We start from the raw sequence: 41,773 nt of genomic DNA on the forward strand, positions 1-41,773 counted from the left end.
CCGAGGCGCCCTTACCTCCGCGCTGAACACCCCCGCGGGCCGTGCCCGCCTGGCCCTCTCCGCCGCCCTAGCCGACGTCCCCGGCCGCTACACCTCCCGGGCCCCCGCCCCGGAGACGACCACAGGCCAGATCGAGCAGCAGTACTACTACTCCGCCTATGACCGGGGCGCGTTCTGGGGCCTCAACCGCACGGACATCGAGGCGCGGGCGGGCGGCAACCCGTCCTGGAACACCGGCGTGGACTACCGCGCGCTCCTCGCCCGCTCGTCCCAGAAGGCCCTGGTAAAGAAGGCGTACCGCGAGGCGGGCCTGAGCCTCGGCAAGGACCTCGCCCGCCTGAACGCGGGCCCGCGCGTCAAAGCCGACCCCGCCGCCGTCCGCTACCTGGACCGCTATGGCACCCCCACCGGCCGGACGCCCTGGCCGGTGGTCACCCTGCACTCAACACAGGACGGCAGCGTCCCACCGGAGAACCAGCGCCGGTACGCCACCCAGGTGCACCGAGCCGGCAACCCGGCCAACCTGAAGCAGCTCTACGTGGACCGCGGCTACCACTGCACCTTCACCGCGTCCGAAGAGATAACGGCCCTCCAAACCCTCCTGACCCGCATGAACACGGGCCACTGGCCCACAACCCGCCCCACGGCGCTCAACGACGCAGCAGCCAAACTGCCGTCCGCCACCCAAACGGTCTTCGACGCGGACCCGGAACCGGGCATGCACCCGTCGGCCCCGTCCTTCACCCGCCACCACCCGTCCCCCTACCTCCGATAGCCACTGCGGGGGCATGACCCCCTGTTCCCCACGGAACAGGGGGTCTTCACCTGGGTCCGAGCAGATCCCACCGATTCCCGGCAACATCAAGAAACACCACGACCCGCCCGTACTCCTCGCTCCGCGGCGAACCGACGAACTCGACCCCGGCAGCCGCCATACGCTCATACGCGGCGTCGAAATCGTCCACCCGCAGGAAGAACCCCACCCGCCCGGCAACCTGGTCACCGACGACACGCGCCTGCCGCTCCCCGTCCGCCTGAGCCAGCAAGACCCCGCTCCCACCTCCGGGCGGCCGCACCACGACCCACCGCTTGGCCCGCCCGTCATTGGTCACCGCCGGCGAGTCCTCAACGAGCTCGAACCCCAGCGCACGGGTGAAGAACTCGATGGCCTGGTCATAGTCGTCCACAACGATCGTGATCAGCTCGATCCGCACCCGCCGACAGTACCGATCGACGGCCCGGCGATGAGTTCGCCGAACGAGCGTGGTCCACACCTACAGACCACGAACCGCGAACCTCGGAGGAGCCCATGACCGCCGCACTACCGCCCGTCGTCGACGCCGCCACCTGGCAACGCCACCTCGACGAGCTGCGCGCCCGTGAGAAGGCCGCGACCCGCGAACTCGACGCGATCGCCGCCCAGCGCCGCCGGATGCCGATGGTCGAGATGCCCGACTACACCCTGGAAGGCGAGAAGGGCCCGGTGAGCCTGGCCGACATCTTCGAAGGCAAGTCCCAGCTGATCGTCTACAACCACATGTGGTTCCCCGGCGAGACCTGGCAGTGCCCGGGCTGCACCGGCTTCACCTCGCAGTTCACCCGCCTGGAGTTCCTGGACGCCTACGACGCCAGGTTCGTCATCGTCACCCAGGGCCCCATCAACGATGCCCTCGCCTACAAGGAGCGCACCGGGAACAAGATGACCTGGTACTCCACCGCGGACAGCCCCTTCGGCACCGACGTAGGCGCACCACCCGCCGGCGGCTTCGCCGTCAACGTCTTCCTACGCGACGGCGACACCGTCTACCGCACCTGGCACACCAACGGCCGAGGCACGGAGCAACTGAGCCACACCTTCGCCCTGATCGACCTCCTCCCGTACGGCCGCCAGGAGGAATGGCAGGACTCCCCCGAAGGCTGGCCGCAGTCCCCGACCTACAGCCGCTGGCCGAGCTCCGAAACAATCGCCGCCACCTACGGCCCGACCACCTGACCCGTCCCAGGCCGCACCGGAGGCGATGCGTGCCAGCGGAACAAGAAGGTGATGAACTGCTGGCAAACACCAACCCCGCACAGCCGAACCGGAGGCCAACCGGATGGTCGAGAAGGAACCGTCAACAACAGGCACATGCGTGGCATGCAAACGGTCCTTCGAGTACGACCCCCGGAGCGTCCCGACGATCCTCATAGACCCGGAAACCGGCATGCCACCGGGCATGACGGTGGTGGGCACCCTACGCCCGGCGACCCCCGAAGCCGTAGCCAGGTCAACCGACGAGCCAGTCTGCCCCCAATGCGTCACCAAGGCCCAGGAACACCAAGCAACAACAGAATCCCCCACCCAGGACCCCTGGCCCTAACACCCAAAAACCCCAACCACCCACAAACCCAAACACCCTGACCCGCGTTGCACGCATATGGCCCGCACCCCCCGATCACCCAGTTTGATCACGCTCCCAACCTGCCACGCCCCACGGATCACACGCTCGCCAGTGGCACACGCAACTGTGGGCCGCGCATCCCTCCAACTCAACCGCCGACGCACATGGGCCCAGTTGGCGGTGGCGTGTAAGGCCGATAGGGATGTCTCATGGGCTTGTACCGCAGGCATGAGGACCACATAGCCGTTCGTACATGGGAGACGCGCATGGCTGCGCTGTTGCATCTGGTGGCGGATCGGCTGACTGATGACCAAGTCCGTTGGGGCACGGAGTTCCTTGCGCATGCCGAGTACGGACTGGTGATCGAATCAGTTGCGGACTGGCTGGCGGAGGAAGACCAGCCGCTCGCTGCAGCTGAGCGGGCAGAGGTGACAGCCCTCGCCAGTGAGCTGGGTACCGACGTACTTGCCCGCGTCGAGCGAAGCCTTGGCCACCACTCGTAGCGGCGCAGCACCCATAACGACCGGCGAGCGGAGCCGGCGGACGCCTCAGAATGGGCGCCCACGCAGCGGCCCAAGCGACAACACCTCTGACGTGGGCTGTCCCCGGACAAGCTCGTTCGAGCCCCGAGGACGGCATGCGCGCGCCATCCACAGACCTAATGGCACGCTAATGGCACGGACTCGCGGCGTGATCACACAGGCTGATCAAGGTCCTGCCCTGCCGCGCCTCACAGCTCCGGCGCTCCGATGTGGCACACAAGTGGCACGGAGCCGCCCTAAACGTGGCACGCACACCGCTTCCCCGCCTGAGCTTCCCCCCCGCACACCAACGGCCGTCACGAACACGCCGGGGCTTCCCGGAGTCAGAGGCCCCCGCCGGAGGCGTGCTGTTCCGCTATCTGCCGTAGCCGCCGGATCTCGTCGAAGATCTCACGGTCGCTCAACACCGCCTTGCTGGTCAAGCCTTGGGGACCGGGCCCCACGGTTCGGTACTTCCCGAGCGAGTGACACAGTCCGGCGCGCAGTTCAGTCAGCTCTCGCCGGAGCGCGTCTCGTTCGGCTCGGAGATCCCCAGCTTCGTCCACGGGTGCAGTCTTTCGGACGTGGCCGGATGATGGAACGTCGCTGAGCGGCGGCGCGACCCGGTGACCGCCGGCACCTGGCGAACGGAGCGGCGGCTTCGCGATGCGCGGGTCGGAGCGGCCGGCCGGTGACCGGCGCCCACGCCGCACGCTCTGGGCAGCATGGCGCGGGGGCGCGCAGCGGCCCGAGCAACGCCGCCACCTCAACGCCGGGAGGGTCACCGTTCGGCAAGGGCAAGTCGAGTTGGACACCGGCGAACTGATCATCGAGCCGTCCAAGACCGGGGTTGGCCTCCGCGCGGCGGCGGTCTCCCAAGCGATCATCCCGGACCCGCGGCGGTAGCTCGGCAACTTCACCGGCGCTGAGCCTGATGCGCTGATCTTCACTGGCAAGCGCGGTGGCGCCCTGCTGCGGGCGAACTCCCGGTCCGCTGCCAAGTGGGGCGAGACCGCGACCGGACCCGGATGACGATGGGGTGGCCGGGGCGCTCGCGCTCGTCGGCTGATGGCACGCTAATGGCACGGAGACCCTGTTCCCATGGTCGGGAACAGGGTCTTTTCGCTGGTGGGCGCGGACGGTTTCGAACCGCCGACTCCTCGCTTGTAAGGCGAGTGCTCTACCCCTGAGCTACGCGCCCGTGTTGCCGGGAAAGCGTACCCGGTTCGTGGGGGGAATCGCGAAACGGTATCGGGGGTCAGGAGGGTGGGGTGAGGCGGGTCAGGGCTGTGGCCAGGTGGTCGGTGGCGGTTCGGGGGGAGGCGGGAGGCAGGCTGCCTGCGAGGGTCAGGGCCAGGCGCATGAGGGTGGGGCGGGTGAGGCCGTGGCGGGTGGCCAGGCGCATGAGGTGCGGGTTGTCGAGGGCGCGGGTGAAGGCTCGGGCCACGGTGAAGGGGCGGCCGTTGGCGTGGCGGATGGCGGACGGGTAGGTCTGGAGGATCGCGTCGGGGGACGTTGTGCGGTGCGCCTTGATGATGGTTTCGGCGGCTATGCGGCCTGCTTCCAGGGAGTAGGCGATGCCTTCGCCGCTGAACGGGTTGACCATGCCGCCGGAGTCGCCGGCCATGAGGAGGCCGGGGACGTAGTGGGGGCGGCGGCTGTAGCCCATGGGGAGGGCTGCGCCGCGTAGGGGGCCTGTGGCGTTGGTGTCGGTGAAGCCCCAGGCGGCGGGCAGGCGGTCGAGCCAGCGGGCCAGTAGGCGGTGGTAGTCGGGGTGTTGGGTGCGGAGGAGGGCGACGCCTACGTTGCAGGTGCCGTCGCCCATGCCGAAGACCCAGCCGTAGCCGGCGGGGGCGAGGTCCAGCCAGATCTCCAGGTGGGCGTCCTTGTGGCGGGGGCTGCGGTAGTAGCGGCGGCCTGCGATGCCGATGGGGCGGTCGGGGCGGGGGTGCAGGCCCAGGGCCACGGAGAGGCGGGACGAGGCGCCGTCCGCGGCTATGACCAGGCGGGCTTCGTGGGTGGCGGTGGGGGTGCGGACGCCGGTTATGCGGCCCCGGTTTTCGAGGGGGGCGGTGACCTTGGTGTTCTCCTGGAGGGTCGCGCCGGCGGCTGCGGCGTTGCGGGCGAGGAGTTCGTCCAGGTCGGTGCGGGTGCGGGTGAGGCCGTGGCCGGACGGCCAGGGGATCTCCAGGGTGCGGCCCGCGGCGATCAGGCGGACGCCCTCGGTGCGGTACCAGGTGGAGAGGTCGAGGTTCAGGGCGCGGAGTTCGTCGACGGCGCGGGGGGTGAGGCCGTCGCCGCAGACCTTCTCGCGGGGGAAGGACGTCTTCTCCAGGAGCAGGACGTCCAGGCCGGCCTTGGCGAGGTGGTAGGCGGCGGAGGTCCCGGCGGGGCCGGCTCCGACCACGATGACATCGCGCATCACAGGTGTCGATTGAACCAGTCAGCGGCCTGGGTGGTGACCTCTTCCAGGGCTCCGGGCTCCTCGAAGAGGTGGGTCGCGCCGGAGACGATGTGGATTTCGGAGTTCTCAAGGCTTTTGTGCGCCTGCTCGTTCAGCTTGATGACCTCGGGGTCCCGGCCGCCGACGATCAGCAGGACGGGCGGCCGGACGCGGGGCAGGGACGGGCCGGCGAGGTCGGGGCGGCCGCCGCGGGAGACGACCGCGCCGATCCGGGGGCGGGCCGCGGCGGCGGCGAGGGCGGCGGCGGCGCCGGTGCTGGCGCCGAACAGGCCGATGGGGAGGCCGGCGGTGTGGGGGGCCGACTCCAGGCCCTCGGCCAGCTTGTCGATCGCGCCGATGAGGCGGAGGGTCAGCAGTTCGATGTCGAAGCGGAGCGCGGCGGTGACGCGGTCGACCTCCTCCTCGTGCCGGGTGAGCAGGTCGATGAGGAGGGTGCCGAGGCCCGCGGCGTTGAGGCCCTCGGCGACGGCGCGGTTGCGGGGGCTGAGCCGGGAGCTGCCGCTGCCGTGCGCGAACAGGACGACGCCGGTGGCGCCGTCCGGGATCGACAGGTCGCCGTCGAGTTCGGCGTCCCGCAGCTTCAGCGTGATCACGTGTTCGGCGGTTCGGCGCTGATGTCGGCGAGCGCCGAGTGCTCGTCCCGCTGGACGGCGAGGTCCCCGATGGACACCATGCCGATCGGCCGGTCGCCGTCCACGACGGGGATCCGCCGGACGGCGTGCTCGCGCATCAGCCGCACGGCCGCGTCGGCGTCCTCGCCGGGGGCGACCGTGATCAGGTTGGTGCTGCAGATGTCGGCGACGCTCGTGCCGGACATGTCGCGCTGCGCGGCGACGGCGCGGATCACGATGTCGCGGTCGGTGACCAGGCCGCGGAGCCGTCCCTCGTGGACGACGAGGACGTCGCCGATCCCGTGCTGGCGCATCAGGTCCCCGACCTCGGTCAGGGACGTGTCCGGGGGCACCGCCACCGGCACCGGCGTCATCACCTCGTTCACCTTCTGGGCCATGAGCGAACCTCCCCTCTCGGGCGCTCGCCTACCCAGCGGCGGACGGGATATGTCTAGCCGGCGGAGTCGGGGCCGTCCTGCTCGGCGAGGAACCGCTCGAACTGGGCGCCGAGCTCGTCGGCGGTGGGCATGTCCTGCGACTCGGCGAGGAGGCTGTCGCGTTCGGCGGCGCCGGCGAACGCGTCGTACTGCTGCTCCAGGGCGCGGACGACCTTCTCGACCTCGTCGTTGCCGTCGACCTGCTCGGCGATGTCGGCGTCGGTGGCGGCGGCCGCGTCGCGGAGCCGGTCGGCGGGGAGCACCAGCCCGGTGACGGAGACGATCGCCTCCAGGGCGGCGACGGCGGCGGCCGGGTAGGCGGACTGGGCGAGGTAGTGCGGGACGTGGACGGCGAATCCGACGGCGTCGTGGCCGGCCTCGCCGAGCCGCAGTTCCAGCAGGCCGGCGGCGCTGCCGGGCACCTGGACCTTGTCGAACCAGGAGTTGCGGGTGACCAGTTCGGGACGGGTGGCGTGCGCGGTGGTGCCGACCGGGCGGGTGTGCGGGACGCCCATCGGGATGCCGTGGAAGCCGACGACGAGGCCGACGCCGAGCTTCTTCACCAGGTGCACGACGGAGGAGGTGAAGCCCTCCCAGAGCCGGTCGGGCTCGGGCCCGGACAGCATCAGGAAGGGGCTTCCCGCCTCGTCGTTCAGCAGCCGGACGACGAGTTCCGGCGCGTCGTAGGAGGCCCAGTGGTCCCGGTCGAAGGTCATCGGCGGCCGGCGGGCCCGGTAGTCGATCAGCGAGTCGACGTCGAAGCGGGCGATCACGCGGTGCTCGAGGGATTCCAGGAGGTGCTCGCGCACGAGCTGCCCGGTGGATCCGGCGTCCACGAAGCCGTCGAGGCTGTGCAGCAGCACCGGACCCGTCATCTCCGGCAGGTCGGCGTCAAGCTCGTACAGATCCTCTGGGTTAAGCAACTTCTCCCCCACCTCTACATGTCTTAGGGCCAACATTAGGACATGCGGAGGCTCATCCCCGGTTCGGGCGTGACACGGGTCACCGAAAGACGCGGCTGGCTCGGAAGTCTTCCGGGTGGAGAGTGGTGAGGTCGTCGCGGCCGATGTCGCCGCCCTGCCCGAGCAGGCGGTTGGCGTGCCGGAGGCGGGCCCGTTCGATGGCGTTCCGGACAGATCGGGCGTTTGCGAAGCGCGGCTGCTCGCGCCGCCGGGACAGGTAGTCGCGGAAGACCGGCTCGGTCTCGGGGGCGAGCGCGTAGCCCTCGCGCTCGGTCATCAGACGGCCGATGGCCTCCAGTTCCGCCAGGTCGTAGTCGGGGAAGTCGATGTGGTGGGCGATGCGGGAGCTCATGCCGGGGTTGGACGCGAAGAAGGAGTCCATGCGGTCCTTGTAGCCGGCGAGGACGACGACGAGGTCGTCCCGCTGGTTCTCCATGACCTGGAGGAGGATCTCGATGGCCTCCTGCCCGTAGTCGCGCTCGTTCTCGGCCCGGTACAGGTAGTACGCCTCGTCGATGAACAGCACGCCGCCCATCGCCCGCTTCAGGACCTCCTTGGTCTTGGGCGCGGTGTGTCCGACGTACTGGCCGACCAGGTCGTCGCGGGTGACGGAGACGAGGTGGCCGCGGCGGACGTAGCCGAGGCGGTGCAGCAGTTCGGCGAGCCGGACGGCGACGGACGTCTTGCCCGTCCCGGGGCTGCCGGTGAAGCACATGTGCAGGTTGGGGCGCCCGGAGTCGATGCCGAACCGGGCCCGGACGCGGTCGACGAGCAGCAGCGCGGCGATCTCCCGGATGCGGGTCTTGACCGGGGCGAGGCCGACGAGTTCGGTGTCGAGGGCGTCCAGGACGGCGTCGACCTGCGAGTCGGCGCGCTCCTTGGCGAGGTCGACGCGGGCGTCCGGCGGGAGCGGCTCGGGAGGGGGCGGCTCCCCGGTGGCGGGAGCGTGGGAAGGGTCCACCGGGGAGCCGCCGTGGCGCATCCCGAAGCCGGGGCGTCCGCTCAACGCCCGGTCCCGGAGCGGTCGCCCTCGGCCCCGTAGCGGTCGCCTTCGGGCCGGTCGAGGGCGTAGGGGTGCAGCGTGTACCGGACGCGCCGGTCGGACGTCTCCGTCCGGTCCAGCCGGAAGCCGGGCTCCTCGGCGGGCCGCTGCACGATGAACTGGAGGGCGGTGGTCTGCCGCCCGTAGCGGGCGTCGTAGGCGTTCAGCCTGATGTAGTGGTTCGGGTACGCCTTGCGGCACTCGTTGACCTCGTACAGGACGCCGGCGGGGTCGGTGAGGTCGAACATCGGCAGGCCCCACATCTCCCAGTAGGAGTTGCGCGGGTGCGGGTCGTCGGTGAACTCGACCGAGCAGGGCCAGCCCTGGCCGAGGGCGTAGGCGACCTGCGCCGCGATGTCGGCGTCGGTGAGGTCGGGCAGGTACGAGAAGGTGCCTTGGGTGATCCGCATCAGACGCTCACAGGGGTCTCGACGACGTCGGGCGTGTCGGTGGACTCGTAGGTGAAGGTGATGTCGCCCCAGGTGGACAGGGCGATGTCGAGTTCGCGGCTCTGCTTGGCGGCGGCGCGCAGGATGTCGGGGCCCTCGGCGAGGTAGTCGCGGCCCTCGTTGCGCGCCTTGATCATCGCTTCGAGCGCGACGCGGTTGGCGGTGGCGCCGGCGGCGATGCCCATCGGGTGGCCGATCGTCCCGCCGCCGAACTGGAGGATGGAGTCCTCGCCCAGGTAGTGCAGGAGCTGGTGCATCTGCCCGGCGTGGATGCCGCCGGACGCGACGGGCATCGTGCCGGGCATCGACGCCCACTCCTGGTCGAAGTACAGGCCCTTCCTGGGGTCGGCCTCCACCTTGTCCAGGCGGAGCGTGTCGTAGTAGCCGCGGACGCTGTTCGGGTCGCCTTCCAGCTTGCCGACGACCGTCCCGGCGTGGATGTGGTCGACACCCGCCAGCCGCATCCATTTGGCGATGACGCGGAAGTTCACGCCGTGCGACTTCTGGCGCGTGTAGGTGGAGTGCCCTGCGCGGTGCAGGTGCAGGATGACGCCGTTCCTACGCGCCCACTTGGCCATCGACTGGATCGCCGTGTAGCCGATGGTCAGGTCGATCATCACGATGACGCTGCCGAGTTCCTTGGCGAACTCGGCGCGCTCGTACATGTCCTCCATCGTGGCGGCGGTGACGTTGAGGTAGTGGCCCTTCACCTCGCCCGTGGCGGCCTGCGCCCGGTTGACGCCCTCCATGCAGTAGAGGAACCGGTCGCGCCAGCGCATGAACGGCTGGGAGTTGATGTTCTCGTCGTCCTTGGTGAAGTCGAGGCCGCCGCGCAGGGCCTCGTAGACGACGCGTCCGTAGTTGCGCGCCGACAGGCCGAGCTTGGGCTTGACGGTCGCGCCCAGCAGCGGGCGGCCGAACTTGCCGAGGTACTCGCGCTCCATGACGATGCCGTGCGCCGGCCCCTGGAACGTCTTGACGTAGTGGGTCGGGATCCGCATGTCCTCCAGGCGGAGGGCCTTCAGCGCCTTGAACCCGAAGACGTTCCCGATGATGGACGACGTCAGGTTCGCGATCGACCCCTCCTCGAACAGGTCGAGGTCGTAGGCGATGTAGGCGATGAACTGGTTCTCCTGCCCGGGGACGGGCTCCACCTTGTAGCACTTGCCCTGGTAGTTCTCGTAGGACGTGAGCCGGTCCGTCCACACGACCGTCCAGGTCGCGGTGGACGACTCGCCGGCGACGGCCGCGCCGGCCTCCTCCGGCGGCACGCCCGGCTGCGGCGTGATCCGGAAGGCGGCGAGGATGTCGCTGTCCTTCGGCTCGTAGTCCGGACGCCAGTAGCCCATCTCGGCGTAGGGGATCACGCCCGCCGACCATCTGCCCGCGCTCATTCGCCGCTCTCCTCCGCTGGAAGATCAGCCGGGACGCGGCGCGCCGCCCCGGTGAAGGACGGCATGTCCAGGGGACGTGGGGCGGTGCGCCGCGTCCCGGTCCACGTGGAACCGTGACGCTCCGCAGCTTGACCGGCCGACACTTGCAATGTCCATCAAGTGTTCTACGGTGACCATCAAGCATTCACTTGAACGAGCACGTCCGAGGGGGCACGACCCCCATACCCCCGGCCCACTTCGCCGGAGTCAGGAGGTCGGAGGTGACGGAGGCGCGGCTGCGGAGCCTCGTCGCGGTCGCCGACACCGGGTCGGTGCGGGCGGCGGCGCGGCGGCTGTACGTGACCGAGTCGGCGGTGTCGGCGGCGGTCGCCGCGCTGACCCGCGATCTCGGCGTGCCGCTCGTCCGCAAGGAGGGCCGGGGGGTGCGGCTGACGCCCGCCGGGGCCGTCTACGCCGGGTACGCGCGGCAGGTGCTCGGGCTGCTGGAGGAGGGCCGGGCGGCGGCGCGCGGCGCGGCCGACCCGGGCCGGGGACCGCTGCGGCTGGCGGCGGTGACGACGGCCGCCGACGAGCTGCTTCCGGCGCTGCTCGCCTCGTTCCGGGCGCGCTGGCCGGACGTGGAGCTGGCGCTGGAGGTGGGGTCGCGCCGCCAGGTGTGGAGCAGCCTCGCCGCGCACGAGGCCGATCTGGTGCTGGCGGGCCGCCCGCCCGCCGAGGCGGCGGCGACGGTGCTGGCCCGGCGCCCGAACGAGCTGGTCGTGGTCGGCGCGCCGGACGTCGCCGCCGGTTTCGCGCTGGCCCGCACGCCCTGGGTGATGCGCGAGCCCGGCTCGGGGACGCGGGCGACGGCGGAGGCGTACCTGGCCGAGCGCGAGGTGGCCCCGCCGCGGCTGGTGCTGGGCTCGAACGGCGCGGTCATCGCGGGCGCGGCGGCCGGGCTGGGGGTCGCGCTCGTGTCGCGGGACGCGGTCGGCGCGGAACTGGACGCCGGCCGCCTGGCGGTGGTCGGCGCGCCGGGGATGCCGCTCGACCGGCCCTGGCACGCCGTCGCGGGCGCGGCGCCGACCCCGACGACGATGCTGTTCGTCCGGCATCTGCTGGACGCGCCCGGCTGGAGGCCCGCCGGCCCCGCTAGGGCAGCGCCCACAGCGGCACCGACAGCAGGCACAGGCTGATCGCGATCAGCACCATCGCGACCGGGCGCCCGCCCTCGTTGCCCCGGGCCGCCCCGGCCTGCGTCAGCAGGTAGACGAAGCACGCCAGGAAGCCTGCGGCGACGACGTCCATCGCCACGGCCAGCGCGGTCACGACACCACCATCCGGCTCACCGGAGCAACCCTAGAGGAGTGCGGTCGCTCACAATGGCCGTCCGCGCCACATGGGCGCCCGCCAACGGGACAGAATCGGATTCGGAACTGAGAGGGGCCATCATGACCGCCGACCGCCCGAACGACTCCGCTCGCCCGTCCGACCCGGCCCGCCCGAACGCCCCAGCCCGCCCGTACGACATCGTCCTGTTCGGCGCCACCGGCTTCACCGGCGGGCTCACCGCCGAGTACCTGGCCGCCACCGCGCGGCCGGGGACGCGCTGGGCCCTCGCCGGACGCAACCGGGCCAAGCTGGAGGCGGTCCGCGACCGGCTGACGAAGATCGACCTGGCGTGCGCCGAGCTGGACCTGCTCCACGCCGACACCGCCGACGCCGCCTCGATCGAGGCCATCGCGGACGCGGCGCGGGTCGTCATCACCACGGTCGGCCCCTACGTCAAGTACGGCGAGCCCCTGGTCGCGGCGTGCGCGCGCGCCGGGACCGACTATGTCGACCTCACCGGCGAGCCCACCTTCGTCGACCGCATGTACGTGAAGTACCACCAGCAGGCGGTGGACAGCGGGGCGCGCATCGTCCACGCCTGCGGGTTCGACTCGATCCCGCACGACCTCGGCGCCTACTTCACGGTCAAGCAGCTCCCCGAGGGCGTCCCGCTGCACGTCGAGGGCTTCCTGCGGGTGCAGGGGTCGGCGTCCGGCGGCACCCTGCACTCGGCGATCGGCATCTTCGGCGACCCGGCCGGGATGCTGCGCGCCGAGCGCGAGCGGCGCCGGGTGGAGGAGCCGCCCGCCGGGCGCCGGGTGCGGATCTCGCGCTCCCCCGCGCCGAAGGCCCGGGTCGGGGACGGCTGGACGCTGCCGCTGCCCACCATCGACCCGCAGATCGTCACCCGGTCGGCGGCGGCGCTCGACCGCTACGGCCCCGACTTCTCCTACGGCCACTACCTCGCGGTCCGGCACCTGGCGACGGCCGCCGGGATCGCGGCGGGCTTCGGCGGCCTGGCCGCGGCCGCCTCGGTGCCCCCGGCCCGGCGGGCGCTGCTCCGCTTCGCGACGCCCGGCGAGGGGCCGTCGGCGGAGCGCCGCGCCCGCAACTGGTTCAGCGTGAAGTTCGCCGGCGAGGGCGGCGGGCGGCGCGTGGTCACCGAGGTCGCGGGCGGCGACCCCGGCTACGGCGAGACGGCCAAGATGCTCGCCGAGTCCGCGCTGTGCCTGGCGCACGACGACCTGCCCGCGACGTCCGGGCAGGTCACCACGGCCGCGGCGATGGGGGACGCGCTGATCGAGCGGCTCGTCAAGGCCGGCATCACCTTCCGGGTGCTGGACGAGCGGTGACCCCGCGGCCGGTGGCCCCGCGCCGGCCGGGGATCGGGATGACGGCCTCGACGATCGTCCCGGCGCCCGGCCTGCTCGTCACCGCGACCCGCCCGCCGAGCAGCTCGGCCCGCTCGCGCATGCCGCGCAGCCCGTAGCAGTCCGGGCGCACCCCTTTGACGAGGCCCTGCGCGAACACGTCCCGGACGGAGAACCCCGTCCCGTCGTCGGCGACCCGCAGCCGGACGCGGTCGGCGGAGTGCTCCAGCAGCAGGTCGACGCAGCTCGCGGACGCGTGCCGCAGCGCGTTCCCGACGGCCTCCTGCGCGATCCGGTACAGCGCGGTCTGGACATGGTCGGGCAGCTCGTCCTCGAGCTCGCCCTCGACGGTCACCGTGACGTCGAGCGCGCCGGACGGACCGGGGCCGTCGCCGGCCTCCCGGGCGAGGGTGGCGAGCGCCGCCGACAGGCCGAGGTCGTCCAGCACGGGCGGCCGCAGCCCGCCGATCGCCGCGCGGGTCTCGGCCGCGGCCAGCTCGCACAGCCGCCGCGCCATCATGATCTGCGCCAGCCCCTCCGGGTGGTGCTCGGGCAGTGCCCGCTCGGCGGCCGACAGGTGGAAGCCGAGGCTGGCGAGGCGCTGTGCGAGGCCGTCGTGGATCTCCCGGCTGAGCCGGGACCGCTCCGCCTCCTGCGCCTCGACGGCCCGCTCGGCGAACCGCTCCGCCGCGTGCTCGCGCTCGCGGGCGCTGCGCAGCCGGCGGCAGGACGACAGCACCGGCGCGAACAGCCCGGCGAGCGCGGTGGCGAGCGCGAGGTCCTCGGGCGGCACGGGCCCGGCGGACCGGACGTCCACGACCGCGATCACGCGGCCGTCGCCCGGCACGGGGATCGCGGCGCCGCGCCCGTCGGCGTGCGGGCGCACCCGCCCGTGGGCGGCGACCCAGCCCGCGTCGCCCTCCCCCAGCGGGACGGGCGGGCCCGACCATTCGAGGGCGCGCTCCTCCTCGTCCAGGACGTACACGTCGCAGAACGTCAGCGCGCGCGCCGACCGCACCACCAAGCAGGCCAGCTCGTCGGCCATCCGGGGCAGCTCGCGGTCGGAGCAGGCCGCGGCGACGACGCGGACGAGCATGTCGGTGCCGCGCGCGGCGAGCAGCTCCAGCGGCGACGTCACCGGAACAGGCCCTCGCGCAGCGCGACCGCGATCGCCGCCGACCGGTCGGTCACCTCCAGCTTGCGGTAGAGGGCGCGCAGGTGGCTCTTCACGGTCTCCTCGCTGAGCACCAGCCGCGCCGCGATCGCCTTGTTCGACAGGCCGCCGACCAGCAGCGACAGCACCTCGCTCTCGCGCTGGGTGAGGCCGCGGTTGGCGCCCGGCCAGAACTCGCCGCGGGTCAGCCGGGCGGCGGTGACCGCCATCCGCCCGGCGAGCGTCGGGTCGATCACCGTCTCGCCCCGCGCGACCTCCTCCAGCCGCCGCACCAGCTCGGGGCCGTCCACCCGCTTGAGGAGGTAGCCGCCGGCCCCGGCGCGCAGCGCCTCGAAGACGTACTGCTCGTCGTCGTAGACCGACAGGAACACCACCCGCGCCTCCGGGACGCGGCCGGTGATCAGCCGGCACAGGTCGAGGCCGCTCTCCGGGCCGAGCCGCACGTCCAGCAGGACGACGTCGGGGCGCAGCGCGGTCACCAGCCGGGCCGCCTCGTCCCCCGTCCCCGCCTGCCCGACGACGCGCACCCGGCCGGCGAAACCGGCCAGCATGGCCTGCAGCCCGGCGAGGATCATCTCGTGGTCGTCGACCAGGACGACGCGTACGGGGACACTCATCCCGGCACGATAACAACCGGAAGCTACTCATCAGTAGCCCCCTGCGGCGGCCCGTGCGGAGGCACCCTCCGGCGTTTCACCCCCGGCCTCACCTGATTGGGGGACGCGCACGCCCGCCCCGCCCCGTACTCTCCTGTACGAAAACTGAATTCCGCAGGACGGAGGAGCCAGGTGCCCCATCGGATCGTGCATATGCTCCGGGCGCGCGGAGCGGGCCGCCGCCCCGTCATGCTCGCGATCGCGGGCGACAGCGCGGCGGGCAAGACGACGCTGACCAGGGGGCTTGTGCAGTGTCTCGGGGCCGACCGGATGACCGCGGTCTGCGTGGACGACTACCACCGCTACGACCGCGCCGAACGGGCCGGCAAGCCGTTCACGGCGCTGCACCCCGACTGCAACCACATCGACGTCATGGAGCAGCACCTCCAGCTGCTGTCGATGGGCGAGCCGATCCTCAAGCCGGTCTACGACCACTCCACGGGCGAGCTCGTCCGGCCGGAACTGGTCGAGCCCCGCGACTTCGTGATCGTCGAGGGCCTGCTGCCGCTGCACACCCGGATGGCGCGGGCCTGCTTCGACATCACCGTCTACCTGGACCCGCCCGAGCCGCTGCGCCACTCCTGGAAGGTCCGCCGCGACTGCGAGAAGCGCGGCTACAGCCCCGAGCAGGTGATGGCCGAACTGGCCCGCCGCGAACCGGAGAGCGCCGCCTACATCCGGCCGCAGCGCAAGCACGCCGACATCGTCGTCCGGTTCGCGCCCGTCGCCGGGCGCCTCGACCCGCCCGGCACCCCGCTGTCCGCCGAGCTGCTGCTGCGCCCGACGATCGACCACCCGGAGCTGGCGGACGTCCTGGACGGCGGCGCCGGCGACACCGAGACCGCCCTGCACCTGCGGCTGCACCGCGACACCGACGGCCGCCCCGTCGACGCCCTGCACGTCCACGGCTACGTCTCGCCGGAGGAGTCGCAGGTCGTCAAGAAGGCCATCTGGGAGCGGCTCGGGCCGCGCGCGGGCACCGCGCTCCCCGACCCGGACGCCCTCGGCCGCCTCGGCGACACCGGGACCAGCGACCCGCTCGCGATCACCCAGCTCCTGCTGCTCTACCACCTGCTCGACGCCGACCACCGCCAGGCCGCGTAGCGTGGCGCGGCGGCGGACGGCGGGGTGAAGACTCCGCGTGCGCGCGGGGAGGCCCCGGGGCTTCGGACCTGTGCCCCGGGCCGCGCGCAGGCGGCACGCCGGGAGGGCGCCCGAGCGGGCGCGCAGGGCGCCCTCCCGGCACTCGTCAGATCTCCGCCCAGGGAATGACCGGGCGGTCGGGGGCCACCACCGCGAGCGACTGGCCGCCGCGGATCCGCTCGTCCGGCTCGGCCGTGAGCCGGAACCGGGCGTTGGGGCGGTGCGACTCGCCGACCGCGAGCAGCGTGCTGCCCCGCCGCAGCAGGAAGATCGCCACGTCCACGCGGGACCACTCACCGGCGTCCTCGGGGACGTCCACCCGGTAGAGCGTGCCGTCGGAGTCGAGCGTGCTGGCGAGGTTGTGGTGGATCGCGGCGACGCCGGGGTTGCGGATCGCGTCCGCCACCACCGCCGGGTCGTCGATGTCGACCGGCTCGATGTCGGCGCTGACCAGGTTCAGCGCCTCGGTGATCTCGGCGCGGCGACCGCCGTCGCGCAGCCCGGCCAGCAGGTGGACGGGCGGCTCCCCGTGCCGCCGCAGGTAGGCCGACACGCCGAGCATGACGCGGACCGTCTCGTCGTCGGACCGGCCGACCACGAGCACGGTGCGGGCCTCCTCCAGGCACGCCCGCTCGTACGCGGTGCCGTCGTTGGCGACCACGTCGTACAGGTCGGGGTCGGGGTTCTCGCCCGCCAGCTCCTCCGGCCAGAACAGCACGATGACCGGCGTCTTCGCGTACGCGGGGTCGGCGCGCAGCTGGCCGGTGATCGCGCGCATCGCCTCGCGCTCGTAGCCGATGACCGCCACATGGTCGCGCTTGTGCAGCCGCGCCTGGCCGTTGGCCCGCATCGTCCTGCCCTTCCCCATCCAAAGCGTCAGCTCGGCGAACATCACGAGCCCCGCGGTGAGCCCGGCGACGATGATGACCACGCCGCCGATCCGGCCGCCCGCGGTGGCCGGGGCCAGGTCCCCGTAGCCGGTGGTGGTGCCGCTGACCAGGAAGTACCAGAGGTACTCGTGCGGCTTCTTGATGTCGGCGCCGGGCTCCTCGAACACCGCGATGAGCAGCCAGCCCAGCAGGAAGGCCGCGAGCAGCACCAGCGCGGGCGCCCGCCAGCTCCGCCCGGTGATCCGCGTGACCAGGCGCATGAGCACGATCGGCATCCGCGCAGCGTGGCAGCGGACAAATCCCCACGTCAAGCGCAAACCGGTCACAGTCCGGGCGTGCCGACGACCGGACGCGGCCATCCGCCCCGGCGCCGCGCGGTCAGACCGCCGGGCCCCGTTTCAGGACGCGCGACAGGGCCGCCGCCACCTCCTCCGACAGGCCGCCGTCGGACGGCCTCTCGGCACCGGCACCGCCAGGCCCGCCGGCACCGCCCGCGAGATCGGCGCCGGAGCGCACCAGGCCGGCGTCCCCGGGCTCGTCCCGGACGGCGGGACGGGTGTGCCCGCAGTCGCGGCACTCGACCTCGCCGAGCCGGCACACCAGGGCCGCCGACCCGCACGCCGAGCAGCGGTCCAGGTCGTCCGCCCAGTCGCGGCCCGCCTGGCAGCTCGGGCAGACCAGCACCTGGCGCTCCGCCTTGACACCGCGCTTCCACGGGCTCGCGCCGCGCACGGGGTCGGTCTGCCGCGCCCCGCAGCGGTAGCAGGGCATCACACCTCCAGGGGTGCCGGGACCGGTTCCGGCCAGGCCCGCTCGGCCGGGCCGGGACCGGTCCGTCTGCTCAGAGCCCGGCGAGCGCCTCGCGGTACTCGTCGATGTCGCGCGCGTCCGGGATCGCGTTCACGACCCGCCACCGGACCACGCCCTCGGTGTCGATGATGAAGGTGCCGCGCAGCGCCAGGCCCTTGGCCTCGTCGAAGACGCCGTAGCGCCGCGCCGCGCCGCCGTGCGGCCAGAAGTCCGACAGCAGCGGGAACCAGAAGCCCTCCTGGTCCGACCAGGCGCGCAGGGCGAACATCGAGTCGACCGAGACGGCCAGCAGCTGCGCGCTGCTACCGCCGGCGCCGTCGCCCACGTCCCTGAACTCGTCCCTGAGCCGGGTCAGCTCCCCCGTGCACACCCCGCTGAACGCCAGCGGATAGAACACGAGGACGACGTTCTTCTCGCCGCGGAAGCCCGACAGCCGCACCGGCGTGCCGTGCTGGTCCGCCAGCTCGAAGTCGGGCGCCTCGGCGCCCACGTCCACACCACCCACGTCGACGGCGCCCGGGCTCGTGCCCGTGCCGCCCGCGTTGACCGACAAGTCCTACCGCCCCGGCTACTTGCGGACCTTGGGCGCGACCAGCCGCGTGCCTGACCACTCCTTGGCGGCGCTGACGCTGCTGGTCTGCGAGAGCCCGGCCGTCTGGGCGGCCTCGCCGATGTCGCTCGGCTCCACGTGGCCGTCCCGGCCCGCCTTGGGCGTCAGGAGCCAGATGTTGCCGCCGCTCGTGAGCGGGACCATCGCGTCGGTCAGGCCCTCGAACAGGTCGCCGTCCTCCTCGCGCCACCACAGCAGCACGATGTCGACCACGTCCTCGTAGTCCTCGTCGACCAGTTCGTTCCCCGTGAGTTCTTCGACGGAGCGACGAAGCTCCTCGTCGACGTCGTCGTCGAAGCCGATCTCCTGCACCACCTGGCCCGCCTTCAGGCCGAGCCGTTCGGCCAGGCTGCGCTCAGACTGCGCCTGACCCGCGGTCGCGCTCACGAAAGTCCTCCCATTGTCGTCAGTCCGCACGGTGCCGTGCACTCTCGATTCCGGCCCCCCGGGACGGGTGGCCCGCCCGCACCTGTGCGGTGTTTGCGGGACAGTCCACACAAGTGAGGGCCTCCAGCGCAAGTGTCTTCCGGGCTTTTGGTCGCCTCATTGGCCCGATTCCCCGTTTCCCGGCGACCTTCTCATCCCTTCAGGAAGGACAAGCGGACCTGGCGGTCGGGGTTGTCCACGTTGAGGTCGACGACGGCGACCGACTGCCAGGTGCCGAGCGCGAGCCGTCCGCCCACGACCGGCAGGGTCGCGTACGGCGGGACGAGGGCGGGCAAGACGTGCGACCGCCCGTGCCCCGGCGAGCCGTGCGCGTGCCGCCAGCGGTCGTCCGCCGGCAGCAGGTCGCCCAGGGCGGCCAGCAGGTCGTCGTCGCTGCCCGCGCCCAGCTCCAGGATCGCCACGCCGGCGGTCGCGTGCGGGACGAAGACGTGCAGCAGCCCGTCGCCGCCCTGCTCCGCGGCGAACCGCTCGCATTCGGCCGTGATGTCGTGCACGGTCTCGCTCGTACCGGTGGCCACCCGGACCACGGTGCTCTCCATGACCCCGTGTCTACCCGATCCGCGGCGTCGGACGCATCCGCGCCGCACGGTGTCGCACCGGCCGGCCGAGACGCTAGTGGAACACCTCCGCTCGCCGCTCGACGACGGCGTCCGGCCCCGGGTACACCAGGCGCGTGTGGCCGTCGTCGAAGCGGATCAGATAGGGCGGGCCGCCGTCCCGGCCGCGCACCTCGACGATCTCACCGATCCGGTCGGGCTGCCCGACGACGTTGCCGTGGACGTGCAGCCGGTCTCCGATCTGTGCGTACATCGCTCTCCCCCAAGCTCGTTCGCCCGCCGCCCGAGCGGGCCGTGCCGGGTCCGCGACGGGCACCTGTTGGCGTTGTTCCCCGCCTCACCCGTTTCCCGCACCCTGACGCGATAAATCACGCAAAATCGGGCCGCCGTCCCCGGGACGGCACCCCGCTGACCGGCGCAAATGGTTACCGGTGGGTAGAGATGCGTTAGCCGTCCTGAACGGCGACGATGGGATCACCAGACGAGCGACCGACAGTCTGCCGGGGACCGGTGGCCTCCCGAGCGGCGGCCACGGGTCTCACCAGCAAAGACGGTAAGGACAGAGGGGACCCCGTGGCTTCCGGACGTCAACGCTTCTCGATCATCAGCGACGGCCTGCCGAGCCAGCTGCCCGACATCAACCCGGACGAAACCCGGGAGTGGCTGGAGTCGCTGGACACGGTCATCAAGACCGAGGGCCGCGGCAGGGCGCGGTACGTCATGCTCCGCCTCCTGGAGCGGGCCCGCGAGCTGCAGGTCGGCGTGCCCGGCCTGCGCAGCACCGACTTCATCAACACCATCCCGCCGGAGCACGAACCCTGGTTCCCCGGCGACGAGCACGTGGAACGGCGCATCCGCGCCTACATCCGGTGGAACGCCGCGATCATGGTGTCGCGCGCCAACCGCCCCGAACTCGGCGTCGGCGGGCACATCGCCACCTATGCCTCCGCCGCCTCCCTCTACGAGGTCGGCTTCAACCACTTCTTCCGCGGCAAGGACCACGGCGAGTCCGGCGACCAGGTGTTCATCCAGGGGCACGCCGCCCCCGGCATCTACGCCCGCGCCTTCCTCGAAGGGCGCCTCCCCGAGGACAAGCTCGACGGCTTCCGCCAGGAGCACTCGCACCCGGGCGGCGGCCTGTCGTCCTACCCGCACCCGCGGCTCATGCCGGACTTCTGGGAGTTCCCCACGGTGTCCATGGGCCTGACCGCGATCGACTCGGTGTACCAGGCGCGGTTCAACCGCTACCTCTACAACCGGAAGATCAAGGACACGTCCCGCTCGCACGTGTGGGCGTTCCTCGGCGACGGCGAGATGGGCGAGCCGGAGTCGCTCGGCGCCATCGGCCTCGCCGCCCGCGAGGAGCTCGACAACCTCACCTTCGTCGTCAACTGCAACCTGCAGCAGCTCGACGGCCCGGTGCGCGGCAACGGCAAGATCATCCAGGAGCTGGAGTCGTTCTTCCGCGGCGCCGGCTGGAACGTCATCAAGGTCATCTGGGGCCGCGACTGGGACCCGCTCCTCGCGCAGGACGTCGACGGCGTGCTGGTCAACCAGATGAACACCACGCCCGACGGCCAGTTCCAGACGTTCAGCGTCGAGTCCGGCGAGTACATCCGGGAGAAGTTCTTCGGCGCCGACCCGCGGCTGCGCCGGATCGTCCAGCACCTGTCGGACGACGAGCTGCGCAAGCTGTCGCGCGGCGGGCACGACTACCGCAAGGTGTACGCGGCGTTCAAGGCGGCCCGCGAGCACGTCGGCCAGCCGACCGTGATCCTCGCGCACACGATCAAGGGCTGGACGCTCGGCTCCGACTTCGAGGCCCGCAACGCCACCCACCAGATGAAGAAGCTCACCAAGGCCGAGCTGAAGGAGTTCCGGGACCGGCTCTACCTGGACATCCCCGACTCGGCGCTGGAGGAGCCGCTGCCGCCCTACTACCACCCGGGCGAGGACTCCGACGAGATCCAGTACATGCGCGAGCGCCGCGCCGCGCTCGGCGGCTTCCTGCCGAAGCGCGTCGTCCGCGCCAAGCCGCTCAAGCTGCCGGGCGACCCCGTCTACAGCGAGATGAAGAAGGGCTCCGGCAAGCAGAACGTCGCCACCACCATGGCGTTCGTCCGGCTGCTCAAGGACCTGATCAAGGACGAGAACATCGGCGCCCGGTTCGTCCCGATCGCCCCCGACGAGTACCGCACGTTCGGCATGGACTCGCTGTTCCCCACGTCCAAGATCTACTCGCCGCACGGGCAGACCTACGAGGCCGTGGACCGCAAGCTCCTCCTCTCCTACAAGGAGGCCGAAAGCGGCCAGATGCTCCACGAGGGCATCAGCGAGGCCGGGTCGATGGCATCCACCATCGCCGCGGGCACCGCGTACGCCACGCACGGCGAGCACATGATCCCCGTCTACATCTTCTACTCGATGTTCGGGTTCCAGCGGACCGGCGACCAGATGTGGGCGTTCGGCGACCAGATGGGCCGCGGGTTCCTCCTCGGCGCCACCGCCGGCCGCACCACGCTCACCGGAGAGGGCCTCCAGCACGCCGACGGCCACTCCCCGCTGCTCGCCGCGTCGAACCCCGCCTGCGTCCACTACGACCCGACGTGGGGCTTCGAACTCGGCCACATCGTCCGGGACGCCCTGCGCCGCATGTACGGCTCGTCCGACGAACACCCCAACGGCGAGGACGTCTTCTACTACCTCACCGTCTACAACGAGCCGTACCAGCAGCCCGCCGAACCGGAGGACCTCGACGTCGACGGCCTCCTCAAGGGTCTCTACCGCTACCGGGCGGCGGAGCCGGCCAACGCCGAGGCGCCGCGCTCGAACATCCTCGCGTCGGGCGTCGGCGGCCGGTGGGCCCTGGAGGCCCAGCGCCTCCTCGCCGAGGACTGGGGCGTCGCCGCCGACGTGTGGTCGGCCACCTCGTGGAACGAACTGGCCCGCGAGGCCCGCGCCTGCGACGAGTGGAACCTGCTCAACCCCGAGGCCGAGCAGCGCATCCCGTACGTCACCCGCACCCTCGACAGCGTCGCCGGGCCGATCGTCGCGGTATCGGACTTCACCCGCGCCGTACCCGACCAGATCGCCCCCTGGGTGCACGGCGACTTCACGTCCCTCGGCACCGACGGGTTCGGCTTCTCCGACACCCGCGCCGCCGCCCGCCGCTTCTTCCACGTGGACGCCGCGTCGATCGTCCTCGCGGTCCTGACGAGGCTGGCAAGGCACGGCGACATCAAACCGGAGGCCCTCCCCCAGGCGATCGAGCGCTACCGCCTCAACGCCGAGGTGAGCGACGTCTTCGCAGGCGGCGTGGGCAGCCGCGAAAGCAACACCGGCGGAGACGCCTGATCACCGTATGAACACGGTGATTGCGGAGGTGTAGGCCGCAATCGCCGGAAGGGCCCCGAGGGTTCGCCTCGGGGCCCTTCGCGTTCCCAGGTCAGCCGGCCGGGGGCGTGAAGACGCCGAACGTGTTGCCGGACGGGTCCTGCAGGTAGGCGAACGTCAGGCCGCTGACCGTGGTCAGCGCGGGCATGGCGACCTTGCCGCCGCACTTCACCGTCTGCTCGCAGGCGGCCTCGACGTCCTCCACCAGGACCAGGAACATCGCATGGTTGCGGGAGGCGTCCGGCTCATGCGAGATGCCGCCGCTCGGCGCGTCGGCCCCCGGGTACCTGACCAGGTCGTAGCCGTCGGCGTCCGGGTCGAGCGCGAACTGCCAGCCGAACATGTCGCCGTAGAAGCGGCGGGCCTCCTCCGGCGCGTCGGTGCCGACCTGGAACCACGTGACGGTGTTGAACGCGGGAACGCTCATCGATCTCCTCCTTCGAACGCTGGCACGAGCGTCCCGGAGCCTTGCGACAACCCCCTGTCGGTGTTTGCGGGAAGGATTCCGCAGGTCTCGTCGCTGCACAGCCCTATGCGAGGAACTCCCGTAGCGAACGCGGTTCGCGGCCCAGGATGTCGGCCACGGTCGTGGTGGTGCTCGCCCAGCGTCCGTCGCCGATCTGCGACATGAGTTCGGCCAGGTCACGGGCCGCCTGGGCGGGCATGCCGCGCTTCTCCAGGTGGACGGCGGCCTCCTCGACCGTCAGGTCCACGTAACGCACGGGCCGGCCGAATGCCCGGGTGAGTTCGGCGGCGACCTCGTCATGGGTGGGCGCCACCGGCCCGGTGAGCTCGTACGTGGCGTCGGCCCCGACGGGGCGCGTGAGCAACGCGGCCGCGACCGCCGCGATGTCGCGCGCGTCGATGTAGCCGACCTCGCCTCTGCCGTACGAGCCGAAGATCCGCCCCTCTTCGTCGACGTCGCTCGCGAGGTTCTGCATGAAGCCGACCGGCGCCAGGATCGACCACGGCACCCCCGACGCCTTGAGATGCGCGTCGACCTGCCCGTGCATGCCGAACCCGAGCAGGCTCGCCGACGACACGCCGCGCACGGAGACGGTCACCACCTGCGCCGCGTCCGCGGCCCTCGCGTGGTCGATGACCGCCTTGTGCGCGCGCACGAAACCCGGCCACAGTCCACTGTTGAGAAAGAGCCTGTCACCCGGTTCGAGCGGGATGCTCTCCGGCCGCTCCAGGTCGCCGACCACGTAGTCGCATCCCAGTTCCTCGCCCTGTTCCGCGCGCCGCACCACGGCTCGCGCCGCGCCGCCGAGCTCCTCGATCAGCGCACGCCCGATCGTGCCCGTCGCACCCGTCACCACGATCATCGCAACCCCCTAAGCGGAATGTCAGATTCCGGTTATAGACTAAGCGGAAGCCTGTCGTCCAGTTCGAGGGAGTCCGATGCGCGCCGATGCCCGCCGCAACCGGGACAAGATCCTGGAGGCCGCACGCGACGCGGTGGCCGAGCGCGGCGCGGATGCGCCGATGGAGCTGATCGCCCGCCGCGCCGGCGTCGGCGTCGGCACGCTCTACCGCCGCTTCCCCGACCGCGGGGTGCTGCTCGCCGCCCTCGCGGAGCAGTACGTCCACGAGCTCATGGACGACCTCGACCGCACCGTGGCGGCCGAGCCCGACGCGTGGTCGGCCATTCGCGCCTTCGTCCTCTACAGCGTGGAGAAGGGGCGCGGCGCCATCGCGGCCGCGCTGGCCGGTACTTCCACGCCGGAGGCGAGGCAGGCGCTCGTGCAGCGCCTCGACGAGTTGGTGCGGCAGGCGCAGGCGGACGGTGCGATGCGTTCAGATGTCGGCACCGGCGACCTCATGGAGCTGCTCAGCGTGTTCGCCTGCCACCCGGGCATCATCCCGGAGCGCTTCCTGCCCCTCATGCTCGACGGCCTAGACCGGCGACAACCCGCCCACCCCAGTAGGTGACCGGGGTGGACCACCCGGCGGATCCGCGGGCGTCACCAAGACACGCCGGCTGAGCGCGGTCATCGGCGCCGCCATCCTCGGCACGGACGGCGGCTACGACGCAGGCCACCCCCGCCGCAGCCGCCCCTGCTCATCCCCCGGCTCGCCCCGGGACAACTGGACGAGCGTCCATGAGCGGTGCCGGGTCGTCGGCGAAGAAGCGGACCGCCCGGACGTCGGCCCGTCGCCCCAGAGGCCGGACGACCTGGATCGGCTCGCGCAACTCGACCACCACGTTCGTCTGTGACGCCACCGCCACCGCGAGCCGGTCGTCCAGCACCCTGACCATGCCGCTCTCGTTGTAGTTCCGAACGATCCGGAGCGAGGAGATCTGCGCGCGCGGGATGCGCAGGTCGAAGAACGCCCCGTACCGGACGCGCAGTTCCTCGTCCGACAGCACATGCGGCCGCGTCACGCACGCCGCGATGACCGCCAGCACGATCAGGATCGAATACAGATCGATCGCCAGGAAGGCCACCCGCAACCCCTCGGGCGCGTCGATGGCCCGCAGCAGCAACTCGACGCCCACGACCTCGACGACCATCGCGAAGAGGAACCCCGCCTGAAGGCCGAGCTGTGCGCCCGAATACGGGACGCCGACCGTGCCCTGCGGCACCCCATGCCTGCGGCGCGCGACGAGCAGCACCAGGCTGGCCATGCCTTTCGCGTCGAACGCCACGATCCTGCGGAGCCTCTCGGGCACCAGGCGTCCGACTCCCCGAAACGCGGCCGGCCAGTCGGCGCCGCCCCGCCGCGCCTCGGCGACCAGCCGGCCTGCGGCGACGAGCTGCAAGAGAAGCATCAGCGCCACGATCACCTTCACGACCGTGACCACGGGGCCGGGCACCGGGACACCCGACGCGGCCAACACCAGGACGACCAGCTCGGCAGGCGCTGCCACGAACAGTGCAGCGCGGGCGACCCTCAGCATGTCCGCTCCTTCAGGATCGTCACCAGTTGCTTGAACACCTCGCGCTGAGCGGGCGCCATCTCCTCCAGCCATGCGCCGTCCAGCCGTTGCCGCGCCATCAGCGCCGCCATCTCTTCCGGAATCTGGTCGGCCAGGTCCTCTGCAATCTCGGCGACGCGCGGATCGTCCGGCGGGGCGTCCGCGATCCCGTCCAGCCGCGCGTAGGTCCCGGCGATGCGCTCGCGCGCCTCTGGGCCGGTGAAGGACCTCACCATCCCGGCGAACCAGGCCCGCTCCCCCTCCCCGACCGCCGTGTCGACGAGCGCGAGCAGCTCCCGGTCGAACTCGGCGAACCGCGACCCTCGCGGCAGGTCCCGCAGGACGTCCGCCATCTCGGGCGAGACGGCCGAATCGGGCTGCAGCTCGGCCTCCTCCAGCAGCCCGGCGAGCCGGGCCCGCCGCGCCCCGATCGCCTCCTGCTGCCGCGCCAGGTCGGCGTCGAGTTCGAGCAGTACCTCACGCAGGTCACGCCCACGCTCATCAGCGAGGACGTCACAAATCTCGTCCAGCGACAGCCCAAGCTCCACGAGCCTCCGCACCCGCGCGAGCGCCACCGCGTCCCGCAGCCGGTACTCCCGATAGCCGTTGGCCAGTCGCTCCGGCTCCGGCAGCAGGCCGAGATGGTGGTAGTGCCGCACGGTCCTGGTCGAAACTCCGACCAGCGCGGCGAGTTCACCGATTCGCATGGCCCCATTACAAACGTTGACGCAACGTCAAGGTCAACCACGCCCGCCCCGGTGCCCCGACGCAGGTCAGCGCACCAGGGCCCAGAACCAAGGTCTCCGACATGGTCGGCAGGCCCGGTGCGTCCTCGGGTTACTGGGAGAGTTGGTGAGACAGCCTCAGCGGCTAGCTGTGGCGCCTGCCGATCACGCGGCCTACATCCAGGACGGCGAACCCCCAGGGGCGAGGCGCCATTGGCCCCGCGTAGGCGCAGCGACCAGTGCCGACGCGGGCCCGCGGCCACGCAACCTTGAGCCCGCACAGTAAGCAGCCAGGCCGGGCCCACAAACCCCAAACCCGCGTCAATCGGGCAAGCCTGAGTCTGGGACGCGGGTACGTGATCACGCGAACTGGAGCCAGGGCGGCGGACGCCGGGGCGGGGGGCCATCGCGAGGGAGGAGCGGCCGGCGCGAGGCCCGGACCTGCAGTCAGACAACCTCAGCGCGCGCGAAAATCGGCCAGGCTGAGCCCACCGCCCCCAACACCCGCGCCGATGGGACGGCCTTGGGTTCGGGGCGCGGGGGCAACGGTCATCCGGCCTGGAGCCAGGGTGGCGGGCGCCCCAGGCAAGGGGGCCACTGGACCTGCGCGGGAGGAGCAGTCGACGGACTGCTGTCACGCAACGTTCAGCCTTCACGGATGGTGGGCGATCGGGGCAAGGGTAGCGTCGGATCCGCGCGGGCGGAGCGGTCGGTGCAGACGCGAGCCTGTCGTCACGCAACCTTAAGCCCACACTGGTAGGCGACCAGGTTGGCCCCAGACCCACGCCGAAAGGGCGCCGCGGCCCTGGGGCGTAGATGCGTGAGCATGCGGCCTGTGACCAGGAAGGCGGGCGAGCAGGGCGAGGGCGCCTCGGACCCGCATGAGTGGAACGGTCAGCGCGGGCGGGAACCTACTTCACGCAACCTTGAGCCTGAGTAGTAGGCAGTCGGCTGGGCCCCGGCCTCAGGCCCGCGCCGATGGGACAGCCGTGTCTTGGGCGTGGGTTCCCACCGGCGAGCGCGTCACCGCGATCGACCGCGCCGCCCGCACCGTGACGACCTCGGCCATGGGACGCCGTCCCCTACGACGCGTTTGTCCTGGCCACCGCGTCGATGCCGTGCACGCCGCTAATCCAGGGCACGGACCTGTCCGGCGCGCACGGCGGCGAGATCGCCAGGCGTGGTCATGCGGCTTGGAGCCAGGGTGGTGGGCGGCTGGGTTCGGGGAGGGTTCTGGTTCTGGGTGGGTGGAGGCGGTAGGTGTAGCGGCCGTCGGGTGTTTTGGTGGTGTGAAGTTGTTGGGGGTGGGTGTGTTTGTAGCGGTTGTGCCATCCGCATGTGAGGGCGAGTTGGTCGATGTCGGTGGGGCTGTGGCCGAGGGCCCAGCCGTGGACGTGGTCGACTTCGCACAGCGTCCCGGGCACTTCGCATCCCTCGACGGCGCAGGTCGGATACAGGGTCTCGAGGACTCGGCGTTGCGCGCCGGTGGCGAAGCGGACCTTGTGGCCTAGGTAGAGGGGCAGGTTTCCGCGTCCTAGTAGGAGCGGTGAGACTCCGGCTGCGAGTGCGATGCGGCGGGCTTGGGCGGCGGGGATGGGGGTGCCGTCGGTGAGGCGGGCGGGGGCCTGGCCGCCGGTGAGGGTGTCCAGGTCGCAGATGACGGTGACCTTGGTGGCCTTGTGCCCGCCCGACAGCACCGTGGTGAGTGCGGCGGCGGTGCGTTCGGACAGGTCGCGGTGCTCGTCGGTTCCGGCGGGTTTGGCCAGCGGCCCGAGAGTGCCGTCCCAGATGGCGGCGTCTTCGGCGTTCAGCCAGCCCTTGATGTAGCGGCCGCCGTCCAGTGAGCGGGTCGAGTCGATCCAGGATTGTTCGTAGCCGCGCGCCACGTCTTCGGGGGCTTGTTCGGTGCCGTCGCGTTCGGCGATGACGTCGCGGATCCGCTTGCCGAAGCTGGCGACCTTCCCGGCGGAGAAGCCCTGGTCGACCATGCCCAGCAGGATGTCTTCGGCTTTGCCGCAGTCATCGTCGTCGAGTCGGGTGACGGCTTCGGCGATGGTGGCGGCATATCCGGCCGACAGGTCACCGGTGGTCCACCGCTCGGTCATCTCGGGGACGCGGTGGCGCTGGCGGGCCAGGGTGAGGCGTTCCTTGGCGCGGGATTCGCGCATCCCGAGGCGGGACCGCAGCCAGGACCGGGTGGAGGGGTATCCCCACCGCTGCACTTCGCGGGATCGGTCGACTACGCCGATGAATCCTGCGAGGGCGGCTTCCTGCAGATCGCCTGCGGTGGCGAGGGTCTCGGTGAGTTCCATGCACGCCGCAGCTGATTCGGGTGCGGTGCGGGTGGCGAGTTCGGCGGCGATCGCCGATGCCGCGTTCACCAATTCCATGGTGGACGCGGCGTCGAGGTCGACCGCGATTGAACTCATAGCCTTATGATATCCGTCCGGACGCCACTTCGTCCTTTCGAGCCGAAATTCGACCATGATTCTTTTGGACTTCCTTGATCGACTCTCGCCTGTTTTCTCGAAAGGCTCATTTCGGGCATTTCGATTTGAGGCTCTGCACTTGTGTGTTGTGTGTTTCTGGTTGGGGTGGGGGCGGCGCGTCGGGCAGAGGGCAGGCGGAGCCTGCCCGACGAAAGCTGCACTCAGGGGCCGTAGAGGCTCCGAAGTCAAGGGTGGGACGGAGTCCCATCGCGAAGCGACGCCGAAGGCGCCCTTGACTTTGGAGGGGCGGCCCCGTACGCAGCGCCGCCCCCACCACAATTCCACGAACACCGAACAGGCCATTCGCAACACGCCAGCCGCCTAAAGGGCTGAGGATCCGATTCTCGGCATTTCCAGCCGTATGCCGGAACACTACATGCGAGTGGTTGCCACGGCGGCACCATCGCCACAATCACCAAGGACAGTGAAACGCATCTCGAAGCCGGACCTTAGGGGGCAAGTGCTGCAATCTTCACCCCAGTCCGCTTGGCGGGAATGCTCGTCCGTGCCGACGGTACCTCGTCGCCCAGGAGTGAGTGGTCGGGCAGGGATACGCTGCGTTTCAGACGCGTTCGCACCAGGCGTGCGACGGCACTTAGGCCGCTGGCCTCCACGCCCCTTTCGGCATCCGCGACGGCGAGAGCCCACAGCCGAGACCTCACTCGCCAGCACTTCACCGCCCTCTCCGCCCGCCTGGCATCGGTGAGGTGGGTGGCACTGGGCGTTTTCCACGTCGGCGACGGGCGGGCTGCTCGCGATGATCACCTGGAGGGACGGGGACATTGCGCTGCGGTCGGCCACGGTTAGGTCGTCGCCGCTCTGCGCGGACGCCGCCGTGGCCACTCACGTCGTCGACCGTCCCGGCTTACTTACTGCTGCGGTCAGGTGGCTTTGCCGCGGGCGATATAGAGGTTCATTCGGGTGAAGTCGAGCGTGACGTTGAAGGGCTTGAAGAAGCAGTGGGCGAAGTGGCCGATCGCGTCGAACCCCGGCCCGTAGGGCCACGGGACGTTGACCGGCATGTTCGGGTCCATTTCGCAGAAGACCTCCTTGGCGACGGCGTCGCCGAGGCGGATCTCCTTTGGGTAGCAGGGGTAGGTCGTGGTCGCATGGCTGTGGGCGAAAGTCTCAAACGGGCGGTCGTAGTCGGTGCGGATGCCCAACTGCTCGGCCACTTCGCCGGGCATGCCTGCGACAGTTGCGCCGCTGTCTCCGCCGAAGTTCACGCCCATTACCCGGGGGCCGGAGTCGACGATGCTGCCGATGCTGCTGACGTCATGGTCACGGGACAGCCATATCGGCAGCGGCTTGACGCCCGCCCGTGCGGCGTCCGCGCGTACCTTTCTGGCCGCTTCCGGGGTCGGACGACGCAGGATCAGCGACCGGCCTGCATAGTCGAAGGTGGTCAGCAGGTGGTAGAAGACCCACGTGCCGATCATTCCGTCGCTGCCGGTGCCGACGTCTTCGCCCGATTCCGTTGACGACCATCCAACGGGTACGTTTCGGAGTTCGATGCCGCCCAACTTGAGGGAGTCCAGCACCCCGTAGTACACCCAAATGGTGACGCCTTCGAACTCGCTTTTCTCCTTGTAGACGTGGCTCAGCCCGGCTTCCTTGGCCGCCGTCGCGGTCAGGCTCAGGTTCGGAGCGCCGGTGTAGAACGTGAAGCGCTTCGGCGGGCCGCCGTTGAGCGAGGCATGCACCAGGGGCACCGGGTCCATCTGCAGCCATGGCACGCGGCCGATGTCGCCGTGAATCTGATACGGCTTGCCGCGGACCGCCGCGAACCATTCGGCGTAGCCCTTCTCGCCGGCTGCTCGCCAGCGTGGCACGGAGAGGGAGAGCTTGTCCTGCCGGATGTAGCAGTCGCCCAGCAGCCAGTTGGTCTCCTTGTCGTCGGGCGCTAGTTCGAAGGCCATCGTGAGGTACTTCTCCGCGTCGGGGAACTTGTTGGCCAGTAGCCCGACATAGCCGCGCTGGCGCGCCGCGTGCAGGTTCGCGGGGTCTGTTCTCAGGATCTGCTCGTACGCGCGGCCGGCCTGCTCGAATTTCCCGGCCTTGAACAACGCGTCCGCACCGCCGCCATCGGCGTGTGCCGTGCCCGCCGTGCCGAGCAGCGGCGCGGTCGCGGCGGCGCCCGCCGCCACGACCGCGCCTCGCAGCAGTTCGCGCCGGTCCCATTTTCCGTCAGCGGCCACGGCCTTCTCCTTTTTGCGCTCACCTCTGGGGACCGGGGCACGTGTCCCCCGGCGCGGACTGCTGCTGCGGTCCGCGCCTCCAGGGAAGACGGGAGACTGTTGCGGTGGCGTATGCGCTTTTCAATACGTCCGCGATACGTCCCGTGGCTGCGGTGAGGGACGCCGCCGCGACCGGCTCACGGTCGGGCGGTCGGCTCCTTGAAGATGCCGAAGCGGTTGCCCGACGGGTCCTCCAGGTGGGCGAAGCGTAGGCCGCTCTGGGCGGTCACCGGGGGCACAGTGACCTTGCCACCGCGCTGCTCGGCCTCGGCGCAGGTGGCGTCCACGTCCTCGACCAGGACGAAGAACACGGCATGCGGGCCGCCTTGGGCGGTCAGGCCGCCGCTCGGGGCCTGACCGCCCGGGTAGGTGATCAGCTCGTAGCCCGTGTCGGCCGAGTCGTCCCCGAAGCGCCAGCCGAACATGTCGCCGTAGAAGCGGCGGGCCTCGTCGGGCGTGTCGGTGCCGATCTGGAACCAGGCGACGGTGTTGTACGCGGGGATGCCCATGATGTGTCCTCCATGTCAGTGTTGTGGAACCGAGGGTGGACGGAGGGCGCGACAACCCTGTGTCGGGGTTGTCAGGTGGATTCCAGGAGGGCTCAGATCCAGATGGGAAGGGACTTTTCGGCGTAGCGGGCTCCGAAGCCGCCGGTCGGCAGGATCTGGGCGATGGCGTCCAAGTCGTCCTGGGTGAGGGTGAGGTCGGCGGCGGCATTGTTCTCTTCGACCCGCGCGGGGCTGCGGGTGCCGGGGATGGGGACGATGTCGTCGCCCTGGGCCAGGACCCAGGCCAGCGCCAGCTGCGAGACCGTCGCGTCCTTGGCGGCGGCAAGCTCGGTGAGCTGCTGGACGGCCGCCAGGTTCTTCTCGAAGTTGCCCGGCTGCCAGCGGGCGTCGTGGTTGCGCATGTCGGTCGGGTCGTAGGATCCGGCGGGCTTGGCGGTACCGGTGATGAAGCCGCGTCCCAGCGGGGAGTACGACACGAACCCGATGCCGAGTTCGCGCAGCACCGGGAACAGCTGCTCCACGTCGCGCTCGAACAGCGAGTACTCGGTCTGGAGGACGGAGACGGGCTGGACGGCGTGGGCGCGGCGGATGGTCTGCGGGCCCGCCTCGCTCAGCCCGAAGTACTTCACCTTGCCCGCCTCGATCAGCTCCTTGACAGTGCCGGCGACGTCCTCGATCGGGACGTTCGGGTCGACGCGGTGCTGGTAGAGCACGTCAATGTGGTCGACGCCCAGGTAGCGCAGGCTGTTGTCGGCGACCTTGCGGATGTTGTCCGGGCGGCTGTTGAGGCCGGAGACCCTCCCGGACGACAGGTCGAAGCCGAACTTGGTCGCCAAGACGACCTCGTCGCGGAAGTCCTTGACCGCCCTGCCGACCAGTATTTCGTTGGAGCCGGTGCCCAGGCCGTAGAGCTCGGCGGTGTCGAAGAAGGTGACGCCCAGCTCGTGGGCGCGCCGGATGGCGGCGATCCCCTCCTGCTCGTCGCCGGGGCCGTAGGCCATCGTCAGGCCCATCGTGCCGTAGCCGATCGCCGAGGTGACCAGCCCTTGGCGGCCCAGAGTGCGCTTCTGCATGACCAACCCTCCCTGTCGTGACCGCATAGAACGAACCGAACCGTTCGGTATGACTCCCAATCACAGTACTCACTCGTCCCGGCGAATCAAACCGAACGGTTCGGTTGGCTAGGCTGAGGGCATGGCCAGCACCGCCGACTCGACCCACGCCCGGATCGTCGCCGCCGCTCGCGACGAGTTCGCCCGGTACGGGATCGCCGGCGCGCGCGTCGACCGGATCGCCAAGGCCGCCCGCACCAGCAAGGAACGCATCTACGCCTACTTCCGCAGCAAGGAGAAACTGTACGAGCACGTGGCCGCCGCCGAACTCGCCGCCGCGGCCGACGCCGTCCATCTCGATCCGGCCGATCTGCCCGACTACGCGGGTCAGCTGTTCGACTACTTCACCGCGCACCCCGACCGGTACCGGTTCATCGCGTGGGGACGTCTGGAACTGGCCCCCGCCTCCGCCCCCGCCCCCGCCTCCGCCCCCGCCTCCGCCTCTGCATCCGCACCCGTGGACAGCCCCTATCGGGACGCCATCCTCGGCAAGATCGCTACCATCCGTCGCGCGCAGGAGGCCGGCGACCTGGATGCCTCGTGGGATCCGCTCGACGTCATGGCGGTGGTCTCCCAGCTCGCCCATACCTGGCTCGACCAGGCCACACTGGCCGCCGTCGCCGACCAGGCCGCCGCGGACCCCGCGCTCGCCGCACGCCGCGCCGCGGTGATCCGCGCCGTCAGCGCGATCTTCCCGCCGAAGCCCCGCTCCTGACCGCTTTCAGCCGGAGCTCAGACGAACTCCAGGGGGCGGACGACGTAGTCGGCGGGGATGTCGCTGTGCATGGCCTCGGTGCTGCGGTCGGGGGCGGTCTCCTCCAGGAGGGCGGCGCGGCGGACGCGGTCGGTGCGGAACACCCGGCAGCCGCCCCGCATCCGGCACCACGCGGTCAGGTACCAGCCCTTGCCGGACGCGGTGAACGTGACGGGCTCGACGTCGCGCTCGGTCTCGGTGCCCGCCCGGTCGACATAGGTGAGGCGGACCACCCGGCGGGCCAGGACGGCCTCCTCCAGCACGGCCGGCACGGACGCCGGGTCGTCGTTCCCGGCGGGGGCCATGAAGCGGATGCGGGCGGCCAGCTCGCGGGCCGAAGCGCCGTCGTCCGCCGACATCGCCGCGACGATCTTGTGCAGGGCGGTGCGGGCGGCGCGGGAGTACGGTGAGCCGCCCGCCCGGGAGAGGGTGATCGCGACGGCGACGGCCTCGGCGGGGGTGAAGTTGAGCGGCGGCAGCGTCCGGCTCTTGTCGAGGGTGTAGCCGCCGCCCCGGCCGACGTCCGCGAAGATCGGCACGCCGGCCTGCTGGAGCGCGCTGATGTCGCGCTCGATCGTCCGGACGCTCACCTCGTACCGCGCGGCCAGTTCGCGCGCGGCGAGGCGGCGCGGCGCGCAGGCGCGCAACTCCTCCACCATGGCGTACAAGCGGTCGGTGCGGTTCACGCGCCGAACGTACGCGCCGGGTCCGACATTTCCGGGAGACTCGTAACAGGGCGCTAGGTGAAGCGCCAGAGGCTCACCTTTCCGTTGGAGCTGCCTGCTCCGGCGGCGAGCAGGCGGCCGTCGCGGCTGAAGGCGAGGGTCGTGCCGTCCGACCTCTCCCAGTCGAGGGACATGAACTGGTCGCCGTTGCGGGTGTCCCAGAGCCGGATGGTCGCGTCCTGGGCAGCGCTGGCCAGGATGCGGCCGTCGGGGCTGAAGGCCAGGGCCTGGACGGTTCCCTCGTGTCCTTGCAGGGCGCGGCGCTGCTTCCCGGTCTGCACGTCGAGGAGCCGGATCATCCATTTGTCCGTGTCGTCTACGACGTCTGTTGCGGCGGTACGCCCGTCCGGGGCGAACGTGAAGAGCACGTTGACCCGTCCGGCCGTGGTGATGTCCCGGTGCGCCCGCAGGTCGTGGACCTGGATGTCGCCGCGGCTGCCGATGGCGGCGATCCTGTCGCCGGCCGCGTCGAACGCCAGCCGCAGGGTGCCGCCGCTCCGCGGTGTGAAGGCGCCGGTGCGGCGCCCGGTCGCGGTGTCCCAGAGTTCGATGCCGTTGGCTCCGACGGTCGCCAGGGTCCGGCCGTCCGCGCTGAGCGCCTTGGTGAACGTCCTGCCCTCGGGCATGATCGTCCGGACGCGGGCGCCGGTGGCCGCGTCCCAGAGCTGGATCGGGGCCGTCCCGCGCAGGGTCGCCGCCAGCCGGCCGTCCCCGCTGAGGGCGGTGAGCTGGTCGGCGCCCTCGTCGCCCAATTCGTGCGCGGATCCTCGGCCGGTCTCGACGCTCCACCGCCAGATCTGCCCGGTCCCCGCGCAGACCAGCGTCGCCGAGTCCGGGGTGAACGCGAGCTGGAACGTCGCGACCGGGCCACCGGCGAGCACGACCGGACGGGGGTTCTTCAGGGGCGGGGCGTCCTCCCCGCTCCACCGCCACAGCAGCGCGGGGACGCCGAGGACGGCCGCGACGCCCGCCGCCGCTCCCCCGGCGAGGACGGTACGGCGTCCCGTCCGGCCGGGCGGCGGCGCGTCCGCCAGCAGTCGGGCCGCCTCGGCGGGAGACGGCCGCCGCTCCGGTTCCTTGGCCAGGCACGCCTCGATCGCGGGCCGCAGTTCGGCGGGCACGCCGGTCAGGTCGGGCGGGGCGCTGACGATCCGGTGGACGATCCCCGGCACGTTGGCGGCGTCGAACGGCCCGCGCCCGGTCGCGGCGAACGCCAGGACGCAGCCGAGGGAGAACACGTCCGACGCCGGGCCCGCCGTGTCCGCGCGGACCTGCTCGGGCGACATGAACGCGTACGTGCCGACGACCGCGCCGGTGGACGTCAGCGCGGTGGCGCCGGCCGCACGGGCGATGCCGAAGTCGATGATGCGCGGCCCGTCCGGCGACATGATGACGTTGCCGGGTTTGAGGTCCCGGTGCACGAGACCGTTCGCGTGGATCGCCGCCAGCCCCTCGGCCAGCGCGGCACCGAGTGCGCGGACGGCGGCGACGTCCAGCGGTGCCGCCTCGCGCAGGGACGGGCCGGGAATGTAGGCGGTCGCCATCCACGGCTCGGGCGCCTCCGGGTCGGCGTCCACCACTTGGGCGGTGTAGAAGCCGCCCACCTTGCGGGCGGCCTCGACCTCGCGCGCGAACCGCACCCGGAACTCCGGGCGCGCCAGATGCTCGGAGCGAATGACCTTGACCGCGACGCGCCGACCGCCCGGGGACACTCCGAGGAACACCTCGCCCATGCCTCCCGCACCCAACCGTCCTTCCAGCCGGTACGGGCCTATCTGGCGGGGGTCGGCGTCGCGCAGGGGATCCATCAGCGCAGGCTCCACAGGTTCACGGCGGTTTGCCCGCGACGTTCGCTGCCGCCCGCCGCCGTCCGGCCGTCCGGGGAGAGCGCGAGTCCTCTGATCGGCCCGCCGGACGCGGCGAGGGTGGCGGTCACCCGGCGAGTCGCCAGGTCCCACAGCCGGATCGTGAGGTCGGCACCGGCGGCGGCCAGCACCGCGCCGTCCGCGCTGACCGCCACCTCTGTGACGACCCCGGCGCGGTCGGAGTCGAGGACGCCTGTGATGCGGATTCGGGCGGCGTCCCACAGCCGGATCGCGGCGCCGCCCCCTGCGGTGACGAGAGTCCGGCCGTCCGGGGTGATGGCCAGTGAACTCGTCTTCCTTCCCTGGTCAGCCGCATGGGCGACCAACGTGCGAGTACGCGCGTCCCATACCCGGACGGAGCCGGGCTCAGCGCGGCCTTGGAAACCGTCCATTCCGGCCATGACCCGGCGACCGTCCCGGCTGAACACCACGTCGTTCACGCCCTCAGCGCCGGAGAGGTCGCCCAGGACGTCTCCCGTTGCGGCGTCCCAGAGCCGACCAGGCCCGGCGAGGACACGGCCGTCCGGGCTGAACGCGAGGGCGCTGACCTTAACGTCCTTGGCATGGAGCGTCCGGAGAGGGCGGGGCGGGCGTGTGTCCGCCGACTCCACGTCCCACAGGCGGACGGTGGCGTTCGTGTGGCCGGTTGCCAGCAGTCTGCCGTCCGGGCTGAAGGCCACTGCGGCCGTGCCGGCGGGAGTACTCAACTCGTGGATGACGTGGCCTGCGGCAGGGTCCCACAGGTACACCGTCTCTCCCGGCGTCCCGCAGACCAGGATTTTGCCGTTCGGGCTTAACGCCACGTCCGCCACCGGATGCCCGTCCTTGGCGAGCGTCATGGCGGGCGGCTGCATCGCATCGCCGGACGCTTGGGGCTGCCCGCCGCCTCGGGTCAGCAGGAACGCGGGCACCCCGGCAACGGCGGCGGTCGCCGCCATCGCGCCGCCCAGCACCGTCCGGCGCGGAACCCCGGCGACGGGCCGGACGGCGTCCGCCACGCGGGTGAACGGCGTCGTGCCGCGCTCCACTGTGCGGTCGGCGTCCGGATCTGCCGGGGTTGTCGAGAGTGGCACGGCGTCCGGGTCGGCCAGGTGGGCGATGATCCGGTCGGTGGACGGACGGTCGACCGCCGCCTTGGCCAGGCAGGACGCCACGAGCGGACGCATCGCCTCCGCCAGCCCGTCCAGTACGGGCGGCTCGTGCAGGACGCGGTGCACGATCGCCGGGATCGTCGCGGCGTCGAACGGGCTGCGCCCGGTCGCGGCGAACGCCAGCACGCAGCCCAGCGCGAACACGTCGGCGGGCGGCCCGGACGGCTCGCCCAGCACCTGCTCGGGCGCCATGTAGGCGTACGTGCCGAGAACCGCGCCTTCCGCGGTGAGCGTTCCCGCGCCGACGTCGCGGGCGATGCCGAAGTCGATGATGCGCGGCCCGTCCGGCGACATGATCACGTTGCCGGGCTTGAGGTCCCGGTGGACCAGCCCGCTCGCGTGGATCGCCGCCAGCCCCTCGGCCAGCGCGGCACCGAGCCGGGCGACCTCCTCGGCAGGCAGCGGGGCGACATCCCGCAGGGACGCCCCTGGGATGTAGGCCGTCGCCATCCAGGGCTCGGGCGCCTCCGGATCGGCGTCCACCACCTGCACGGTGTAGAAGCCGCCCACCTTGCGGGCCGCCTCGACCTCGCGCGCGAACCGCGCCCGGAACTCAGGGCGCGCTGAGTGCTCCGAACGGATGACCTTCACCGCAACGCGCCAGCCGCCCGGCGAGACACCGAGGAACACCTCGCCCATGCCTCCGGCGCCCAACCGCCCCTCCACCCGGTACGGGCCTATCTGGCGGGGGTCGCCGTCGCGCAGCGCTTCCAAGGGGACTCCCGTATCAGGCGGCGCGCGCTCAGAGGGCGCGGAGGAACGCGAGCATCGCCTCGTTGACCTCGGCGGGACGCTCCTGCTGCGTCCAGTGGCCGCATCCGGACAGCCAGACGGTGTCGCGGAGGTTCGGCACGAAGTCGGTCATGGAGTCGATGACGTTCCGCGCGCCGACGGCGACGATGTCGCGGTCGCCCGCGATGTAGAGCGCGGGAGGGCCGATGGGGGCGCGGTGCCAGGCGGTGGTCAGCTCCCAGTTGCGGTCCAGGTTGCGGTACCAGTTGACCGGCCCGGTGAAGCCGCTCTCGGCGTACTCCTCGACATAGGTCGCGATGTCGGCGTCGGTGAGCCAGCCGGGCAGCTTCTCCGGCTCGGGGATCACGTCGAGGAAGCCGCCGCCCTCGGGGGCGATCAGCGCGGGAGCGGCCCCGTCGCCGGACATCCCGACCAGCATCCGGCGGAACGTGGCGGCCCGGTCGCGGTCGAGGTCGGCCTCCGGGGCGGCCGGCTCCTGGAAGCGCACCATGTAGAAGCCCTCGCCGAACAGGCGGCGCATCGACTCGACCGGCGGCCTGCTGGAGCGGGGCCGGTGCGGGACGGACATGCCGATCACGCCGCGCACCTTGTCGGGGCGCATCTGCGCGACGGCCCACGCGACGGGCGCGCCCCAGTCGTGACCTGCGACGACGGCCCGGTCCGCGCCGAGGGCGTCGATGAGCCCGACCGCGTCCCCCGCCAGGTGCAGGATCGTGTACTGGTCCGCCTCGGCGGGGCCGCCGGTGCGGGCGTAGCCGCGCTGGTCCGGGGCGACGGCGTGGAACCCGGCCTCGGCGAGCGCGGTGAGCTGGTGCCGCCAGGAGTACCAGCATTCGGGGAAGCCGTGCAGGAGCAGGACGAGCGGCCCTTCGCCCGCCTCGGCGACGTGCATGCGCAGGCCGCTCTCGGACTGGACGAAACGATGCGTGATCTCGGTCATCGATGACCCCTCGCGGCGTGGGCGGGACCGTGCGGGCCCAACGGTAGCCCCACCCGTTCCGGGCCGCCGTGCCGGACGGCGAACACAATGTGGATGCGGCGTGTCCATACCGTCCGGCGGTGGATTGTGTGCGTGCGCCACATGGGACGGCAGGGGTCGCGCTCCGTAGGTTCGGCGCATGACGAGCGTGACACCGCGGCCCGCCGCGGGGAGTTCGGGGACGCTGGATCTGGCGGGGCGGCGCGCACTGGTCACCGGCGGCGCGGGCGGCATCGGCCGGGCCTGCGCGCGGCGGCTGGCCGCGGCGGGCGCCGCGGTGGTGGTGGCCGACATGGACGGGGCGGCGGCGGAGCGGACGGCGGCCGAGATCGGCGGCGTCCCGCTGTGCGCCGACCTTGCGGACGTGGACGCGATCGGCGGCCTGGCGGCCGATGTCGACATCCTGGTCAACAACGCGGGCATCCAGCATGTGGCTCCCGTCCACGAGTTCCCGCCGGAGATGTTCGCGCGGATCCTGCGGCTGATGCTGGAGGCGCCGTTCCGGCTGGTGCGGGACGCCCTGCCCGGCATGTACGAGCGAGGCTGGGGACGCATCGTCAACATCTCGTCCGTGCACGGGCTGCGTGCCTCGCCCTACAAGTCAGCCTATGTGGCGGCCAAGCACGGGCTTGAGGGGCTGTCCAAGGTGATCGCGTTGGAGGGTGCCGCGTACGGCGTGACGTCCAACTGCGTGAACCCGGCCTTCGTCCGGACCCCGCTGGTGGAGGGTCAGATAGCCGACCAGGCGCGCGCGCACGGCATCCCTGAGAGCGAGGTCGTCGAGCGGGTGCTGCTTGAGCACGCGGCCGTGAAGCGGCTGATCGAGCCCGAGGAGGTCGCGGAGCTCGTCGCCTACCTGTGCTCGCCGCCGGCGTCCATGGTGACCGGCGCGTCCCTCGCCCTCGACGGTGGCTGGACGGCCCATTGACAATGGCCCGTATGTCCTGCGGCGACTTCCTCGAACTACTGGCCCGCGAGGCGTCCCCCGTGGAGTTCGAGGGGCCCCTCGTCCAGGCGCGGGCGGACGGCGCGCCGGCGGCCGTCCTGGCGGAGCTGGAGGCGGCCAAGCTGGCGGCGCTCCGGGTCAGGATGATCATGCGGCGGCACGCCCGGCGGGAGGCGGAGCTGGCGGCGCTGTTCGACACCGCCGGCGACCTCGCCGGGCTGCGCGACCTGGACGCCGTGCTGGAGGCGATCACGCGGCGCGCCCGGCGGCTGCTGAGCGCCGACATCGCCTACCTGACGCTGAACGACGACGAGCGCGGCGACACCTACATGCGGGTGACGGACGGGTCGGTGTCGGCGGCGTTCCGGCGGCTGCGGCTGCCGATGGGCACGGGACTGGTCGGCCTGGTGGCGCAGACGGCGATGCCGTACAACAGCGCCCACTACCTGGGTGACGGGCAGTTCCAGCATCGCGGTTACATCGACGACGCGGTCGCTGAAGAGGGCCTGGTCGCCATCCTGGGCGTGCCGATGCGGCTGGGCAGCCGCGTCATCGGCGTGCTGACGGCCGCGAACCGCAGCGAGCGTCCGTTCGACCAGGAAGAGGTGGCGCTCCTCGGATCGCTGGCCGCGCACGCCGCGATCGCCATCGACAACGCGCGCCTCTTGGACGAGACCAGGACCGCCCTGGAGGAGCTGAGCGCCGCCAACGAGGAGGTCAAGGCACGCAGCGCGGCCGTGGAACGGGCGGCGCGCGCGCACGACCGTATGACGGCCGTCGTCGTGCGCGGCGGTGGCGTGGAAGACGTCGGCGCGGTCGTGACCGAACTGCTGGGCGGCACCCTGTACGTCCTGGACGCGGACGGCCGACGGCTCGCGACGACGGGCATCGACTCGGGCGGCCTCAGCGATGAGGAACTGTCCGGGGTGTCGGCCTCGGCGCACTCTGCGCGCGCGCAGGGCCGTACGGTCCGGCGCGGTGACCTGTGGATCGCGTCGGTGTCGACCGGCGACGAGATGCTCGGGACGCTCGTCCTGCGCACGGCCGACGAGGTCGACGACGCCGACCAGCGGATCCTAGAGCGCGCGGCGCTCGTCACCGCACTCCTGCTGCTGTTCCAGCGCAGCGTCACCGAGGCGGAGGGCCGGGTGCGCGGCGAGCTGCTGGACGACCTGCTCTCCGGCCGCCGCACCGGCGTCGAGGCCCTGACCGCCCGCGCCCGGCGCGTGGACGTCGACCTGAGCGCCCCGCACGTCGTGCTGTGCGCCAAGTACGAGTCCCGCGAGCACCGGCAGCGAGCGGCGTTCTGGGCGTCGTCCTTCGCGGCCGTCGAGCACGGCCTCGCCGCCTCCCGGGTGGAGGAGGTCGTGCTGCTGCTGCCGGGCGACCGCCCCGGCGACGCGGCGCGCCGGGTGGCGAAGGAGCTGGGCGGCTCCCTCGGCGGCCCCGCGACGGTCGGCGCGGCCGGCCCGGTGCGGGGGCCGGCGGAGGTCGCGGCCGCGCACCGGGAGGCGCAGCGCTGCGCCGACGCGCTGCTCGCCCTCGGCCGCCGCGGCGACGGCGCCGGCGCGTCCGAGCTGGGCTTCGTCGGCCTGCTCATCGGCGACGACCGGGACGTGACGGGCTTCCTCGCGGGCGCGCTCGGGCCCGTCCTCGACTACGACGAGCGGCGCGGCACAGCGCTCGTCCAGACCCTTGAGGCGTACTTCGGGACCGGCGGGAACCTGTCGCGGACGGCGGAGCGCCTGCACATCCACGTCAACACCGTGAGCCAGCGCCTCGACCGCGTCGCGCGCCTCCTCGGCGAGGACTGGCAGTCCCCCGAGCGCGCCCTGGAGCTCCAGCTGGCGCTGCGCCTGCACCGCCTCTCACGCTGAAAACTCTCACGCTGAAAACGGCGGGGGGGGGGGGGGGGGGGGGGGGGGGGGGGGGGGGGGGGCGGGGGGGGGCGCGCGCCGGCCGCGCGGGCGGGGCGCGGGCGCG

40 protein-coding genes and 1 tRNA gene (1 of these 41 cut by a window edge) are annotated in these 41,773 nt (G+C 71.7%); 11 read left to right on the forward strand and 30 right to left on the reverse strand.

Annotation, left to right across the window (positions count from 1 at the left end; translation table 11 throughout):
• Nucleotides 1–775, forward strand: the 3' portion of a protein-coding gene (locus tag ACGFI1_RS36180) for an alpha/beta hydrolase family protein (protein ID WP_392791886.1). Its footprint begins 599 nt before the window's first position; 775 of the gene's 1,374 nt are visible here — the last part of the coding sequence; its start codon lies off the left edge, out of view; the stop codon is at nucleotides 773–775.
• A gap of 46 nt (nucleotides 776–821) precedes the next feature.
• On the opposite strand, the gene ACGFI1_RS36185 is transcribed toward ACGFI1_RS36180, so the two are convergent.
• A complete protein-coding gene (locus ACGFI1_RS36185; protein ID WP_392791889.1) occupies nucleotides 822–1,214 on the reverse strand; it encodes a VOC family protein in 393 nt (130 codons plus the stop codon).
• A 95-nt stretch (nucleotides 1,215–1,309) separates the two neighbouring features.
• Here ACGFI1_RS36185 and ACGFI1_RS36190 point away from each other — a divergent pair, with 95 nt between their 5' ends.
• Together ACGFI1_RS36190 and ACGFI1_RS36195 are read left to right on the forward strand one after the other, a co-directional pair.
• Nucleotides 1,310–1,993 (forward strand): DUF899 domain-containing protein, encoded by a 684-nt coding sequence (locus tag ACGFI1_RS36190; RefSeq protein ID WP_364550798.1) that lies wholly within the window; start codon nucleotides 1,310–1,312, stop codon nucleotides 1,991–1,993.
• A gap of 654 nt (nucleotides 1,994–2,647) precedes the next feature.
• A complete protein-coding gene (locus ACGFI1_RS36195) occupies nucleotides 2,648–2,884 on the forward strand; it encodes a MafI family immunity protein (RefSeq protein WP_387077813.1) in 237 nt (78 codons plus the stop codon).
• Nucleotides 2,885–4,028: 1,144 nt separating this feature from the next.
• Here the strand turns inward: ACGFI1_RS36195 and ACGFI1_RS36200 are convergent.
• From ACGFI1_RS36200 to ACGFI1_RS36235, 8 genes are all read right to left on the reverse strand, one after another.
• Nucleotides 4,029–4,103, reverse strand: a tRNA-Val gene (locus ACGFI1_RS36200).
• A 57-nt stretch (nucleotides 4,104–4,160) separates the two neighbouring features.
• Nucleotides 4,161–5,324, reverse strand: a complete 1,164-nt coding sequence (locus ACGFI1_RS36205) for a geranylgeranyl reductase family protein (RefSeq protein ID WP_392791891.1) — start codon at nucleotides 5,322–5,324, stop codon at nucleotides 4,161–4,163.
• The gene (locus ACGFI1_RS36210; RefSeq protein WP_301177120.1) at nucleotides 5,324–5,959 is read right to left on the reverse strand and encodes a dienelactone hydrolase family protein; all 636 of its coding nucleotides are present in this window, start codon (nucleotides 5,957–5,959) and stop codon (nucleotides 5,324–5,326) included. The genes ACGFI1_RS36205 and ACGFI1_RS36210 overlap by 1 nt, the downstream gene beginning before the upstream one ends.
• Nucleotides 5,956–6,375 carry a CBS domain-containing protein gene (locus ACGFI1_RS36215; RefSeq protein WP_301177121.1) on the reverse strand — a complete coding sequence of 140 codons (420 nt, stop codon included), beginning with the start codon at nucleotides 6,373–6,375 and terminating at the stop codon, nucleotides 5,956–5,958. Before ACGFI1_RS36215 ends, ACGFI1_RS36210 begins: the two co-directional genes overlap by 4 nt.
• A 53-nt stretch (nucleotides 6,376–6,428) precedes the next feature.
• The gene (locus ACGFI1_RS36220) at nucleotides 6,429–7,337 is read right to left on the reverse strand and encodes a PAC2 family protein (protein WP_364550790.1); all 909 of its coding nucleotides are present in this window, start codon (nucleotides 7,335–7,337) and stop codon (nucleotides 6,429–6,431) included.
• A 79-nt stretch (nucleotides 7,338–7,416) separates the two neighbouring features.
• The gene (cbbX, locus tag ACGFI1_RS36225; protein ID WP_392791893.1) at nucleotides 7,417–8,382 is read right to left on the reverse strand and encodes a CbbX protein; all 966 of its coding nucleotides are present in this window, start codon (nucleotides 8,380–8,382) and stop codon (nucleotides 7,417–7,419) included.
• On the reverse strand, nucleotides 8,379–8,828 hold the full coding sequence (locus ACGFI1_RS36230) for a ribulose bisphosphate carboxylase small subunit (RefSeq protein ID WP_387077819.1): 450 nt from the start codon (nucleotides 8,826–8,828) through the stop codon (nucleotides 8,379–8,381). Before ACGFI1_RS36230 ends, cbbX begins: the two co-directional genes overlap by 4 nt.
• Nucleotides 8,828–10,261, reverse strand: coding sequence for a form I ribulose bisphosphate carboxylase large subunit (locus ACGFI1_RS36235; RefSeq protein ID WP_386871159.1), 1,434 nt, complete (start codon nucleotides 10,259–10,261; stop codon nucleotides 8,828–8,830). Before ACGFI1_RS36235 ends, ACGFI1_RS36230 begins: the two co-directional genes overlap by 1 nt.
• Nucleotides 10,262–10,521: 260 nt before the next feature.
• Here ACGFI1_RS36235 and ACGFI1_RS36240 point away from each other — a divergent pair, with 260 nt between their 5' ends.
• Nucleotides 10,522–11,436 (forward strand): LysR substrate-binding domain-containing protein, encoded by a 915-nt coding sequence (locus ACGFI1_RS36240; protein ID WP_301177126.1) that lies wholly within the window; start codon nucleotides 10,522–10,524, stop codon nucleotides 11,434–11,436.
• Here the strand turns inward: ACGFI1_RS36240 and ACGFI1_RS36245 are convergent.
• The gene (locus tag ACGFI1_RS36245; protein ID WP_301177127.1) at nucleotides 11,393–11,569 is read right to left on the reverse strand and encodes a hypothetical protein; all 177 of its coding nucleotides are present in this window, start codon (nucleotides 11,567–11,569) and stop codon (nucleotides 11,393–11,395) included. The two genes, ACGFI1_RS36240 and ACGFI1_RS36245, sit on opposite strands and share 44 nt — an antisense overlap.
• Before the next feature lie 122 nt (nucleotides 11,570–11,691).
• Here ACGFI1_RS36245 and ACGFI1_RS36250 point away from each other — a divergent pair, with 122 nt between their 5' ends.
• Nucleotides 11,692–12,924: a saccharopine dehydrogenase family protein gene (locus tag ACGFI1_RS36250; protein ID WP_392791897.1), complete on the forward strand. Its 1,233-nt coding sequence runs from the start codon at nucleotides 11,692–11,694 to the stop codon at nucleotides 12,922–12,924.
• Here ACGFI1_RS36250 and ACGFI1_RS36255 read toward each other — a convergent pair.
• Entirely contained in the window at nucleotides 12,896–14,080 is a 1,185-nt protein-coding gene (locus ACGFI1_RS36255) for a sensor histidine kinase (RefSeq protein ID WP_386871154.1), read from the reverse strand. The two genes, ACGFI1_RS36250 and ACGFI1_RS36255, sit on opposite strands and share 29 nt — an antisense overlap.
• Nucleotides 14,077–14,733, reverse strand: coding sequence for a response regulator (locus ACGFI1_RS36260; protein WP_386871152.1), 657 nt, complete (start codon nucleotides 14,731–14,733; stop codon nucleotides 14,077–14,079). The genes ACGFI1_RS36255 and ACGFI1_RS36260 overlap by 4 nt, the downstream gene beginning before the upstream one ends.
• A gap of 192 nt (nucleotides 14,734–14,925) precedes the next feature.
• Between ACGFI1_RS36260 and ACGFI1_RS36265 the strand changes: the two genes are divergently transcribed.
• A complete protein-coding gene (locus ACGFI1_RS36265; protein ID WP_138639762.1) occupies nucleotides 14,926–15,876 on the forward strand; it encodes a phosphoribulokinase in 951 nt (316 codons plus the stop codon).
• 145 nt (nucleotides 15,877–16,021) lie between these two features.
• Here the strand turns inward: ACGFI1_RS36265 and ACGFI1_RS36270 are convergent, their stop codons facing one another.
• The 6 genes from ACGFI1_RS36270 to ACGFI1_RS36295 form a co-directional block, all read right to left on the reverse strand.
• A complete protein-coding gene (locus tag ACGFI1_RS36270; protein WP_392791901.1) occupies nucleotides 16,022–17,080 on the reverse strand; it encodes a potassium channel protein in 1,059 nt (352 codons plus the stop codon).
• Nucleotides 17,081–17,183: 103 nt separating this feature from the next.
• A complete protein-coding gene (locus tag ACGFI1_RS36275) occupies nucleotides 17,184–17,576 on the reverse strand; it encodes a hypothetical protein (RefSeq protein WP_138639758.1) in 393 nt (130 codons plus the stop codon).
• Nucleotides 17,577–17,646: 70 nt separating this feature from the next.
• Nucleotides 17,647–18,168, reverse strand: a complete 522-nt coding sequence (locus ACGFI1_RS36280) for a peroxiredoxin (RefSeq protein WP_392791904.1) — start codon at nucleotides 18,166–18,168, stop codon at nucleotides 17,647–17,649.
• A gap of 15 nt (nucleotides 18,169–18,183) precedes the next feature.
• Nucleotides 18,184–18,612, reverse strand: coding sequence for a DUF3052 domain-containing protein (locus ACGFI1_RS36285; RefSeq protein ID WP_138639757.1), 429 nt, complete (start codon nucleotides 18,610–18,612; stop codon nucleotides 18,184–18,186).
• A 191-nt stretch (nucleotides 18,613–18,803) separates the two neighbouring features.
• Nucleotides 18,804–19,211, reverse strand: a complete 408-nt coding sequence (locus ACGFI1_RS36290) for a YjbQ family protein (protein WP_386871147.1) — start codon at nucleotides 19,209–19,211, stop codon at nucleotides 18,804–18,806.
• 73 nt (nucleotides 19,212–19,284) lie between these two features.
• Nucleotides 19,285–19,482 carry a DUF1918 domain-containing protein gene (locus ACGFI1_RS36295; RefSeq protein WP_138639755.1) on the reverse strand — a complete coding sequence of 66 codons (198 nt, stop codon included), beginning with the start codon at nucleotides 19,480–19,482 and terminating at the stop codon, nucleotides 19,285–19,287.
• Nucleotides 19,483–19,802: 320 nt separating this feature from the next.
• Between ACGFI1_RS36295 and aceE the strand changes: the two genes are divergently transcribed.
• Nucleotides 19,803–22,583 carry a pyruvate dehydrogenase (acetyl-transferring), homodimeric type gene (gene aceE, locus ACGFI1_RS36300; RefSeq protein ID WP_392791908.1) on the forward strand — a complete coding sequence of 927 codons (2,781 nt, stop codon included), beginning with the start codon at nucleotides 19,803–19,805 and terminating at the stop codon, nucleotides 22,581–22,583.
• A 91-nt stretch (nucleotides 22,584–22,674) separates the two neighbouring features.
• Here the strand turns inward: aceE and ACGFI1_RS36305 are convergent, their stop codons facing one another.
• Both ACGFI1_RS36305 and ACGFI1_RS36310 read right to left on the reverse strand, forming a co-directional pair.
• Nucleotides 22,675–23,049: a VOC family protein gene (locus ACGFI1_RS36305; RefSeq protein WP_387077835.1), complete on the reverse strand. Its 375-nt coding sequence runs from the start codon at nucleotides 23,047–23,049 to the stop codon at nucleotides 22,675–22,677.
• A 103-nt stretch (nucleotides 23,050–23,152) separates the two neighbouring features.
• Nucleotides 23,153–23,950, reverse strand: a complete 798-nt coding sequence (locus ACGFI1_RS36310; RefSeq protein ID WP_392791911.1) for an NAD(P)H-binding protein — start codon at nucleotides 23,948–23,950, stop codon at nucleotides 23,153–23,155.
• A gap of 76 nt (nucleotides 23,951–24,026) precedes the next feature.
• Between ACGFI1_RS36310 and ACGFI1_RS36315 the strand changes: the two genes are divergently transcribed.
• Nucleotides 24,027–24,557 (forward strand): TetR/AcrR family transcriptional regulator, encoded by a 531-nt coding sequence (locus ACGFI1_RS36315; protein WP_386871141.1) that lies wholly within the window; start codon nucleotides 24,027–24,029, stop codon nucleotides 24,555–24,557.
• A 130-nt stretch (nucleotides 24,558–24,687) separates the two neighbouring features.
• On the opposite strand, the gene ACGFI1_RS36320 is transcribed toward ACGFI1_RS36315, so the two are convergent.
• From ACGFI1_RS36320 to ACGFI1_RS36345, 6 genes are all read right to left on the reverse strand, one after another.
• Nucleotides 24,688–25,527 carry a hypothetical protein gene (locus ACGFI1_RS36320; protein ID WP_392791914.1) on the reverse strand — a complete coding sequence of 280 codons (840 nt, stop codon included), beginning with the start codon at nucleotides 25,525–25,527 and terminating at the stop codon, nucleotides 24,688–24,690.
• Nucleotides 25,521–26,252, reverse strand: a complete 732-nt coding sequence (locus ACGFI1_RS36325) for a MerR family transcriptional regulator (protein WP_392791916.1) — start codon at nucleotides 26,250–26,252, stop codon at nucleotides 25,521–25,523. Before ACGFI1_RS36325 ends, ACGFI1_RS36320 begins: the two co-directional genes overlap by 7 nt.
• Nucleotides 26,253–27,454: 1,202 nt before the next feature.
• On the reverse strand, nucleotides 27,455–28,699 hold the full coding sequence (locus tag ACGFI1_RS36330) for an HNH endonuclease signature motif containing protein (RefSeq protein ID WP_392791919.1): 1,245 nt from the start codon (nucleotides 28,697–28,699) through the stop codon (nucleotides 27,455–27,457).
• A 941-nt stretch (nucleotides 28,700–29,640) separates the two neighbouring features.
• On the reverse strand, nucleotides 29,641–30,957 hold the full coding sequence (locus tag ACGFI1_RS36335) for an aspartyl protease family protein (RefSeq protein WP_392791922.1): 1,317 nt from the start codon (nucleotides 30,955–30,957) through the stop codon (nucleotides 29,641–29,643).
• 176 nt (nucleotides 30,958–31,133) lie between these two features.
• On the reverse strand, nucleotides 31,134–31,505 hold the full coding sequence (locus ACGFI1_RS36340) for a VOC family protein (RefSeq protein WP_392791927.1): 372 nt from the start codon (nucleotides 31,503–31,505) through the stop codon (nucleotides 31,134–31,136).
• Between the two features lie 92 nt (nucleotides 31,506–31,597).
• Nucleotides 31,598–32,578: an aldo/keto reductase gene (locus ACGFI1_RS36345; protein WP_392791930.1), complete on the reverse strand. Its 981-nt coding sequence runs from the start codon at nucleotides 32,576–32,578 to the stop codon at nucleotides 31,598–31,600.
• A gap of 121 nt (nucleotides 32,579–32,699) precedes the next feature.
• Between ACGFI1_RS36345 and ACGFI1_RS36350 the strand changes: the two genes are divergently transcribed.
• Nucleotides 32,700–33,332 carry a TetR family transcriptional regulator gene (locus ACGFI1_RS36350; RefSeq protein ID WP_392791934.1) on the forward strand — a complete coding sequence of 211 codons (633 nt, stop codon included), beginning with the start codon at nucleotides 32,700–32,702 and terminating at the stop codon, nucleotides 33,330–33,332.
• 17 nt (nucleotides 33,333–33,349) lie between these two features.
• Here ACGFI1_RS36350 and ACGFI1_RS36355 read toward each other — a convergent pair whose 3' ends face one another.
• The 4 genes from ACGFI1_RS36355 to ACGFI1_RS36370 are packed head-to-tail and all read right to left on the reverse strand — an operon-like array spanning nucleotide 33,350 to nucleotide 38,805.
• Nucleotides 33,350–34,057 (reverse strand): helix-turn-helix transcriptional regulator, encoded by a 708-nt coding sequence (locus ACGFI1_RS36355; protein WP_364550759.1) that lies wholly within the window; start codon nucleotides 34,055–34,057, stop codon nucleotides 33,350–33,352.
• A 53-nt stretch (nucleotides 34,058–34,110) separates the two neighbouring features.
• Complete coding sequence (locus ACGFI1_RS36360) at nucleotides 34,111–35,904, reverse strand: WD40 repeat domain-containing serine/threonine protein kinase (RefSeq protein ID WP_392791937.1); 1,794 nt, start codon at nucleotides 35,902–35,904, stop codon at nucleotides 34,111–34,113.
• Nucleotides 35,904–37,826 carry a WD40 repeat domain-containing serine/threonine protein kinase gene (locus ACGFI1_RS36365; RefSeq protein ID WP_392791940.1) on the reverse strand — a complete coding sequence of 641 codons (1,923 nt, stop codon included), beginning with the start codon at nucleotides 37,824–37,826 and terminating at the stop codon, nucleotides 35,904–35,906. The genes ACGFI1_RS36360 and ACGFI1_RS36365 overlap by 1 nt, the downstream gene beginning before the upstream one ends.
• Nucleotides 37,827–37,854: 28 nt before the next feature.
• Nucleotides 37,855–38,805 carry an alpha/beta fold hydrolase gene (locus tag ACGFI1_RS36370; protein WP_392791942.1) on the reverse strand — a complete coding sequence of 317 codons (951 nt, stop codon included), beginning with the start codon at nucleotides 38,803–38,805 and terminating at the stop codon, nucleotides 37,855–37,857.
• Between the two features lie 178 nt (nucleotides 38,806–38,983).
• Between ACGFI1_RS36370 and ACGFI1_RS36375 the strand changes: the two genes are divergently transcribed.
• Nucleotides 38,984–39,772, forward strand: a complete 789-nt coding sequence (locus ACGFI1_RS36375; protein ID WP_138639701.1) for a 3-hydroxybutyrate dehydrogenase — start codon at nucleotides 38,984–38,986, stop codon at nucleotides 39,770–39,772.
• 11 nt (nucleotides 39,773–39,783) lie between these two features.
• Nucleotides 39,784–41,667 carry a helix-turn-helix domain-containing protein gene (locus tag ACGFI1_RS36380; protein WP_392791944.1) on the forward strand — a complete coding sequence of 628 codons (1,884 nt, stop codon included), beginning with the start codon at nucleotides 39,784–39,786 and terminating at the stop codon, nucleotides 41,665–41,667.
• Nucleotides 41,668–41,773 lie beyond the last annotated feature (106 nt).

Origin of the sequence: Actinomadura geliboluensis, assembly GCF_043197915.1 — a bacterium.
GTDB lineage: Bacteria > Actinomycetota > Actinomycetes > Streptosporangiales > Streptosporangiaceae > Spirillospora > Spirillospora geliboluensis.

What these genes read in the sequence shown, in the direction of transcription:
- ACGFI1_RS36190 (WP_364550798.1), top strand. Translation starts at nt 1,310, where the DNA reads ATGACCGCCGCACTACCGCCCGTCGTCGACGCCGCCACCTGGCAACGC.
- ACGFI1_RS36195 (WP_387077813.1), top strand. Translation starts at nt 2,648, where the DNA reads ATGGCTGCGCTGTTGCATCTGGTGGCGGATCGGCTGACTGATGACCAA.
- ACGFI1_RS36205 (WP_392791891.1), bottom strand. Translation starts at nt 5,324, where the DNA reads ATGCGCGATGTCATCGTGGTCGGAGCCGGCCCCGCCGGGACCTCCGCC.
- ACGFI1_RS36215 (WP_301177121.1), bottom strand. Translation starts at nt 6,375, where the DNA reads ATGGCCCAGAAGGTGAACGAGGTGATGACGCCGGTGCCGGTGGCGGTG.
- ACGFI1_RS36230 (WP_387077819.1), bottom strand. Translation starts at nt 8,828, where the DNA reads ATGCGGATCACCCAAGGCACCTTCTCGTACCTGCCCGACCTCACCGAC.
- ACGFI1_RS36235 (WP_386871159.1), bottom strand. Translation starts at nt 10,261, where the DNA reads ATGAGCGCGGGCAGATGGTCGGCGGGCGTGATCCCCTACGCCGAGATG.
- ACGFI1_RS36250 (WP_392791897.1), top strand. Translation starts at nt 11,692, where the DNA reads ATGACCGCCGACCGCCCGAACGACTCCGCTCGCCCGTCCGACCCGGCC.
- ACGFI1_RS36260 (WP_386871152.1), bottom strand. Translation starts at nt 14,733, where the DNA reads ATGAGTGTCCCCGTACGCGTCGTCCTGGTCGACGACCACGAGATGATC.
- ACGFI1_RS36265 (WP_138639762.1), top strand. Translation starts at nt 14,926, where the DNA reads ATGCTCCGGGCGCGCGGAGCGGGCCGCCGCCCCGTCATGCTCGCGATC.
- ACGFI1_RS36270 (WP_392791901.1), bottom strand. Translation starts at nt 17,080, where the DNA reads ATGCCGATCGTGCTCATGCGCCTGGTCACGCGGATCACCGGGCGGAGC.
- ACGFI1_RS36275 (WP_138639758.1), bottom strand. Translation starts at nt 17,576, where the DNA reads ATGCCCTGCTACCGCTGCGGGGCGCGGCAGACCGACCCCGTGCGCGGC.
- ACGFI1_RS36290 (WP_386871147.1), bottom strand. Translation starts at nt 19,211, where the DNA reads ATGGAGAGCACCGTGGTCCGGGTGGCCACCGGTACGAGCGAGACCGTG.
- ACGFI1_RS36295 (WP_138639755.1), bottom strand. Translation starts at nt 19,482, where the DNA reads ATGTACGCACAGATCGGAGACCGGCTGCACGTCCACGGCAACGTCGTC.
- ACGFI1_RS36305 (WP_387077835.1), bottom strand. Translation starts at nt 23,049, where the DNA reads ATGAGCGTTCCCGCGTTCAACACCGTCACGTGGTTCCAGGTCGGCACC.
- ACGFI1_RS36310 (WP_392791911.1), bottom strand. Translation starts at nt 23,950, where the DNA reads ATGATCGTGGTGACGGGTGCGACGGGCACGATCGGGCGTGCGCTGATC.
- ACGFI1_RS36315 (WP_386871141.1), top strand. Translation starts at nt 24,027, where the DNA reads ATGCGCGCCGATGCCCGCCGCAACCGGGACAAGATCCTGGAGGCCGCA.
- ACGFI1_RS36320 (WP_392791914.1), bottom strand. Translation starts at nt 25,527, where the DNA reads ATGCTGAGGGTCGCCCGCGCTGCACTGTTCGTGGCAGCGCCTGCCGAG.
- ACGFI1_RS36325 (WP_392791916.1), bottom strand. Translation starts at nt 26,252, where the DNA reads ATGCGAATCGGTGAACTCGCCGCGCTGGTCGGAGTTTCGACCAGGACC.
- ACGFI1_RS36330 (WP_392791919.1), bottom strand. Translation starts at nt 28,699, where the DNA reads ATGAGTTCAATCGCGGTCGACCTCGACGCCGCGTCCACCATGGAATTG.
- ACGFI1_RS36340 (WP_392791927.1), bottom strand. Translation starts at nt 31,505, where the DNA reads ATGGGCATCCCCGCGTACAACACCGTCGCCTGGTTCCAGATCGGCACC.
- ACGFI1_RS36345 (WP_392791930.1), bottom strand. Translation starts at nt 32,578, where the DNA reads ATGCAGAAGCGCACTCTGGGCCGCCAAGGGCTGGTCACCTCGGCGATC.
- ACGFI1_RS36350 (WP_392791934.1), top strand. Translation starts at nt 32,700, where the DNA reads ATGGCCAGCACCGCCGACTCGACCCACGCCCGGATCGTCGCCGCCGCT.
- ACGFI1_RS36360 (WP_392791937.1), bottom strand. Translation starts at nt 35,904, where the DNA reads ATGGATCCCCTGCGCGACGCCGACCCCCGCCAGATAGGCCCGTACCGG.
- ACGFI1_RS36370 (WP_392791942.1), bottom strand. Translation starts at nt 38,805, where the DNA reads ATGACCGAGATCACGCATCGTTTCGTCCAGTCCGAGAGCGGCCTGCGC.
- ACGFI1_RS36375 (WP_138639701.1), top strand. Translation starts at nt 38,984, where the DNA reads ATGACGAGCGTGACACCGCGGCCCGCCGCGGGGAGTTCGGGGACGCTG.
- ACGFI1_RS36380 (WP_392791944.1), top strand. Translation starts at nt 39,784, where the DNA reads ATGTCCTGCGGCGACTTCCTCGAACTACTGGCCCGCGAGGCGTCCCCC.